Source organism: Rhizobium tumorigenes (assembly GCF_003240565.2).
Lineage (GTDB): Bacteria > Pseudomonadota > Alphaproteobacteria > Rhizobiales > Rhizobiaceae > Rhizobium > Rhizobium tumorigenes.
The window spans coordinates 1,353,423-1,409,384 of sequence record NZ_CP117255.1; the positions used below are offsets into that span (position 1 = coordinate 1,353,423).

Genomic DNA, 55,962 nt, shown 5'->3' on the forward strand with positions numbered 1-55,962 from the left:
TGCTGATGTCGCTGTTCGCCATGCCGCTGGTCATCCTGCTGCGAAAGCCGTCTGCGCCCCCGAAGGTCGACCACAGCATTGCCATGGAATAGCAAATGCAGCAGCCTGCCGAAGTGGCATTAGCCAAATCTACGACTGACAAAGCGCGACCCTGCGGCGCCGAAACGCCAGGGAGCCGCGACATTGCGCGTGATCCCAATCCGCGGCCCAGAGACGATGTCTATCGCAGGACCCGCAGCCAGTGTGAACGGCGGCTGGTCCAAAGGCGCCCCGTTATGTGCGAGTTCGATGCCCAGCGCCTGGCTGAGCTTGCCCGGACCGCTGCACAGTTGCGCAAGGCTGTCCGTGCTGCGTCGCGCTGCCATCCTGTCAAGACCGGTGTTCGGTTCCAGTGCACGGATCAGCACCGCGCTGCCGGGCAGGCAGACGAAGTTGATGCACCAGTGAATTCCGTAGGAGCGGTAGACATAGGCGTGCCCGGCCGGGCCGAACATCACGGAGTTGCGCAATCCCGGACCGCGAAAGCTGTGGGAGGCTTCGTCGTCCAGCCGATAGGCCTCCGTCTCGACGATCAAGCCGCCGACGCCATCGACGCAAAATTGCCACCCGATGAGATCGCGTGCGACCTCCACGACATCCCTCCCGAAAAAGACAGCCAGGCTGTTGCTGAGCATGAGACACAAACCTTTGATAGATGGAGGTCATCCTGCAACTGCAGACGTGGAGCGCCTGCGTGTATAGTAAGCCGGTCCAAGCGAAGTCAACGAACACCGCCCCGGGCGACCTCACACCCAACTTGCTGAGTTGCTATTCAACCGGGGAACATATTAGCGATTTGCGTCTTTCCACGCAGGAGGCTGCGGATGGCTAAGTTCTATTTCAACATCAGCGACAACGAGGGCTTTTCCGCCGGTGATGCGCCCTTTGAATATCCAACGCTGACTGCGGCCATCGACCAGGCAAAGAGCGTATTGGCAGAGATGGCGATCGACGGAATTCCCGAGGGCAATGGCCGTCGCCTCTCCGTAGAAGTCGCCAATGACCGTCGCCAGCCCGTCGTTCGATTCACGATCGTGCTGATGGTCGACTATTCGCCCAGCGATAGCGCTTGACGAGTTTTGCGAGCGTAGACACAGCCCGATATGACAATCGATGACGCTCTGACATCAAAATTGTGAATATGAACGCACGATGAACAAAATTGGCGTTCATACGTTACACCTGATAGAAAAGGGAGCGTGTCGCCATGTTCATGTCTATTCTTCCAACCAGCGGTTTTGTCGGCGCACAGATGGCTGGTCTTTGTGCAGCAGTTTCGTCTGCCATGGCCTATGCATCCGGGCTAGACGGAGCCCGCATAGAAGTTACCCAGGATCGTGGTGTGATCTATCTAGACGGCTCCGCTCCGAGCCTCACCGCTCTCGAAGCCGCAGTCAACGTTGCGCGCGAGATCGCGGGAAATTCGGTCTGCAACCGCATCGAGCCAGCCTACTGAGCTTGGCAGCTGGCTTATAGGTCCAGAGACCTACCCAAACCATTTACCGTCGCCGGGGCGCGCTCTTGTCAGCCACCTCGAAGATCGCCCTGAGCCGATCGAGGTCGTTGGCCTTCAACGTTTCCATATCCCCCGTCGGATTGAGCGACTTGAACCATTCTAGCGCCTCACGCAGCACTGTCGCGTATGGCTCGCGGTACTCGCTCAGTCCCAGCACCCATTCCCTAACGGTTTCGCGCTCCATACGGGACGCGGCGTAGCGGTCATGGACGGTCCTGGCGGAACTGATGAGGTCGTCGACGTTTTTCATGGGCACTCCTCGGCTGACCGTCAATGGACCGGCGGGTCCCGATCGTCAAGGAAAGTCCGTATTCCCTCACGCTCTATAGTCGCCAGGAATTCGTCGAAGGCATCGCGGTCCGTGGCGAAACCGTCTTCCCAAACGGTCTTTCCGTCCGCTGCATCGATGACTTCCATTTTCCAATCGAGCGGGGTGCCTAGGGCACGGAATATGTCGACGCGCACTGTGGTGCCGCTTTCGGAAAAATCACCGGAAAGCTCCGAGTGTTCCAGTCCATCATCGCTCAGACTCATCCAGTATATCCTTCTGCGCTTCCCTACTTATCACAGCCGAAAGGAAAATTGTCGTCGGCTCCCGGAATCATCAACAGAAAAGCCCGATACGCTTGGCGCATCGGGCTCATATCGTTTCATGCTGGCTGGTTGCCAGTGAAAGCTTAGCGTGGATCAGGGCTGTTCGCGGGTGCCGTTTGCATTGGTGCGCTGATCGTCGTCTTCCAGATCTGTGGCGACCATGTACGTGTCCGAATGCTCGCGCGCCGCCTCGCGCATCGCGCGGGGGCTGGCGAGGTCGTCGCCCTCTATCGTCTGCGAATCCGCCTTGCCCCCGGTGCCGACTTCATCGTCATAGTCGCGCTCGGCTTCCGCCCAGTGCTCCGAATGAGCGCCGTCCGGCTGTCCGTTGCGTTCCCAGATTGCGTGGGCGCGGCGTTGGATTTCTGTTTCGCGATTATCACTCATACTCATTCTCCCGTTAATGCAGCTAAAACATGCACGGCGTCAAAGCGTTCCAAAGAAACGGAAATGTGAACATATACAGCGAGGATAAAGCGGTGTTAACGCGCGCAACGCAACATCAAAGTTTCCGAAAAAACCGCCGCCGCATTTCCAATGCGCGCCCGATAAAAGGACGATAGGATGGCACTCGAAGTCAGCGCACATTGCGACTGGAGCAAGCACAGCGGAAAGCGCTGGATGTCGACCGCCATCAGAGCCGATGGCAAATGGCTAATCGCAGCTCCGGAGCTTGTCGGCGATACCGCCACCTTGTTTCGGCGGCTGGCAGGTCGCTCCCAGCAGTCCGGCTCGCTACTGGTCGGGTTCGACTTTCCCATAGGCCTTCCCAAGGCCTATGCCGCACATGCCGGCATTGCCTCGTTTCGCGAGGCGATCGCACAGTTCGGCAAGGGCGATTGGTCCGATTGGTATGACGTCGCCGATCAGCGCCACCAGATATCTCACCGACGGCCGTTTTACCCGATGCGGCCGGGCGGAACGGCAAGAGCCCATCTCTACGACGCACTCGGCATCCTCAAGAGCGACGACTTGTTGCGAGAATGCGAACGAGCAACGCCCTACAGGCCGGCCGGCTGTTCATTATTCTGGACGCTGGGCGGCAATCAGGTTGGCAAAGGTGCGATAGCGGGATGGCAGGAGATCATAGCACCGGCGCTTGACCAGATCGGCATCTGGCCATTCGATGGAGCACTTGCAGAGCTGACCTCCTCCAGGTCTGTGGTAATCTGCGAGACGTACCCGGCCGACGTATACAGCCTGGTTGGAATGAAAAAAGGCTGGGGAAGCAAGAGGCGCCAGGAGGATCGACAGCGCGTCGGTCTTAGCATTCTGGAATGGGCGAAAGAGCGCCAGGACATCGAAACGACGGCAATCGTAGACTGCCTGCGTGACGGATTCGGCGCCGACAATTCCGGAGAAGATCGCTTTGATGCGGTTGTCGGGCTGCTCGGAATGCTCGAAGTCGCCACCGGCCGCCGCCCGGAAGGCTCACCGGATAGCGATAGCGTGAAGCGGGTCGAAGGCTGGATACTCGGACATCACCGTTGAAAACTGACGGCGCAGGCCAGATTAACCCGGTGCGGATCGATAAAACCACACGCAGCGTCAGTTTGAAAATCATGGGATTATAATATGGGAAACGCACCCGACAGGATTCGAACCTGTGACCTTTGGAATCGGAATCCAACACTCTATCCAGCTGAGCTACGGGTGCATGCCGAGGGCGGGGCTTACCGCCTGTCCGATTGCAGGTTCATAGCCTAGGTCGCGCCAGGCATCAATGCGGAAAATGCGGAAAAGCTGTCAACGATGCCAACAGTTTTCCGCAAAGGAAAAGGCCGCGACGTTTTGGTTCGCGGCCTTGTGCTTTCAAGCCTGGCGATCACGCCGTCCTCATGGCACCGGGGCCGGGTGTGGCCTTGGGTGGCACCTTGCCGAGGATGATCATGCCGAGCACCTCGTCCTTGGTGACATCCTCGGTACGGGCATGGCCCACCACCTGGCCGTTCTTCATCACGGAGACGCGGTCGGCGAGATCGAAGACGTCGTGGATGTCGTGGCTGATGAGGAAGATGCCGATTCCCTCCTTTTTCAGCTGCTTGATCAGTTCGCCGACCTGCGCCGTCTCCTGCGGCCCGAGCGCTGCGGTCGGCTCGTCCATGATCAGGATCCGGGCGTTGAAGAGAATAGCCCGGGCAATCGCCACAGACTGCCGCTGGCCGCCGGACAGTGCCTTCACCGGCTCCTTGAAGCGCTTGAAGTTTGGGTTCAGCCGACCCATCACCTCGCGGGCGGACGCTTCCATCGCCACGTCGTCAAGGGTTCCCCAGCGGGTCTGCAACTCGCGGCCGAGATAGAGGTTGGCAGCGGCATCGACGTTGTCGGCGACGGCGAGTGTCTGGTAGATCGTCTCGATGCCGAATTTCTTCGCATCGCGGGGCGTGCGGATGTCGACGGGCTCGCCGTTGATGAAGATATCGCCGCTGTCGCGCTTGTAAGCGCCGGACAAGATCTTGATCAGCGTCGACTTGCCGGCGCCGTTGTGGCCGAGCAGGGCGACGACTTCGCCAGGATAGAGGTCGATCGAGGCGTTGTCGACCGCGTGGATGCCGCCGAAGGAAATGGAAATGTTCTTCAGTTCCACAAGCGGAGTGTTGTGATCCGTCATAGCTGGAATTCCTCTTACTTGGCCCGCGAGCGATAGACGGTGTCGAGCCAGACGGCGATCACCAGCACGACGCCGACGACGACGTTCTGGATGGGCGTATCGACGTTGGCGAGCCCCATGCCCGATTGCAGCGATTGCATGACGAGGGCGCCGAGCATGGCGCCGGCCACCGTGCCGGTACCGCCGGCGAGCGACGTGCCGCCGATGACGGCCGCAGCGATGGTGTAGAGCTCATAGGTCGTGCCCTGCGAGTTGGCAGCAGCATTCAGCCGGGCGGTCGAGATCGCGGCGGCGACGGCGGCAAGAAAGCCCATCAGCGTGAATATTTTCACCGTCACCCAGCGCGTCTTAATGCCGGCGAGTTCGGCTGCCTCTGGATTGCCGCCGATGGCAAACACGTAGCGACCGAAACGCAGCCGCGTGGCGATGAACGTCATGATGATCCCGGCGGCAACCGCAATCAGCACCGGCACGGCGATGCCGTAGGGGATCTCGAGGCCACCTTCGGGCCAGGCGATGCCGTGGTCGTTGGCGTATTTCTTGGCGATTCCGACCGGCCAGTAGTAGATGGTGAAGACATAGATCGTGCCCAGCACCATGGCCGAGCCGAGCATGGCGAGGAAGTATTCGGCCCAGACGGGGCGCCGGGGGAAGTTGAAACGCTTGCGCTGGCGCCGCGAGCCGGCGATGCCGACCACGATCATTAGGCAGGCGACGATGCCGATGACCCAGCTCCAGGTGGCGCCGATGGAGCCTTCCGCGCCGCCCCCCATGATCCGGAAAGTGGCATCGAGCGGTGCCACGGTCTGGCCAGACGTGACATACCAGGCAAGCCCGCGCCAGGCGAGAAAGCCGCCGAGCGTGACGATGAACGAGGGAACGCCGAGGAAGGCGATGATGATACCCTGCAGGAGCCCGATCAGGGCGCCGGCAGCCAGTCCACAGATCAGCGCAATGACCCAGGTCCAGTGGCTGTCGAAGCCGAGATAGGTCGGCAACCATTTTGCCTGGACGACGCCCATTATCATGGCGACGAAGCCGAGCAGGGAGCCGACGGAAAGGTCGATGTTGCGGGTGACGATGACCAGAACCATCCCCGTCGCCAGCACGGCGATCTCGCAGGTCTGGACGGAGAGGTTCCAGAGGTTGCGCGGGGTCAGGAACAGGTGCCCGGTATAGAGGTCGAAGCCGACCCAGATGATCAGCAGGGCGCCGACCATGCCGAGCATGCGGGTATCGATCTCGGTGGCACGCAGGAAGCGCGTGAGCGCATTGGTCTCCGTGGCGCGCGCACCGCCCGATGTTGTGGACTGAGTCATGTCGGCCATTGCTCTGCCGTTCTCCACTGTTGAGCGCAGACCGTCGACACTTTGCGTTTCACTGGCATAAGTCTGGCGCTGTTCTCGAATATGCGTCCCGGCCGATGGATGGACACTCTCTCGGCATAGGTGCCGGCACGCGCGGTGACGACGTCAGTGACGCAAGGGTTGCGGCAGTGGCCATAACATGGCCGCGCCGGTGGCGATCGGCGCCGCACCGGATATCGGGCGGCGCCTCACTTGCAGTTGGTCAGCGGTTACTTGCAAGCAGCAACGGCGCCGGCCTTGACGCCCTGGCAGGCTTCGGCCTTGGAAATCCAGCCAGCGTCGATGACGACGTTGAGGTTATCCTTGGTGATGGCGACAGGCGTCAGGAAGACCGACTGCATTTCGACGTGCTTCGGACCGCCGTTGAAGCTCTGGACGCCCTTGATTTCGGTCATCTTCTTGCCACCGGCAAGATCGAGAGCGATTTCAGCCGCGCGCTTGCCGAGTTCGCGGGAGTCTTTCCAGACGGATACTGTCTGGGTGCCAAGCGCGATGCGGTTGAGTGCTGCCTTGTCGGCGTCCTGGCCGGATACAGGCACGGAACCGGCAAGGCCCTGTGCGTCGAGCGCGGCAACGGCGCCGCCGGCAGTTCCGTCGTTGGAGGCAACAACCGCGTCAACCTTGTTGTTGTTGGCGGTCAGGATCTGCTCCATGTTGCGCTGGGCATTCTGCGGCAGCCAGCCATCGGTGTAGGCTTCGCCGACATTCTTGATCTTGCCGGCATCCATGGCAGCCTTGAGGACTTCCTTCTGGCCTGCAAACAGGAAGTCTGCGTTCGGATCGGAAGACGAGCCCTTGATGAAGACGTAATTGCCTTCTGGCTTGACCTTCAGCACGTCGCGGGCCTGCATGCGGCCGACTTCCTTGTTGTCGAAGGTGATGTAGAAAGCAGCCGGATTTTCGATCAGACGGTCGTAGCCAACGACCGGAATACCTTCGTCTGCGGCTTTCTCGATTGCCGGGCCGATGGCGTCACTGTCCTGGGCAAGCACGATCAATGCCGTGGCACCCTGCGAAATCAGCGATTCGACGTCGGTCAGCTGCTTGGAAGCAGAGGACTGGGCATCGGCGGAAATATACTTGGCGCCCGCTGCGGTCAGTGCCTTTTTGATGGCCGCTTCGTCGGTCTTCCAGCGTTCTTCCTGGAAATTCGACCAGGAAACGCCGACCACCAGATCCTTGGCGAAGGCGGTCGTCTGCATCGTCAAAACGAGGGCTGCGCCAGCGGCGAGCCTAACAAAAGTTTTCATAATACCCTCCCGAGTGAAACGCGACCGCACGCACCTCTAGAGCTCCCGCCCGGCCGCCGCGAATGTGCTGTCGAAAAAACTCCTTTTTTCTCGACAGTCGAGAAATTAAGTGTCAGAGAATTTTGAGGCTGTCAACACTGCACGACAAGGTTTTGTCGGAGACCAAGATCCAACCGCAGGTTAGTCATGCGCAACGGACAGGGAGAGGGAGAGACACCTGATGCAAGGCAAGTCCAGTGCCGAGTGGGTGCGCCGGCGCAACAGCGTCATGGTGCTCAAGGCACTGCGCCGCCACGGGCCGCTGGCTCACACGGAGCTCTCGGATCACACGACCTTGTCGTCCGGCACGATCTCGGCAATCACCGCCGATCTCGAGCGTGCCCAGATCATCGTCAAGACCGAGCAGCAGCTGGCAGGCAGTCGCGGCCGGCCGCGCGTGGCCTTTGCCCAGCGCCGCGACTGCGGCTATCTGGTGGTGCTCATCATCTCGTCGGATGCGGTGCAATATTCGCTGGTGGATTATGCCGGTACCTTGCTCGATCGGTTTTCCGAAGGCCGGTCGCAGGACGGAACGGGCATTGCCCGCTTCGTCGAATCCATAAGGGCAGGGCTGTCCAGGATTGTTGCCCGCTCGAAGATCGCACCGCAGGACGTGCTCGTCATTTCGATCAGCAGTAAGGGCCTGGTGGACGGTTTTGAGCCGGTGCTGCGCTGGTCGCCGATCTTCGGGGAGGAGCAGATCGACTTTGCCGCGGTTCTCGGAAACGATTGGCCGGCGAAGATCATTCTCGGCAACGAGACGCTGCTGGTGGCCGATGCCGCCGGACAGCGCGAGGAGCAGGGCCGGGGTTTCGAGACGCTGGCGGCCCTGTCGCTCGGCCACAGCATCGGGCTCGGCATCGTCAGGCGCACCGCCAATGGCGACCGCGAGGTCGCGGCACCTAATTTCGGCCATATGCTGCATGAGCCGAATGGTGGCCTCTGTCGCTGCGGCTCGCGCGGCTGCATCGAGGCCTATGCCGGTTTCTACGCAATCCTGCGCAATGCCTTTGCCGTGCCGCTCGACACCATTCCGGCCAAGTTCGTTCCTGTCACCGAACTCGACAAGATCGCAGCCAGCGCCCGGCAGGGAAATCGTCGGAACCGCTTTGCGTTTCACCAGGCAGGCCTGGTGCTCGGCAATGGCCTGTCGCGTGTGCTCAGCCTCTACGGACAGATGCCCATCGTGCTGACCGGTCCGGGAACACGATATATCGACCTGCTTCAGGAGGGCATGGAGGAGGGTTTGCGGCAATCGCAGATCGTTCGCATGGGAGGCCTGCCGGAAATGAGGATCATGGCAGACGAACAGGCGCTGGTGTTCGAGGGCCATCTGCGCCGGGCGCTCGATGCGATTGACGGCGACATCGTCGCATTGCGGGCGATTGCGGATGTGGAGATCAAGGACCGGGCAGGGGAGGCACCCCAATATGTCGACGCCGGATAATTGCCCGGCGTCGATCGATAGCTTGAGCGGATAATCTCAGGCGACGGAAATCAATTTGCCTTCCTTGACCGAGCGCACGGCAGCGTCGGCAAGTTTCAACGCGGCAAGGCCATCGGCGCCGGACGGGCTGATGTCGGTGCCCTGCTCAACGGCGCTGATGAAGGCGGCGATCTCGTTGGCATAGGCTTCCGTGTAACGCGTCATGAAGAAATCATGCAGCGGCGGACGGGTGTATCCGTCGCCATTGGCGACCTCGATGGAGAAGGGGCGCTGGTTCTCAGCGGCTACCATGCCCTTCGAGCCGTGGATCTCGATGCGCTGGTCGTAGCCGTATGTGGCACGGCGCGAATTCGAGATCATCGCCTGCTTGCCGGACGCCGTCTGCAGCAGCACCGAGACGCTGTCGTAATCTCCGGCGACGCCGATTGCCTTGTCGATCAACACTGCGGCCGTGGCGCTGACGGACACCGGCTCTTCGCCGAGCAGGAACCGCGCCATGTCGAAATCATGGATGGTCATGTCGCGGAAAATGCCGCCGGAGCGTTTGATGTAGTCGACAGGCGGGGCACCGGGATCGCGGGAGGTGATCGTCACCATCTCGACGTCGCCGATTTTTCCATCGTCGATCGCCTTGCGCACGGCCATGAAATGCGGATCGAATCGGCGATTGAAGCCGACCATCAGCTTTCCCTTGGTCTTCGCGACGACGTCGATGCAGGCCTCGACCCGTGCGGTATCGAGGTCGATTGGCTTCTCGCAGAAGACCGCCTTGCCAGCACGGGCAAAACGTTCGATCAGGTCGGCGTGTGTATCCGTCGGGGTGCAGATGACCACTGCATCGATATCTGCAGACGACTCGATCGCGTCGATGGTGCGAACCTCGCAGCCATAGGCCGAGGCTATCGCATTGGCCGCGGCCGCAAAGGGATCCGCTACCGCCACCAGTATCGCATCACCGTTGGCGCTGACTGCCTTGGCGTGTACCTTGCCGATGCGGCCGGCGCCGAGCAGTCCAAATCTTACCGTCATTTTCCATCCTCCCAGATTCGGAACAAATAAACCGTCTTGGTCTCATTCTGGAATTTTCATTCCATCTTCCTGTGCCGTCGTCAAGCGCCCGGGGTTTCACAATCGCGAAATTCAGCTTATGGACGGTGCCGAACAAACAAGCGGACAACAGCCTCATGAAAATGATCGACCCGAGCCATCGATTCTACCGTCCCATCTATGTGCGCATCGGCATCGTCGCCCTGTGCCTTGGCTGGGCAATCATCGAGGCAACCTTCGGCGAGCCGATCTGGAGCATGGCCATCGGTGCCGTAGGTGCCTATGCGGCGTGGGTTCTGCTTTTGAACTACACGCCCACGCCGGAAGAAATAGCACCGCCGCCGCCGCGTGAGGATGCAGGTCCAGAAGCCTGATCTGTCCAAAAGCCTAATCTATTTGAAAAGTCTGGCGCGGATCTCGATGCGGCGGAGTGCCTCGTCGATCAGCAGGTTGGCGATTTTCATGCGCGTCGTTGCCTGTTCCTTGAAAAGCGGGTTGACGCCGTCGGGATGGTTGACCTTGGCAAAACTCCGGCGCTTGTCGTTGAGCGTCTGCAGCGTGTCCGCAGCCGAAATTCCAAGTTCCGCAGCAACCTCCTGCGGCAGGATGCGCGCCAGGTGGACCGGCATCACCGGCGCGGCGCATTTCTCCGGCTCAATGTCGCGCGTCGCAATAGACGGCGTCTCAGGCGCGGGCGGTTCTCGCTCGGGCCCGAGGTTGTCGAGATAGGCCTGGTCCGGCCGCGCCTCGGATACGGACACGCCATCGCGTACATCAGCCGCGAAGCTGGAATTCAGGCCTTGAATCCGGTGCGCCGAAGCCGACTGCGCGAAAACTGCTTCTTCATCCTCGGCGTCGAGACGGTCGAGGACAGATTGAAATATGGATTGTCCAAACAGCATGATGTCTCCCAATCCACAAAACCTATGACATGAAAGTGGTGTCTGGCTGATCCGTCAGCCGGCAGCGCGCCGGCTTTCCTGCAGGATCATGTCGTAGAGCAGTAGGGCGCTGGGTGGCAGGGCGCGCTCGCGCGCCGTGATCAGGCTGTAGGGCTTCACATCTATGGCGAAATCGATCGGCAAGATGCAGGCCTCGCCTGCCTGAGAACTCTGGCCGCAGATAAAGTCCGCCATGTCGCGAGCGATCGGCGAAATCGCATCTGTCTTGCAGACGACGGCAAGGGTCAGGACCACCGATGACGTGTTGACGATATTCTCCGGCAGCGCCACGCCGGCGGAGATGAAGATATCCTCGAGCCTGCGGCGCAGCAGCGTACCCGGCGGCTGGAACACCCAGTCTTGGCCGGTGAGATCCGCAAGCCCGACCACACCCTTTTTGAGCAGTGGATGCCCCTTTCGCACGATCAGGCATGCCTTCTCGATGCCGATCTGGTGGGCGGTGAACAGCCTCGGGTTCAGTTCGTCCGGAATCCGGCTGATGATGAAGTCGTGACGAGCTGCCAGCAGTTCTCGGGCGAGAACGTTGCTGTTATCGACCTGGATGTTGATTTCGATGCCCGGATAGGCCTCCGTGACCCGCTGTATCGCCGGCACCACCAGACTGATGGCCGGCGCTGCGACGGCACCGAGATGCACAGACCCACCCTTGCCGGTGCGCAACTCGGCGATCTCGCGGCTGGCCTCCCGCAGTTCCAGCAGTATCTTGCGGGCCCGCTTGGCAAGCGCCAGGCCGAACGGCGTCAGTTCCACGCCACGGGCGACGCGCTGGTAGAGAGATGTCTTGGCGATCGCTTCCATCTCCGACAACATGCGCGAAGCTGCAGGTTGAGAGATATTCATGGATTCGGCCGCTGCGGAGATCTGCCCATGATCCTCGATCATGACGATCATCCGCAGGTGATTCATCTTCAATCCATTGCGAAGCAGGCTGTCGTCACGAAAATTATCTGTGTGGATTTCTATACCATCACGAGAATAATCGTTGTGTATGTTCTCCATGGTGGCATTTTTCCTGCTTACGGGGCTAAAAAGTAGTACTTTTTACCATTATACCAAAATCGTCATATTGCACGCCAGTTATTCTATTTGACAGTTATACGAATTGATTCCAGTTTGCCGCCGTGCTGGGAGCAGCATGACACGTGTGGGATCGTGGAGGAGACGTACTTCGTATTGATATTGAAGTAATATCCAATCAACGGAACCTGCCACAGTTTCGGGGTGGGCGCTTTTGCGTACGCCAAATTTTAAAAAAACGGGAGAGAGCAATGAAATCCATTATCTCATTGATGGCCGCAGCGGCCTTCGGTGTTGCGACATTTGTCATGCCAGCCATGGCTGCCGACAAGGGTCTGGTTGGTATCGCTATGCCAACGAAGTCTTCGGCGCGCTGGATCGATGACGGCAACAACATCGTCAAGCAGCTTCAGGCTGCTGGTTTCACGACCGACCTGCAGTATGCTGACGACGATATTCCTAACCAGCTTTCGCAGATCGAGAACATGGTAACCAAGGGTGCCAAGGTTCTCGTCGTCGCTTCGATCGACGGCACGACACTGTCTGACGTGCTGCAGAAGGCCCATGACGCCGGTATCAAGGTCATCGCCTATGACCGCCTGATCCGCGATTCGGCCAACGTCGACTACTACGCTACCTTCGACAACTTCCAGGTCGGCGTTCTCCAGGCCGGCACCATCGTTGACGGCCTCGGCCTCAAGGACGGCAAGGGCCCGTTCAACATCGAGCTCTTCGGCGGTTCGCCGGACGACAACAACGCCTTCTTCTTCTATGATGGCGCGATGTCTGTTCTTCAGCCTTACATCGACAGCGGAAAGCTCGTCGTGAAGTCCGGCCAGGTTGGCATGGACAAGGTCGGTACTCTGCGTTGGGATCCGGCAACGGCCCAGGCCCGCATGGATAACCTCCTGTCGGCCTACTACACCGACGCTCACGTCGATGCAGTCCTGTCGCCTTACGACGGCCTGTCGATCGGTATCATCTCGTCGCTCAAGGGCGTCGGCTACGGCTCGGGCACTCTCAAGCTGCCAATCGTCAGCGGCCAGGATTGCGAAATTCCTTCGATCAAGTCGATCATTGCTGGCGAACAGTATTCTTCGATCTTCAAGGACACACGCGACCTCGCCAAGGTCACAGTTGCCATGGTCACCGCAGTTGCTACCGGCGGCACACCTGAAGTCAACGACACCAAGACCTACGACAACGGCGTCAAGATCGTTCCTTCCTACCTGCTGAAGCCAGTCGTCGTCACCAAGGACACCTACCAGAAGGTCCTCATCGACAGCGGCTACTACAAGGCTGAACAGCTTAAGTAAGCAATGAAAACCACCGGAACCCGCAGATTGCGGGTTCCGGACTTCGCATTTATGATCGTCGCGTCAGTCACGACTCCCGGCGTTGGATTTTGATTATGGACAATATTATCCTAGAGATGCGGGACATCACCAAGACGTTCCCGGGCGTCAAGGCGCTTGAGAATGTGAACCTCAAGGTTCGCCAAGGTGAGATCCACGCACTGGTGGGCGAAAACGGGGCGGGCAAGTCGACCCTGATGAAAGTTCTATCCGGTGTCTACCCAGCCGGCACATACGATGGCGATATCGTATACGAAGGCGATGTGCGTAACTTCAAGGTCATCAAGGACAGTGAAGCCATCGGCATCATCATCATTCACCAGGAGCTGGCACTGGTGCCGCTTCTGTCGATCGCCGAAAACATTTTCCTCGGAAACGAGGTCGCGACCAACGGCGTCATTCGCTGGCAGGAAGCTTTTTCACGCACCCGCAAGCTGCTCGACAAGGTTGGATTGAAAGAGTCGCCGGAAACCCTGGTGACCAACATCGGCGTCGGCAAGCAGCAACTGGTCGAAATCGCCAAGGCGCTCTCTAAGAGTGTGAAGCTGCTGATCCTCGACGAGCCGACGGCCTCGCTCAACGAAAAAGATTCCGACGCGCTGCTCAATCTCCTGATCGAGTTCCGCAATCAGGGCATCACCTCGATCATCATCACGCACAAGCTCAACGAAGTGCGCAAGGTGGCCGACCAGATCACCGTGCTGCGCGACGGGATGACCGTGAAGACGCTGAACTGTCACGAGGAAGAGATCAGCGAAGACATCATCATCAAGAACATGGTGGGCCGCGAACTGGCTGACCGCTACCCGCCGCGCTCCGTGCCGATCGGCGAGACAGTTCTGGAAGTCAAGAACTGGAACGCCTTCCACCAGCACCACCGCGACCGCCAGGTTCTTCACGACATCAACGTCAACGTCCGCAGGGGCGAAGTTGTCGGTATTGCCGGCCTGATGGGGGCAGGGCGTACCGAGTTCGCCATGAGCGTGTTCGGCAAATCCTATGGCCACAAGATTACCGGCGAAGTGCTGATGGACGGCAAGCCAGTCGATGTCAGCACCGTGCGCAAGGCGATCGACGCCGGTCTCGCTTATGTGACGGAAGACCGCAAGCATCTGGGCCTGGTCCTGAACGACAGCATCATGCACAACACCTCGCTGGCCAACCTTGCCGGCATCTCGAACGCAACCGTCATCGACAACCACAAGGAATCGGATGTAGCCACCGACTTCCGCTCCAAGCTGCGCATCCGCAGCTCCGGCATCTTCCAGGAGGCTGTCAATCTTTCGGGCGGCAACCAGCAGAAGGTCGTCCTGTCCAAGTGGCTGTTCTCGGATCCTGAAGTCCTGATCCTCGACGAGCCGACGCGTGGTATCGACGTCGGCGCCAAATACGAAATCTACAGCATCATCAACCAGCTGGCTGCCGACGGGAAGGGCGTTCTGATGATTTCATCGGAAATGCCCGAACTGCTTGGGACTTGCGACCGCATCTACGTCATGAACGAAGGACGCATCGTCGCTGAATTGTCCAAGGAAGAGGCAAGCCAGGAAACCATCATGCGCGCTATCATGCGCTCTGGGGAGAAGAAATAATGACTCCTGTTAACCCCCCCGCCGCTGAGGAAAGCCACGTGATTTCCGCCGTCGATTACATCCGCGGCAATATTCGTGAATATGGCATGCTGATCGTTCTCGTGGCGATCATGGTGTTCTTCCAGTTCTACACAGGCGGCATCCTGTTCAAGCCGGTCAACCTGACGAACCTCGTGCTGCAGAACTCGTTCATCGTCATCATGGCGCTGGGCATGCTCCTCGTCATTGTCGCCGGCCATATCGATCTTTCCGTCGGCTCGATCGTCGGCTTCGTCGGCGCCGTCGCCGGTATCCTGACCGTGCAATATCAGATGAACTTCATCCTTGCGGCCTTGCTTTGTCTGGTCGTCGGCGGTGTCATCGGGGCGGCCCAGGGCTACTTCATCGCCTATCATAAGATACCGTCGTTCATCGTCACGCTGGCCGGCATGCTTGTCTTTCGCGGCCTGACGCTGTTCGTCCTCGGCGGCAAGAACATTGGGCCTTTCCCGAAGGACTTCCAGCTGATCAGCACCGGCTTCATCCCTGATTTCATCGACATCAGCGGGCTCGTCTCCGGTCTGCACTCGACCTCGATCATCCTGTCGATCGTCATGCCGCTGCTCCTCTTCGTCATGGCCTGGCGTCGCCGGAAGACCAACGAGAACCACGGCATCGATGTCGAGCCGATGAGCTTCTTCCTTATCCAGAACCTGATCATCTGCGGCGCACTGCTGTTCCTCGGCTACCAGCTGTCGTCCGACAAGGGGCTGCCGAATGTGCTGATCATCATGGTCATCCTGATTGCGGCCTACGCCTTCATCACCCGCCAAACGACCATCGGTCGTCGCGTCTATGCCATGGGCGGAAACGAGAAGGCGACGAAGCTTTCAGGCATCAACACCGAGCGCCTGAGCTTCTTTACCTTTGTCAACATGGGTGCCCTTGCAGGTCTTGCCGGGATGATCGTCGCCACCCGCCTCAATTCGGCAACACCGAAGGCCGGCGTCGGCAACGAGCTCGACGTCATCGCGGCCTGCTTCATTGGCGGTGCCTCGGCATCCGGCGGCGTCGGCAAGATCACTGGTGCTGTCATCGGCGCGTTCATCATGGGCGTCATGAACAACGGCATGTCGATCGTCGGTCTCGGCATCGACTTCCAGCAGATGGTCAAGGGACTGGTGCTTCTCGCTGCCGTCTTCTTCGACGTCTACAACAAGAACAAGGGCTGATCGCCGCTGGCGATCGGTTCCCATTTGCAGTCAGGCGAGCGATTTTCGCGGGCTCTTTCCTTAAGGGCGTGCCACGCGGGCTAGTCGCTTCCGCCTTCCAGATAGAAGGACAAGGTCCGTGCTCATTTCCCAGATCAAAGGTGTAGACGGCGCGATAACAGTCGCCGTCCGCAACGAACCGGGCGAAACCGCCAAGGCCGTCAAGGGTGCCGCCAGCGTCTACGCGCTCGCGATTGAGGCTGCCGATGGTGGAAAATCCCTCTCCGAGGTCATCGCCGCCCATGGGCTGGGTGAGACTGTCGATCTCGACAAGGCCTATGCCGAAGGCAGGTTCCTGCCGCCTATCACTCATCCGGACGCTGCCCACCTGCACCTGACAGGCACGGGCCTTACCCATCTGGGTTCGGCTGCCACCCGCGATTCCATGCACAAGAAGACATCCGAAGAGGCCGAGGAAACCCTCACCGATTCCATGAAGATGTTCCGCATGGGCCTTGAGAACGGCAAGCCGAAGAACGGCGAAAAGGGCGTCCAGCCCGAGTGGTTCTACAAGGGCAACGGCAACGAGGCCGCAGCCCCCGGCGCACCTTTGGTGTCGCCCTCGTTCGCGCTCGACGGCGGTGAAGAGCCTGAAATGGCCGGCATCTATGTCATCGGCAAGGACGGCACTCCCTTCCGCATCGGCTTTGCGCTGTCGAACGAATTCTCCGATCACGTCACCGAGCGGATCAACTATCTCTACCTCGCGCATTCCAAGCTGCGGCCTGCAAGCTTCGGCCCGGAAATCCGCATCGGCGCCGCACCTGACGACATCAGGGGCACGTCGAAAATCACCCGTGACGGCAAGGTCATTTTCGAAAAGCCTTTCCTGTCGGGTGAAGCGAACATGTCGCACTCTTTTGCCAACCTCGAATATCATCACTTCAAGTACGGCCTGTTTCGCGCCCCCGGCGACGTGCACGTCCACATGTTCGGCACGGCAACGCTGTCGTTTGCGGACGGTATCAAGCCACAGGCCGGCGATGTGTTCGAGATCGAGGTTGCCGATTTCGGCCTGCCGCTGCGCAATCCGCTGGCCGTAGCCGCGGAAGCAGACGTGACGGTTCGCCAGCTCTAGAGACTTATGCTCCGGCCCGAAAGGGATCATCCGGAGCGCCCCCAAGGACGATGTGACATGCACAAGAAAGCAGAATGGCCGCGCCGGTTGAGATCGCAGGAGTGGTACGGCGGCACCAGCCGTGACGTGATCTACCACCGTGGCTGGATGAAGAACCAGGGCTATCCGCACGACCTGTTCGACGGACGCCCGGTCATCGGCATCCTCAACACCTGGTCGGACATGACCCCGTGCAACGGCCACCTTCGCGAGCTCGCGGAGAAGGTCAAGGCCGGCGTCTGGGAGGCCGGCGGCTTCCCGATGGAAGTGCCGGTATTCTCGGCCTCCGAAAACACCTTCCGCCCGACAGCGATGATGTACCGCAACCTTGCGGCACTGGCGATCGAGGAAACCATCCGTGGCCAGCCCATGGACGGCTGCGTACTGCTCGTCGGCTGCGACAAGACCACGCCGTCGCTGATCATGGCCGCCGCTTCCGTCGACCTGCCGTCGATCGTCGTCACCGGCGGCCCGATGCTGAACGGCTATTTCCGCGGCGAGCGCGTCGGGTCCGGCACCCATCTCTGGAAGTTCTCCGAGATGGTGAAGGCCGGCGAGATGACGCAGGAGGAGTTCCTCGAGGCAGAAGCCTCGATGAGCCGTTCTTCCGGAACCTGCAACACCATGGGCACCGCGTCGACCATGGCGTCGATGGCCGAAGCCCTCGGCATGGCGCTGTCCGGCAACGCCGCGATCCCTGGCGTAGATAGCCGTCGCAAGGTCATGGCGCAGCTGACGGGTCGCCGCATCGTCGAGATGGTCAAGGACGACCTGAAGCCTTCCGACATCATGACCAAGGAAGCCTTCGAGAACGCCATCCGCACCAATGCGGCCATTGGCGGCTCGACCAACGCCGTCATCCACCTGCTTGCCATGGCCGGTCGCGTCGGTATCGATCTTTCGCTGGACGACTGGGACCGTTGCGGCCGCGACGTACCGACCATCGTCAACCTGATGCCGTCGGGCAAGTACCTGATGGAGGAGTTCTTCTATGCCGGCGGTCTGCCTGTCGTGTTGAAGCGCCTCGGCGAAGCGGGTCTGCTGCACAAGGACGCGCTGACCGTCTCGGGCGAGACGATATGGAACGAGGTGAAGGACGTCGTCAACTGGAACGAGGACGTCATCCTGCCGGCCGACAAGGCGCTGACCCAGTCGGGCGGTATCGTCGTCGTGCGCGGCAACCTGGCTCCAAAGGGCGCGGTACTGAAGCCCTCCGCCGCATCGCCGCATCTGCTCGTCCACCGCGGTCGGGCGGTGGTGTTCGAGGACATCGACGACTACAAGGCGAAGATCAATGACGACGCGCTCGATATCGACGAGACCTGCGTCATGGTCATGAAGAACTGCGGCCCGAAGGGCTATCCCGGCATGGCCGAAGTCGGCAACATGGGCCTGCCGCCGAAGGTGCTGAAAAAGGGCATCACCGACATGGTCCGCATCTCGGACGCTCGCATGTCCGGCACTGCCTACGGGACCGTCGTCCTTCACACGTCGCCGGAAGCCGCTGTCGGCGGTCCGCTGGCTGTCGTGAAGAACGGCGATATGATCGAGCTCGACGTGCCCAACCGTCGCCTGCATCTCGACATTTCCGACGCGGAACTGGCAGAGCGGCTGGCAGCATGGCAGCCGAACCACGACCTGCCGACGTCCGGCTACGCCTTCCTGCACCAGCAGCATGTCGAAGGAGCCGATACCGGCGCCGACCTCGACTTCCTCAAGGGCTGTCGCGGCAATGCGGTCGGCAAAGACAGCCACTAAAAGCCATCCAGATAGGATATCGACGAAAAGGCGGGGCCATAACCCCGCCTTTTCCTTATCTGCAATTTGCCAGGACTTTTGCCGGCGTGCGAGGCGGCTTCCGGCTAACTACGCTTTACCCGACAGCGCTCCAGAAACCATGCTTCTTGCCACGCCTTCGCTTCAGCGCCGCGACATAGGCAGCATGATCCGGGAACGCGCCGAAATCGGCGATACGGCTTGCGAGCATTGCGCAGGTGCCAAGGTGCCGGGCGGCGTGGCGATAGCGGCTGGAGCGGCCGCCTTCCAGCGAGAAGTCGATCATCGCCCGCAGCAGGATGGTGGCTGCCAGCGGTTGTTTTTCCTGCAGCCAGTCGGCAGCCTGCGCCAGGATTTCGTAGAGATCGCCGTCGATCTCGCCTGCGCGGGCAAGCACCAGCTTTGCCGCTTCCGCCGGCGCCGGCCATCCCTGGAAGAACATCAGCGCCGTATGGACATCCTCGAAGTCGGCCACATAGGCGAAGGCCTTTTCCTCTGCCTCGATATCGTCGAAATCCGGCAGGCGTTTGATGTACGCCTTCAGGTGTTCGACGCTCAGGTCCCGCTCGAAACACTGCCAGCGAAAAGCTTGCGCCTCCGCCTCGCGCCCGAGCGCCTCCAGCGTCTCGATGCGCAGATGCTGCCACTCGATATCCAGCGCCGGGCGTCCTGTCGGCGGCGCCTTGTCGAGGGCCGCGAGCGCTTCCGCCGCCCGCCCGGCCGCAAGCAGCCGTGTGGCGATCTGGGCGGCAATGGAAGGCACGGTCTGCGACTTTTCACTGTGCTGACGGACGAAGGCATCGACGTCCCCTTCGGCATCGGCGATCTGCTGCAGCGCGATGCGGACGGCGGAGTCCCGATGGCGGGCCTCGATCTCGTCGGCATAGACCGGTCCACTCATGCCCCAGCCGATAGGGACGCGCTCTTTCGGCACCTCGAACTCCTCCTGCTGCCATCCCGCCAGCAGCTTTTTCAGCTGCGCCAGCCCGGTCTGTCCGAGGGCCGCTGCAAGCGCCGGGATCAGCGGGTCGCATTCGCCATACTCGTTGCGCCTGATCGCGCCGAATACCTGTTCTGCCAGCCTCTTGTGGTGGGACGCCTTAGGAGCGATGGTGCCGAGATCGATGCAAGCCGCATGAAAACTGCCGATTATCACCCCATTGCTGTCGTCGCAGCGCGCAAAGATCGATCCGGCCAGCTCGAGAAATCGCCACAAAAGGTCCATTGCCTCGTCAGGATCTCCAGCGGCGATGGTGCCCGAAATCATCGTACGCTGTGTCTCGAGGTCGCTCTTCAGGGCCTTGATCTTGCGCCAGTCGATGTGGGTCTTTGCCCGGTCGATTGACGACAGCCGCTTGCGCACCTCGCGCGCCACCTCGGCCGTGCTCTGCGCCCCCGCCAGCTCCAGCCGAAGCCGCCGTTTGTGCGCCGCGTTGCCCATGCTGATCTCGATCAGCAATTCGGACAGCCGCCCGGCGCCGAGCGTCTCGAGGTTCTTCGCATTCAACGTGGTCTTGGCGGCCATGAAACATCTGCTTCGTTGGTTTCGATCCGGGTGTCCGGAGCCGGCAGATTAACGGCGCCAAGGGCAGGGGGCAATCGCGTTCGCCACAAAGATGCAGCCCAAGCGCATCCCGTCAGAGCGGTTTTTGCAAGAAGAAACAACAGCCTCGCCAAGCCAGCCGATAAAAATGCGCACTAAGCCAAAACACCCGCCGGCAGGGGCTTGCATCGCCAAGAGAATCCTTTATATGACGACGCACCGGCGAAGACCTGAGGCATGCCACAGGGATCTCTATTGGGGAATAGTTCAACGGTAGAACGACGGACTCTGACTCCGTTAATCTTGGTTCGAATCCAGGTTCCCCAGCCAATTTATCCCAAATCATTGAAACTATTAAAGTTTCTCGCGCCACCTCTGGCGGGGTGAAGCATTTGCTACAAAGAGCGACCAAAGCGCCGTGGCATTTCCTTCCAATATCGTCCGACGTGGGCGCATATTTCATTTGCGACGAGCCGTCCCGGCAGATTTGGGCGACGGGCTGCAACGAAGCGAACTGGTTCGTAGCCTCGGCGCTTATAGTCCGAAGGTCGCGCTGCTACGAGCGGATGAGCTATTCACCGGGCCGGCATCGAACTCGGAGAAGCGCTGAAAGCCCGATATGAACCGCACTGGGTCTGCCAGAGGCTCCAACTTCTGAGAGTGGAGCCATCACGATTAAAACGACACGCAAGCTTTTACCGGATATCCGCGCTGTGTGGGAGTGGTTGGGGCACACCGTGGCAACGTTTGTATTTTTGGCCGCTTCCGCATAGGCATCGGGCGTTGCGCCCCTGCGCCGGGAATATGAATCTATGGTCGGCGTCATTCTCAGCCACGACGCTCGCCCGAGTGACCGCTAAACGGGTATCGGGTTGCGCCCAAACCATCGAAGGAAAAGCCAGTTCTGCCTTGGCTACGGCGGAGTGATAGCGGGCACGAATGTTTTGAGGTTGAAAAGGATTGATGGAAAGCGTCATTATCTGCTGGCCTATGGTTTCTGACTTGAGCGCAGCGTTTCGTATGCCACCAACCAGAATGCGCTCGACCTGATCTACACTCTTCCCTACACATCGGCCCTTCAGTTCAGAGAACACACTTGGTGTGATCGCGCTGTAGTCACCAATGACGGGTACAAGATGGGCTCCACCCGGTAAAAGCTGGTGAAGGTAAGCCTTGAACTCTGGCGTCAAGCCCCGCCCATCTGGATGTTGAAAGTTGGAAACCAAGGCGAAAAAGGGGTAGTATCCCGTGGGCGATAATCCATATCCAGCAAACAGGATAGACAACCGATGGTCTACGGACTTTATCGTCTGATTGTCCGCAAACCTCTTGGTCAAGTCGCTCGCGGTCTCTCGGATAATTTCACGAAGGCTGCCACCGGCCCCGCCCCGGTTCATGAGGGAATGTGCGAGCCACTGGTGGGTGTCGAAATGCGAAACTTTCGCCAATCCGGCAAAGCTGACCGCTGCAACGCCATCCCCTGCGAACAGGGCGATCATTTTACCGTGCTCATCGTCGGAGTAGCCACCCGAGATGCGGCGATCAGTAGCCACCACACATAACGAACCGGATATGTAACCGATGCTCAGGGTCAAGGGGGATCATCTCTCAATGTACGGCTTTGTTCGAGGACCAGGAGCAGTCGGCTGCGTCGCATGCTGCCAGAGGTCCTGCCGTAGTGCGGCCAACGTTTCTGCCAACTCTTAACCGATCTGCCGCAAAGTCGCATAGGCGGGAGCATTATCTTCTGCTGGCCGGTTCTGCGTCGCCAAACTGAACATGCCCATCCACGTACTCGCCCACCATAAGCCTGACCATCTTGTCAGTCGCCCCTCCGAGATGATGTCCAGATGCAACGTGACCCCCGCCTTCCTTATTTCTGACGTGAAGCACCGATTCGCTTCTGGTTATATATTCGCAGGCAATAGCTCCGCCGTCCCATCTGGAGAACACGCTACCGCTCCACCAGTCGAGGAAGCACAGACGTTTGACTGGATTCCGAGCCTTGTTTGCCAAAGTAGCCTTCGGGCAGCATCAACATAAAGGCTTTCAAGTTCTTGTATTGACCGCTGTATGAAAGTGACCATGCGTGCCTCCAACCAGATTTTTTCGAAAATGGTTGCACCCGACTTTCTAAATAAGTGCGACACTTGATTTTAAAGTTTTGAAGCTGCTTTCCGATTTCTGCCTCCAAGATGGATCGATGCGTTCAATCCTGTCGTGCCTTTTATGCAGCACTGTGGATCTCCGCGCGGATTAATCCATGTAGCCTTTGCTCAGGCCCAGGGCCCGATGCCCATCACTACCCCCACACCCGACAGCCCCAGGCAAGCTCATCCTCCCATAACCACCTCAGGTCGGGGAGCGTGGCGAGTCTTTGTGCGCGTCCTGTAAGCGGCCGAGCTGTGAGGGCGTTCGGGGTCCCCTGTGATTTCGGGCGTGCATTGTTCGCGGGGGCGCGGGCAGGGCTTCGCGGCTGTGAAGATATGAAAGGGGTTCCACATGATTTCGCCGATTTCCTCGCTGAGCGCCACGCAGATCAGGGCGCTTGCGACCACGACTATCGCGGCCTGGACGACCAACGACATTTCGGCGTTGTCGACGACGCAGATCAAGGCGCTCTCGGCAGCGCAGGTCGCGGCGCTTGAAACGGAAGACCTTGCTTCCTTCTCGACAGCCCAGCTTTCCGCCATCTCGGCAACCTCGATCACCAGCCTCAGCCTCGACCAGCTCGCCATACTCACCACCGACAAGATCGGCGGCCTCTCGGCGACGCAGATCGCGGCGCTGAAGACCGCACAGATCGGCGCGCTCGACGCGCAGCAGATTGAGGCGCTGACGCCCGCCCAGGTGGCATCCCTCAGTGCCGGCCAGATCGCAGCACTGTCGACGGACGATATCGCCGGCTTCTCGACGGCCGACATCGCAGCAATCAGCGCCAGTGCCATTACCGGGCTGTCGTCCGCCAATATTTCCGTGCTCAGTTCCGGCCAGACTGCGGCCCTCAAAACCAGCCAGATCGTCGTGCTGAGGACCAGCCAGGTTGCGGCGCTGACGACGGACCAGATCCCAGCGCTCTCGACCGCGCAGGTTGCCGCCCTCAGCGCGACGCAGGTCAGGGCCTTGCCGACCGGCGATGTCGGTGCCTTCTCCAACGCGCAGATCGGCGCCCTCGGCACCAGGGCGATTGCAGGCCTGACGTCAAGCCAGATATCGTCGCTGTCGACGGGGCAGATCGATGCCTTTACGTCGGTGCAGATTGCCAGCCTTACCTCGCTGCAGGTTTCCGCCGTCAGCGTGGCCGGCCTCGCCACCTTCTCCTCCGGCGACATGGCTGCGATCAGCACGGTAGCGCTGGCAGGCCTGTCCACCGCCAGCATTGCAGCACTCACCTCCGACCAGGCCGCAGCCCTGAAGACAATCCAGATCGCGGCGCTGAGAACGGGCCAGATCGCAGCGCTCACCTCCGACCAGGTATCGGGCCTGTCGACCTTGCAGATCGCCGCCTTGAGCGCATCGCAGGTGAGGGTGTTGAACAGTGCCAGCATCGCCGCGCTGTCCACCGACCAGGTCGCGGCCATCAGCACCAAGGCCGTCTCGGGCCTTACCACGCAGCAGATCTCGTCGCTCTCGACAGGGCAGGCACAGGCGCTCACTCCGGCGCTGGTCGGCGTCATGACTGCGGCCCAGATCGGCGCACTCAATACCGCTGACCTCGCCACCTTCTCGACGGCCGATATCGCCGCAATCAGCGTTGCCGCATTGCCGGGCCTGTCCACCGCCAATATCGCCGCTCTCACTTCCGACCAGCTTTCCGCCCTGAAGCCAACCCAGATCGCCGCCCTGAAGACAACCCAGATCGCAGCGCTCGACGCAACCCAGACACCGGCGCTGACGACTGCCCAGGTCACCGCGCTGAACTCGCTGCAGCTCAAGGCTTTGGCAAGCACCAGCGTCAGCGCCATGTCCGCGGACCAGATCGGCGCGCTCAATGCCAAGGCCGTCGCCGGCATGACGTCAGCCCAGATCGCGGCCCTTTCCACGGACCAGGCTGCAGCTCTGACATCCAGCCAGATCGCAAGCCTCAACTCCGGCCAGATTGCAGCACTCAGCACCGCCGATATCGCGACGTTCTCGCCCGACGAAATCGCCGCCATCAGCGCGGTCGCCCTGACAGGGCTGTCTACCGACGGTATCGCTGCGCTCACCCCGGATCAGGCGGCGGCGCTGAAGTCGACCCAGATCGCGGCCCTGAAGTCCGGCCAGATCGCGGCCCTTTCGTCCGACCAGATTGCTGCCCTGACGGCATCGCAGGTCGGCGCACTGGTCTCGGCGCAGGTCAAGGCCTTGTCCGCCGGCGGCCTTGCGGCCATGTCCGGCGACCAGATCACCGCGTTGAACAGCAAGGCCATTGCAGGCTTTACCTCGCTGCAGATCTCCTCCCTGTCGACGCTGCAGATCGAGGGGTTCACATCCGCCCAGGTCGCCAGCCTCAGTTCCGCGCAATTGGCAGCACTGAGCACCGCAGACCTCGGAGTCCTCTCCACAGACGAGGTTGCAGCCATCAGCAACGCGGCGCTCTCAGGCCTGTCGAGCGCCGGTATTGCCGCCCTCTCGCCGGAACAGACGGCAGCACTGAAGGCCACCCAGATTGCCGCCCTGAAGACGGCACAGATCGCAGCCTTGAGTGCCGTCCAGATTGCCGAACTCGGCACATCGCAGGTAGCCGTCCTGACGGCAGCCCAGACCGGCGCACTGTCCAGCACCACCATCGCCGCGCTGTCGAACGAACAGATCGGCGCCCTCAGTGCCAAGGCCGTGGCAGGTCTCACCTCGGCACAGATCGCCGCCCTGTCGGTCGATCAGGTGGAATCGCTGACCTTGGCGCAGGTTGCGGGCCTCGGCTCCGCCCAGATCGCCGCCATGAGTTCAGCGGATCTCGCGGCCTTCTCAGCCGATGAAGTAGCAGCTGTCAGCACCGCAGCGCTGTCCGGCCTCTCCAGCGATGTCCTGTCGTCCCTCAGCGCCGACCAGATCGCGGCGTTGAAGACAAGCCAGATCGCAGCCCTGAAGACCGCCCAGATCGCCGGCCTTGCGTCCGGGCAGATCGGCACCCTGAGCACCACGCAGGTGGCCGCCCTCAGCGCCGCACAGGTCACGGCTCTCTCCTCCGGCAGCGTCACGGCTCTCTCCGACGACCAGATCGCAGCATTGAGTGTCAAGGCGGTCGCAGGCCTGACATCGACGCAGATTACCCTGCTATCCAGCGACCAGATCCAGTCGCTGACCTCGGCACAGGTGGCAGGTCTCGGCTCGTCCCAGATTGCCGCCCTGAGCACGGCAGGTCTCCAGGCCTTCTCGACAGACGACATCGCGGCGATCGGGACGGGTGCCCTGGCAGGCCTCTCGACCACCGCCATCGCCGCACTCAGCCCGGAACAGGCCGCAGCGCTGAAGACGACGCAGATCGCGGCACTGAAGAGCGCACAGATCGCGGCACTGACGACGGCACAGATTGCCAGCCTCACGACCCAGCAGATCGGGGCGCTCAGTTCATCCGCCATCTCCGGCATTTCGACAGCTGACATTGCAGCTTTTTCCGCAGACCAGATCGCCTCGGTGACGGCAACTGCGATGAAGGGCCTGACCTCCGCGCAGATCGCCGCCCTGACGACAGACCAGGTCAGCGGCCTCTCCGCATCGCAGATCGGTGCGCTGAACTCCTCGCAGATTGCAGCCCTCAGTACCGCCGACCTCGCGACCTTCTCGACAGCCGATCTGGCCGCGATCAGCGCAGCCGGAATGTCGGGGCTGTCCAGCGACAATATCGCCAGCCTTTCGCCTGACCAGGCTGCTGGGCTGACCGCAGCCCAGGTCGCCGGCCTGACGTCGTCTCAGATCGCCGCCCTGACGGCGGACCAGGTCGCAGCGCTGACGACGGCACAGGTGGCTGCCCTCGTCTCGGCGGCGATACCCGGTTTGTCGACTGCAGGCATCGCATCCCTCTCGGGCGATCAGATTGCGGCGCTTACCACAAAGGCCGTCGCCAGCCTCACCACGGCGCAGGTCGGTGCCTTGTCCAGCAACCAGATCAACGCGTTGACGGCATCGCAGATAGCCAGCCTCTCCTCGAGCCAGATCGCTGCCCTGACTGCGGGCGATGTTGCGGTTCTTACCGCCGACGATATCGCGGCGATCACCGCCTCGGCACTCTCCGGCCTGTCATCCAGCAACATCGCTGCCCTCAGCGCCGACCAGATCGCAGCCCTGAGTGCCAGTCAGCTGGCTGCCCTGCAGACGGCACAGATTGCCGCGCTGACTTCAGCGCAGCTTCCCGGCCTCACATCCTCGCAGATCGGCGCGCTCACCTCTCTCCAGATCGCGGCGCTCTCCAGCGACAGCATTGCCGCCCTGTCGCCCGACCAGATGGCTGGACTCAGTGCCAAGGCCGTCGCCGGCCTGACGGCAGCCCAGGTGGCCGCGTTGTCGACCAGCCAGGTCGAGGCGCTGACTCCGACCCAGTTTGCAGGCTTCAGCGCCGCGCAGGTCGGTGGCCTCAACAGTGCGGATGTGGCGGTCCTGTCGACGGACGACATTGCAGCCATCGGAGCGGCTGCGCTGCCGGGGCTGGCGAGCGCCAACATCCCGTCGCTCACACCGGACCAGATGGCGGCACTGAAGACAAGCCAGATCGCCGCACTGACCTTCGCCCAGACCCGGGCGTTGAGTTCGGCACAGGCAGCAAGCCTCAGTACCGATCAGGTGGCGGCGCTGAACGCGGTGCAGATCGCGGCGCTCGGAACGGCCAGCGTCGCGGCGCTCTCGACCGATCAGGTCGCGGCCCTGAATGCAAGGTCTCTGGTCGGCCTGACCACGGCGCAGATCGGTGCCATGTCGACGGCGCAGGTCGAAGCCCTGACACCGGCCCAGGTGGGGGCACTCAATTCCCTGCAGATCGCGGCATTGACCACGGACGGGCTGTCGGCCTTCTCGCTGGCAGACATCTCCTCGATCTCTACGGCGGCGATTGCCGGCCTCTCCACGGGTGATATCTTCGGATTGTCGAGCGCACAGTTGCAGGCGATCACCGCGTCACAGGCGGAGGCATTGGATCCAACCCAGATGGCGGCTGTGATAACAGCCTACCAGTCGTTCTGATAGGATTGGACCATGCCTTTACCCACGGCGCGCAAAGCGTCGTGGGCTTTTCGGCTCAGAGAAATTCGCGCAGCGTATCGCGCGATTGCAACGACAGGAATTCGATCGCGACGCCCTCGCGAAAATGGCGAACGACGCGCCCTCGCATGTTGCCAAGGCGGACGGCCATGCCGAGCGCAGGGCGTGCTTCCACATCGACGGCAGCACCGGAGAGCGACAGATCCATGAGGCGGCAGTTGTAGACGGAGCCGTCCTCGAGCGTCAGTTCGACCGTCGCGCTCTTCGGCGTCAGGCGATCATGGCGGCGGTCCTCGGGCAATCCGAGTTCGTGCTTGTTGGCAAGCCAGGTCAACTGGGCTGCGAGTTTCTCACGCTTGCGATCGGTCGCGTTGATCGACATGTTGAAGCCGCGGCTGTCGACCGAGATCACGAGCCCCTCGACCCGGCCGAGATGGTCGATATAGGCGATGACCCGCTCATTGGCGCGCGGCCTGCCTTCGCAAGTGACGTAAAGGTCGCCCGGCGACATATCGACGACCATGCACTCGAATTCATCGTAATTGGCCAGCATCAGGCGACCCTGCATGTTGATCGGCACCCTTTGAAAGGTCCTTTGATCCATGCGCGGCGCACTCCGCGTCGTCAGTGCTGGCTGGAATGAGTGCATAAAGCGACTTCTTGATCCTGTGAGGCTCGCACTACTGGTAGCAGAAATTTGTTAATAGATGATTGGCCGCCGTCCGCGCGTTGAATTCGATGCACGTCATGCACTCAGTCGCCGTGCCCCAAAAGAGCACAGGTTGTATCGTGGGTGCCGAAGCACGCTGACGCTCCGAGGTCAAAGATTGAGCGCCCGGCGAACGGCAAGGGACAGTCCCAACCGCTTGCTGGCCAAAGCCGATGCTGCAGATCGCGGCGCAGGCGTTTCGGGTTCGCGCAAGCCCGTCCGGCTGTCGATGGTGCGGCCGCGATCGAGACGAAGACCGGCGAGGGGCTGCATTCCAAGCCAGGTGCTTTTGCTCGTCGCCACCAGGCAGCCCAGCACCCTGTCGCAGCGATCCGGGGAGGAGCGCATCGGCAGGAGTATGAACTCGAATGTCATCGAGCGTCCATAGCCGCCATTGCCCGTTGCATTGAGCACAGCCGGCGACACGCCGTCCATGACGCCCTTGGCAAAAGTGACGGCATCGTCACCCTGGCCGGTCCACAGCGATGAAAAAGGCATGTCGCGAAGCTCCCGGCCGAACAGGCTGCAAATCATCGTGCCCGCCAGTCGAAACCGGGGACCGCCGACGTCGGCCGCTTCCAGGATGAAGACCTGTGGGAGCATGTGGCGGATGGCGCCCGGATCGATTTCGGACCGCAGCGGAGCGTCGGCGATCCCTCGGATGCTGTTCCAGTAGGTAAACAGTTCAAAGCTCGTATCCAGTCGCATGGTCAGTCCGTGTGTCAATTCGGTGCAGGATGACGGATATTTCCGCCCGTTGGATCATCCCATGCTTATTCCGTGCCACGGCAGCCGGGTTAGGGTTAACGAAGCGTTTAGATTGACTGGCGATGTCGTCCCGTGGGATCGAGGATGACAATTCTCTCAAGGGGTGACAGCACCAACTGCCAGCCGCCCGGCTTAATCGGGCGGCTTCTTTTTTGGCAACCGCTCCTGTATGCCTTGCTTTTTCCTTTCACGACGAAGAGCATGACATGCAAGACGATGTGCCGAAGCTTCCCCCGAGCGTGGAGAACCGCCCAGACGCGCCTCCGCCACGCACACCGATCTTCAATCTGCCTCCCGTCCTCGTCGCCAGCCTCGGCCTGCTGCTCGCGATCTTCCTGATCCAGACGGTATTTTTCTCGACCGATACGCTCGACTGGTTCTTCTTCACGTTCGGCTTCGTGCCGGGCCGCTACGTGACGCCTTTGTTGCAGCAGGGTCTGGAGTGGCTCTGGACGCCGGTGACCTATTCACTGCTGCATGCGAGCATCGAGCACATCCTGTTCAACGGCTTGTGGCTGATGGCCTTCGGTGCGCCGGTGGCCCGCCGCATCGGCCCGGTGCGCTACATCGCATTCTGGATACTTTCTGCAATCGCAGCGGCAGCACTCAACGCCGCCATCCATTGGGGCCAGATGACGTTGATGATCGGCGCATCGGGCGTCGTCTCGGCGCTGATGGGGGCCGCCTGCCGCTTTGCGTTTCCGCCCGAGAAACGCGGGCCTCGCCCGATGGAATCGCACCTCAATCCAAGACTTTCGATCATTGGCGCATTGCGCAGCCGGACAGTCCTGATGTTCATCCTGTTCTGGTTCTTCACCAACATCCTCATCGCCTTCGGCATGCCGCTGATTGGCGATGGATCGCAGGACGTGGCATGGGACGCTCATGTCGGCGGCTTTATCTTCGGTTTCCTGCTCTTTTCGCTGTTCGACCGCCCGATAGAATTGCCGACGCCGCCTGAAGACGTCGCCGCCATCGATGGCTGAAGGTTGCATTCCCGGCAACCTGAGTGCAACATCGAATTCCGGCCGCGCGGAGGGAGGAGACCACGGGCGACCGGAATCCTATTGCGATTTCGAAAGGGGAGGATCGAATGCCAATTTCCGTAAAATCCATTTTGGACGCCAAGGGTCGCGCCGTGGTGACCGTTGGTCCGGACACGACACTGCTTGAGGCCGCCGCCATCCTTGCGGAGCACCGCATCGGTGCGCTGGTGATCGGATCGCTCGGCGGCACCATCTCCGGCATATTCACGGAGCGGGACGTTGTAAAAGCTGTTGCCAAATATGGCCGCTCCAGCCTCGACCAACCGGTCGTGGAAGTGATGAGCTATAACATCGTTCGCTGCAGCGAAGATTCGACGGTCGACGAGGTCATGGAGATGATGACACAAAGACGGTTTCGCCATGTGCCGGTGGAAGACGAGGGCAAGCTCAGCGGCATCATTTCAATCGGCGACGTCGTCAAGGCCCACATCCGCGAGATTGAACTCGAGGCCGAACAGATCAAGGCCTATATCGCTGGATGAAATCTCCTGGGGAGGGGCTGATCACAGCGCCTCCCCAGCCACGACTGCGGAATGTGCGCCGCCCACCCGCCTTAGCGGGCATAGGCCTCCTGCATGCGGCGAATTTCCGGAAGTCGAGCCGAAGCCTCTTCATAGCCGCGATCGATGGCCGCACCGGCGCGATGAAACTCGGAGAGGCCGATATCGCTCAGTCGAGGATGGAGCGCCAGGTCCGGTGGGTCCCCGGCAAGACGTGCGCGCGAAATCCTGTCCTGTATGATATTGAATGCCTGCACCATGACGCCGGTCATACCGAGCCTGGTATACGGCGCTTCGGGCTGGCGATGGATGTCTGTCGGAGGCCGCAGAGCGTTGTGCTTGACCACGGCGGAGCGGCCGTAGAGATCGTAATTGAGGTTGACCGCGACGACCAGCGGCTGCTCGTAGGACCGGCAGACGGAGACCGGCACAGGATTGACGAGCGCGCCATCAACCAGCGTCCGGTTGTTGTTGCGCACCGGCTCGAAAATTCCGGGCAGGGCGTAGGATGCCCGCAATGCTGTGATCAATGATCCGTTGGTGATCCATACCTCATGACCGGTGTTGAGTTCGGCCGCCACGGCAACGAATGGCCTCGGCAGGTCCTCGATGCTCAGCCCCTGCAGATGCTCCTGCATCCGCTTGGTCAGCCGCATGCCGCCGAACAGACCGCTTCCGCCAATGGTCAGGTCAAGCAGGCTGGCGATGCGGCGCATGGTAAGCGAGCGGGCAAATGTTTCGAGTTCATCGAGCTTGCCGGCCAGATAGCAACCGCCGACGAGTGCGCCGATCGATGTGCCGGCAATCATACCGATCTCGATTCCGGCCTCGTCGAGCGCTCTCAGCACGCCGATGTGCGCCCAGCCTCGCGCTGCGCCGCCGCCCAGCGCCAAGGCGATTTTCGCTTTGCTCGGAAGGACTGGAATGAGGGCCCTTGCGGAGAGATCGTTGCCTTTGGCCGGGGAGGTAACCGCCGAACTCTGTCCGGCTCCCTGACGATTGAAACGCCAGTTCAACATCTTGTCTTCCTTCGAGACGTATCGCGCCTCTTGTTATATCGCGTCCCTTTTTGTTTGCCTGAACATCATACGTCTACAGGGCTTAAAACTGTAATGCCCAGCCGCATCAATTTGTTTTAATGGCCATATACATCGCGTGGGTCGAAGTGACGGTGGGCGTCGACGATTCGCACCACCGGCTTGCCGTCCTGCAATTCGACAACCCGGTAGAAACAGGAGCGACGACCGGTATGGCAGGTGGCAGCGTGGCCACCCACCTCGACCTTCAGCAGGATGGCATCCTGATCGCAATCGGTGCGAATTTCCACCACCGTCTGCAGATTGCCGGACGTTTCGCCCTTCTTCCAGATCTTGGCGCGCGACCGGCTGAAATAATGCGCAATGCCGGTGCTGAGCGTCAGGGACAGAGCCTCGGCATTCATGTGCGCTACCATTAGCAGGACACCATCACTGGCGTCCGTGACGACAGCGGTAATCAGACCGCCATCATCGAAACGCGGCGTGAAGTCGCCGTTGTCCTCAAGTTCCGCCTTGTCGCGGGAAGGCTCCCTGAATCCTATCATCGCAGCCCGTCACCTTACATTAGCGTCCGCGCACCAGCGTCATGAAACGCGCCTGCTCAGCCGGATCGACCTTGTAAGAACCGGTGAACCGTGTCGTCAGCGTCGTCGATCCCTGCTTCTGCACGCCACGCATGGCCATGCACATGTGTTCAGCCTCTATCATGATCGCGACGCCACGGGGGCGCAGTGTCTCGTCGATTGCGGTAGCGATCTGCGCGGTCATGGTTTCCTGGGTCTGCAGGCGGCGCCCGAAGATATCGACCACACGAGCGATCTTGGAGAGGCCAAGAACGCGGCCGTTCGGCAGGTAGGCCACGTGAGCCTTGCCGATGATCGGCACCATGTGATGCTCGCAATGGGAAAAGAACGGAATGTCGCGCACCAGAACCATGTCGTCATAGCCGGCCACTTCCTCGAAGGTACGGCCAAGTACATTTTCCGGGTCCAGTTCATAGCCTGCAAACAGTTCGCGATAGGACTTGGCGACGCGTGCCGGGGTGTCGATCAATCCCTCCCGGGTCGGGTCGTCACCGGCCCAGCGGAGCAAGACCCGCACGGCATCCTCGGCTTCTTTTTGAGTCGGACGATCCGGGTGGGTGTCGGTCAGCGCCAAATTCTTCAACACAGCGTCCATTTCAGGCTCTCCTGATCCGCGATAGGGATCGTTTCAGTCTCGTCATCGACATTGCCGGCCGGACAGGCTTCGGCAAAATCAGTCCATCCGTCCAGATTCTCGCGGCCGTCGTACACTGTTTCGGGTGAAACTCGCAAAAGAGCGTTGTAAAATCATGACCTACGAACGAGATACATATAGTACGGCACCCTTGATGTGAAAGTGTTCGATCGGACACGGTTTGTTTTTCGTTTAGAATACAGTGACCGCCGTATCGGAGGCCGGAGCGCAATGGACGACATCTACAACACCAAAATCCTTGAGTTTGCCGGCAACATAACGCGCATCGGTGTGATTGAGGATGCGGATGCCAGCGCCAAGGCGCACTCGCGCTTATGTGGCTCCCGCGTCACCATATGGCTGAAACTCGATGGAAATGTGGTCAGCGACTTCACCCACGACGTCAAGGCATGCGCGCTCGGCCAGGCTTCATCGTCGATCATGGCGCGCAATGTTATCGGGGCGACCGTGTCTGAACTGCGCCAAGCTCAAAGCGACATGCTGGCGATGCTGAAGGCAGACGGCGAGGGGCCTATCGGCCGATTCGAGGAAATGCGATACCTCCGCCCGGTCAAGGACTACAAGGCGCGGCATGCATCGACGATGCTGACATTCGATGCGGTGATCGATGCAATCGAACAGATCGAGGCCAAACGCGGCATAGCCGTGGAGGCCTGACCATGTGCGAAGCGCACGGCCACGGTCGAAAACCCGGCCAGTCCAGAAACTTTAGCGGTCCATTCCGCAAAACCCCGGACCGGCTGCTCGGGATTGGCCTGATCCGCCTGTACCAGCTGACACTTTCCGGCTTCATCGGCAATTCCTGTCGCCACCTGCCGACCTGTTCGGAATACGGCTATGAGGCAATAGCACGACATGGCCTCTGGCCCGGCGGCTGGATGACGTTGTTTCGCATCGGCAGTTGCGGGCCCGGCGGCAGCAGCGGCTTCGATCCCGTTCCTGAGGTTCTCGAGCGCAGATACCGGTGGTGGACGCCGTGGCGATATCTGGCGCTGCGCCGCTCGCCGCCTGCCTGATGTGCCAGACACACACGGCCGGGTAGAACCCGAAGGGCCTGCCTGATCTTTACTCAAAGCCCAAAAACATCTATCAGGCGCTGCGAGATCGGCGGTCGATGGCCCCGTCTCGTATATAACGCACCACCCGCATTGGTTGGCGGGACTGGATAAGGAAGCTTAAGATGACGGACGCTATTTCCCTGACATTTCCCGATGGTTCGGTGCGCGGCTTTGCAGCCGGCGCAACAGGCCGGGATGTTGCCGAATCGATATCGAAGTCGCTGGCCAAGAAGGCCGTTGCGATTACCATAGACGGCACTGTACAAGACCTCTCCGAACCGGTGACCTCAGGGGCGATCGAAATCGTCACCCGTACCGACGCGCGCGCGCTGGAACTCATTCGCCACGACGCGGCACATGTCATGGCAGAAGCCGTGCAGGAACTGTGGCCCGGTACGCAGGTGACCATCGGTCCGGTGATCGAGAACGGTTTCTACTACGACTTTGCCAAGAACGAGCCGTTCACGCCGGACGACCTGCCCGTCATCGAAAAGAAGATGAAGGAGATCATCCAGCGCAACAAGCCGTTCACAAGAGAGATCTGGTCGCGCGAAAAGGCCAAGCAGGTATTTGCCGACAAGGGCGAGACCTACAAGGTCCAGCTGGTCGATGCGATCCCTGCTGGCCAGGATCTGAAGATCTACTACCAGGGCGACTGGTTCGACCTTTGCCGTGGCCCGCACATGGCCTCGACCGGCCAGATCGGCACTGCCTTCAAGCTGATGAAGGTTGCCGGCGCCTACTGGCGGGGCGACAGCAACAATCCGATGCTGACCCGCATCTACGGTACGGCATTCGCCGAGCAATCGGAACTCGACAACTACCTCGACATTCTGGCTGAAGCCGAGAAGCGCGACCATCGTCGCCTCGGCCGCGAGATGGACCTGTTCCATTTCCAGGAAGAGGGACCCGGCGTGGTCTTCTGGCATGGCAAGGGATGGCGGCTGTTCCAGTCGCTGGTATCCTACATGCGCCGGCGCCTTGCGCGCGACTACCAGGAAGTCAACGCGCCGCAGGTGCTCGACAAGTCGCTCTGGGAAACCTCGGGACACTGGGGCTGGTACCGCGACAACATGTTCAAGGTGACGGTTGCCGGCGACGAGACCGACGACGAACGCGTCTTCGCGCTGAAGCCCATGAACTGCCCCGGTCACATCCAGATCTTCAAGCATGGCTTGAAGTCGTACCGCGAACTACCTGTGAGACTTGCAGAATTTGGCAACGTTCACCGGTACGAGCCCTCCGGCGCATTGCACGGACTGATGCGCGTGCGCGGGTTTACGCAGGACGACGCCCACATCTTCTGCACCGACGAACAGATGGCCGCCGAATGCCTGAAGATCAATGATCTCATCCTCTCGGTCTACGAGGATTTCGGCTTCCAGGAAATCGTCGTTAAGTTGTCGACACGGCCGGAAAAGCGGGTCGGGTCGGATGCCCTGTGGGATCGCGCCGAATCCGTGATGATGGAAGTGCTCCAGACCATCGAGGCGCAATCGGGCGGTCGTATCAAGACCGGCATCCTGCCGGGCGAGGGCGCCTTCTACGGTCCGAAATTCGAATATACGCTGCGTGACGCAATCGGCCGCGAATGGCAGTGCGGCACGACGCAGGTCGACTTCAATCTGCCGGAACGCTTTGGCGCCTTCTACATCGACCAGAACTCGGAAAAGACCCAGCCGGTGATGATCCACCGTGCCATTTGCGGTTCGATGGAACGCTTCCTCGGCATCCTGATCGAGAACTTCGCCGGTCACATGCCGCTGTGGATTTCACCGCAGCAGATCGTCGTTGCAACCATCACGTCCGAGGCTGACGACTACGGCATGGAAGTGGCCGAGATGCTGCGCGAGGCAGGCCTGCAGGTCGAGACCGACTTCCGCAACGAGAAGATCAACTACAAGATCCGCGAGCACAGCGTTACCAAGGTGCCTGTGATCATCGTTTGCGGCAAGAAGGAAGCCGAGGAGCGCTCGGTCAATATCCGCCGCCTCGGTTCGCAGGCACAGACCTCGATGTTGCTCGACGCGGCTATCGATAGCCTGACTCTGGAAGCAACGCCGCCGGACGTTCGCCGCAAGGCAGCGGAGAAGGCGGCGCGGGCAGCCTGAGCGATCACTTTCTGACAGGGCCGTGCTGGCTCTGTCAGAGAACTGACATCGAAGTGTAATATACCGACGCCAGTGTGATCAGGGGCGGGGCCTACCCGGAACAATCGTGAAGCTCAAAGTGCTTTCCTACGCCAACGACCGTGACCCCCGGCTGAAGCGCTGGTTCATTCGCTCCATCGAGGGCCTGTCGGGCCGGGATCGTTACGCGCGGCTTTACGACATCTGGCGCAGCGACATCTTTGCCTCCGGCGACCGGGTGTTCGGCAAGATGCTGGATCTTATTGACATCCGCATGGACGTGCGCGGCGCCTGGCCGCCGGCGAACCTGCCCGATACGCCGCTCGTCATCGTCGCCAACCATCCCTTCGGCATCGGCGACGGAATCGCGGTGCTGGCGCTTGCCGAGCAACTCGGTCGCCCCTTCCGGGTGCTGATCAACGACGAACTGCTCAAGGTTCCGGAGATGAGCGCCTATTCGTTGCCGATATCGTTCGAGGAAACCCGCGAGGCGATGGCGATGAACATGCAGACCCGTCACGAGGCCGTTCGTCTCCTGAAGGAGGGCGTGACCATCATCGTCTTTCCCGCCGGCGGCGTCGCCACGGCGAAACGGGGCTTCGGGCTGGCTGAGGATCTGCCCTGGAAGATTTTCCCGGCAAAGCTTGTGCAGGCAGCCCGGGCGTCCGTCATTCCGATCTATTTCGAAGGCCAGAACGGCCGGCTGTTCCACCTTGCGAGCAAACTATCCCTGACGCTACGCATCTCTATGCTGATCCGCGAATTCCGACGCCTCTCCGGCAGCACGATCACCTCACACATCGGCGAACTCATCACGTTTGAAAAGCTCAGCGAGGGTGCTGATCGCAAGGATCTGCTGTCGCGACTTTACAGCGCCGTGTTCTCGATGGCGCCGCCAAAGCGCCTCGTTTTCAGCCGCGCGAGCTGAGTCTGGCCGATCTGAGTTGAGCCCGGCTAATCCATGCTCGTGCCGTCGTCGCCGGCAGGCAACGGCGGCTGAACGGCGGAGGTTGCTCCGGCCTCGGGAGGCGCGGTCGGCGCTTGTACGGGCGGCGCCTGCGTTGAAGGTGCTTGCGGAATCTGGTCGTCAGGTCCGTTTTCCGGATCCTGCAGATCCTGCGGCTGTTGCTCTTTCATCAGCACCTCGACATCGGTGTTCTTGCCGGCCGCGACACTGAAATCCCGCTGATAGATCTTGTCCTTGTTGCGGGCGACCGCGGTGTAACGCCCCTCGGCCAAAATCATCGTCGGAAAGGCGCTGACGCTCTCGCCGACGATGTCGCCGGCGGCCGTCAGCACTGACCAGGCCGTATCGGCGATGGCCTCGCCGCCGGCATCCGACACCAGCTTGAAGGTTAGTTTTGCGGCGCGATGCTGGATCGTCGCCTCGGTCACCTTGCCGGCCTCGACCTGGATATCGGCGCGGATGATGGCATTGACCTGCCCGTATTCCGAGACAATGTGGTAAGTGCCGGCGCTGAGGCCCACCAGCGTGTTCGGTTTGACGTCGGACATGACGAGGCCGCGTGTCCCGTCCTCCTTCACCTCGTTGGAATAGACGGAAAAGCTGAGCTCGGCCGGTGGAATCCTCACATCGGAGCCGGACACCGCGTTGAGCAGGATACCGCCGGCATCGAGCACCATGACCTGCTTCTGCGTCTCGCCGCTTTCCGGCACCGTGAGCTTCTTGGTAACGCCGGCGCGACCGAATGAAACGTTGACGAAATAATCGCCGGGGCCGAGCTGAAAGGCCGCCGAACCGCCTTTGGAGCTTGCCACCAGCGGCAGTTTTCCGTCACCGCCAGCGACAGGACTGAACACGTACCAGGACAGACCCTGTTGCAAAGGCGGTCCATCCGCCGTCAACTTGGCGTCGAGTGCGACATCGCGGATGGCGGCTGCCTTCTTGTCCGTCCCAGGAGAGATGAAAGCGTTGAGCTTCGGCATTTTCGCCGTACTGTTGAGCTGCTTGAATTCCTTGAAGGCATCGTCTGCCCGGACGGAAAGGCCGGTGGCGAGCAAAAGCATCGCCGTCAGGCCTATACGACCGGTATGAACAAAAGCCGACATGAATTCCCACCGATCGATGACGCGTACCAATCCGCAACAGAAGACCAACGCGGTGGCAAATTCAAGACCTTGGCCATCATCGCCCCCGGGTTTCGCATGGTTTTGTCCCTGCAGCGGCAATTGACATCGGCGCAACCGACAGCGACAAACCGGCATCGCTATTCATGACCCTTGCGACCTTGTCGCCACGATGGAATTTCTGATGAAAAACGACATCACGCTGATCGATTACCTCGCTGTCCGCCGGTCTACGCCTGCCTTCCAGATGTGCGAACCCGGACCGGGCAGGGGCGAACTCGAAGACATGTTGAGACTTGCCTCGCGCGTGCCGGATCACGGCAAGCTCGCCCCCTGGCGCTTCATCGTCTACCAAGGCAACGAGCGAGCCAAGATCGGCGAGGCGCTGCTGCAATTGGCGCTAGAGGCAAAGCCTGACCTTTCCGACGAAATGAGGAAGGTCGAACTCGCCCGGTTCACCCGCGCGCCTGTCGTCATCGCCGTCGTCAGCACCGCCGGACCTCATGTCAAGGTGCCCGAATGGGAGCAGATCCTGTCGGCGGGGGCTCTCTGCCTGAACCTGTCGATGGCGGCCAACGCCCATGGCTATGTCGCCAACTGGCTAAGCGAGTGGTTTGCCTATGACGAGCGCGCCTATCCGTTGCTCGGCATCAGGCCCGGCGAGAAGGTTGCGGGTTTCATCCATGTCGGATCGACCACCTTCCCGATCACCGAGCGGCCGCGGCCTGAACTCAGCGACACCGTGACCTGGGTCGGCGGAGGCGACGGCTGATGTTCTACAGCACGGACACCAACCTGCACGGCCTGTCCCACGATCCGTTCAAAGCCATCGTCACGCCAAGGCCCATTGGCTGGATCGGCAGCAAGGGCAGGGATGGCTCGATCAACCTGTCCCCCTACTCATTCTTCAACGCTGTCTGCGACACCCCGAAGATCATCATGTTTTCCTCGCAGGGCCGCAAGGACAGCGCCCGGAACGCCGAGGAAACAGGCGTCTTCACCGCCAATTTCGTCAGCCGCAACCTGGTCGACCAGATGAATGCTTCTTCGGTGAGCGTACCCTATGGGATCGACGAGTTTGCTGTCGCGGGCTTGACGGCGGCACCCGCTCATCTGATCGATGCACCCTATGTTGCGGAGGCCTTCGCCGTGCTCGAATGCAGGGTGACGGAAATCCGTAATCCGATGACCTTGTCCGGGACGCCGGCGAACAATTTCATGGTGTTCGGCGAGGTCGTCGGCATCCACATCGACGAGGCAATCATCCGCGACGGGCGCCTCGACATGGAGCTGGCACAGCCGATGGGACGCATGGGCTATATGGACTACAGCGAGGCCAGCACCGTGTTCGAACTGCTGCGTCCACCCACGCCAAAGTCGTAATTCGATGTCGATTTACCCGTCGCCGGGCAATTCGACAATATTACCGGACGCTTAACGCCTATGGTGAACCAATCATAAACTTTTTGCCGCTAGCCTCGGAATCACAGTAGCGGACGACAGCCGTCCCCAACATCGAGGCCGGAAAAGTGATCGTAGAGGCATTTCTTCGCTGGGCGGAAACGGCCAAGGCCGGCGACAGGGCAAGGGCTGCCAATGCGCTCGGACGGGCGTATCTTGGCACAACCATGCCAGCTGCCGAACGCGATGCGGCCGAGATGGCGATGACTTTCCTGCTTGACGATCCATCGCCGCGCGTCCGCCTGTCCCTCGCGGAAGCGCTGGCACATGCAGCAGATGCGCCGCGCAACGTCATCCTGTCGCTGGCAACGGACCAACCCGAAATTGCTGCCCAGGTCATCCTCTGCTCGCCGCTGTTCAACGACGCCGATCTCGTCGACCTGTCCTCGCGCGGCGACAGCGTCACGCGGGTGCTGATTGCCTCGCGCGGAGCGCTCGGTCCTTCTATCGTCGCGGCCATTGCCGAGATCGGCGACGAAGAGGAAGTTCTTTGCCTGCTGGAGAACAGCGGGGCCTGCTGGACGCGCGCTTCGTTGAAGCGTGTCACGGATAGGCTCGGCCATTCCGCCGATATCCGCCGGTTGCTGCTGGAGATGCACGACTTGCCCTGCGATGCCCGCCATCTGCTGATGCAGCAGGTCAGCGACGCGCTGGCGGAATTTTCGCTCGTACAGGCAACCCTCAGCCCGCGCCGCCTGCAGCATGTGACCCGCGAAGCGGGCGAGGCGGCTACTGTAACAATCGCGGGCAACGTGAACCACGATGAAATCTCGGGAATGGTCGAGCACCTGAGGCTGTCCGGGCGCCTGACGCCGGCTTTCCTTATGCACACGCTGTGCAGCGGCAAGGTCGATTTCTTTGCCGGCGCCGTCGCCAATCTTTCAGGCTGCAGAGAGCTCCGCGTACGCTCAATTCTCGGCACCGGACGCATGCATGCGGTGCGTGCCCTCTTTGAAGCCGCTGGATTGCCGCGCGACATCAGTACCCTCTTCGTTGAGGCGACTATGCTTTGGCGCCAGACGTCGCGTTCGGCAATAGAAACGATGCTCGATACGGTATCGCAGCGCCTGTTGCGACGCCTTGGTCGGAGCCACGGCAATGCTGGCGGCGTCACAGACCTGCTGGTGATGGTCGAAAAGCTGCACATCCAGGAGCAGCGTCAGTCGGCCCGCAATTTCGCCACCCAGGCCATGCCCCGCGCGGCCTGAGAAACCGAAAGATCGCCTATTTCCCCGTCTCGACTTCCGCGATGAAAGCTTTGATGATTTCGGTGAGCAACGCCGGCTGTTCGACGCAGGCTATGTGTCCGGCATCGCGGATCAGCTCATAGCGCGCATCGGGAATGCGCTTGGCCATTGCCAGCACGACGTCAGGCGGTGTCGAGCCATCCTCACCGCCGGCGACACAGATCGTCGGTACGGCGATGGACGTCGCCGCCGCCTCATAGTCCGCGTCTCTCAACGCCTCGCATGTCGCCACGTATCCCTCGGCCGGCTGACGGATCAGCATATTCCGATAGCCGGCATAGGCCGTGTTCTCCGGTCGGCGGAATTCTTTCGTGAACCATCGCTCCATGATGCCGTCGGTAAGCGCCTCTATGCCGCCGGCCTTGATCGCGGCGATTCGGTCGTTCCAGAGTTCGGGTGTCCCTATCCGTGGCGCCGTGCCGCAGAGGATGAGGCCTCGCACCAGTTCCGGACGGCGCTGGTAAAGCGACTGGGCAATGAGCCCACCGACAGACAGGCCGCAGATGTAGGCATTGCTGACCGAGAGCATGTCCAGAAGACCGGCGAGGTCGCCGGCATGGTCCTCTATCGCATATGGGGTCTGGCCGATATCCGACAGGCCGTGACCGCGCTTGTCATAGAGAACGATGGCGAAATCGCCCGCAAGCCGAACGATCACGTCGCGCCATATGCGGAAATCCGTGCCTAGAGCATTGGCAAAGACGATGGTCGGCTTGTCAGCCGATGCGCCGATGATTTGATAATGGATCATCACATCGTTGATACGCGCAAACTGCATGCTTGGTCCTCACGATCGGTTTAGGCTTCCATGGCCAGCGGCATGCCGGCAAAAACGCTCTATTGCCATGAGGATTGCTGCACAGCAAAGAAAATCAGTCCGTTGCAGCAAGCGGCGTAGGTCAGTTCGGTCCGTCGCCACTCCGGGCCACTGACACTTCGGGGAGAGTATTCTGACGCTCATCTACCCAATGGCTGGCGATTGGTTCGGAACAATAGCAAACCGATTTTGTTTTTCTAGCAAGCCGCAAGGGCCATCCGTCCGAGCGCTCGAGGAATTGACAGTCAATGCAGAAACATCATCAGAGCTTAAGAAGCCTTGCCCGCACACACGGCATAGACCTTCGTCGGCCGTCCTCGGACGGAAGCACAGCGGCCGTCTCCGACGCGACGCTGAAGATGATGCTGACGGCGCTCAAGGTCACGTTCGATGATGAAACAGCACCCACAGGCCCCGCCAACTGCTTCCTGCCTCCGGAGATCATAGATCGCCCGTGCTGGGGTCTGAGCCTGCAGCTTTACGAGCTTCGGTCAGCCCGAAACTGGGGCATCGGCGACTTCCTCGATCTCGAGGCTTGTTCCGATCTGGCAGGCCCGCTGGGTGCCGACTTCATCGGCCTTAACCCGCTGCACGCACCATTCACTGCCGATCCGGAGCGCTGCAGCCCGTATGAGCCTTCCAACAGGCAGTTTCTGAACCCTTTCTATATTGCAGTCGATGCGGTCGAAGGCTTCGTGATGACGCCCGCGCTGGATGAGCGCATCCGGCGACTTCGTGCCACGGGCCTTGTGGACTACAGGCAAGTGGCGGAACTGAAGCTCGAGGTGCTGCTAGATCTCTGGATGAGCGGGGAGGGCGGTCGCGGCAGCCCTGATTTTGCCGCCTATGTCTCGGAAGGCGGCGAAGGTCTGCAGCGACACGCCTTATTCGAAGCCATCTCCACCGAGATGGGCAGGCGAGGTATTGGGACCGGTTGGCACGCATGGCCGGAGGCTTATCGCACTCCATTTTCAGAGGAGGTAGGCCGCTTTGCGGAGGAGCACGCCGAAAACATCATGTTCCACAAATGGCTACAGTGGCTGGCGCATCAGCAGCTCGGCCAAGCCGGCACCCGTGCCAGGGAACGTGGCATGCGCATCGGGCTCTACCTCGACCTTGCCGTCGGCGAGGCGCTTGACGGCTCCGCAACCTGGAGCGATCCGGATTTCTACGTCTCCGGAGCCAGCATCGGCAACCCGCCTGAACCCTATGCCATCGATGGGCAGGACTGGCGGCTTGCCGCCCTTCTACCGGACGCGATCGCATCTGGCGAAGCCTCGCCGTTCCATAAGATGCTGGCGGCTGCAATGCGCTACGCCGGCGCGATCCGCATCGACCACGCGGCTGCTCTTTCGCGCCTTTTTCTCGTGCCCACCAGCGGCACTCCGGCGGACGGGGCTTATGTTTCCTATCCGCAGGAAGACTTGCTGCAGGTCCTCTCCAGGGCATCGCAGCAATACCGCTCTATCGTCATCGGCGAGGATCTCGGCAATATCCCCGGTGGTCTCCGCGAAGACCTCGCCGACGCGCAGATCCTCTCCTACCGCATCCTGTCCTACGAGCGAAACGGGCAGGGGTTCATCGCGCCGGATGCCTATCCTGCACTCGCGCTTGCCTGCGTCTCCACCCACGATCACCAGACATTTACGGGCTGGTGGCGCGGCGACGACATAGCGCTGCGCTCCGAGCACCGGCTGGTGCCGGCCGAGCTTGCCGAAGTCCACGAGACCGCAAGGCAGGAAGAGCGTGATGACCTGCTGCGTGCCTTTGCAGATGCCGAGGTTCGCCAGCCAGCGGTAACAACGGGCGAAAACGAGAGCATTGCCCTTGCGGTAGCCTCCTATCGCTATATCGCGCAGACGCCATCCGCGATGGTGGCGGTCAGGCTCGCAGACCTCACCAACGAACCGAACCCGACCAACATTCCGGGCACCAGCACAAGCTATCCGAACTGGAAGCCCAAGCTGTCGGTCCCGCTGGAATCGCTCGGTGAGGCACCCCTGTTTCGTAAAATCGTCACCGCCATCAGCCAGATCCGCCCGCGATAGCGCTAGGACAGGCGGACAGAGTACTTGCCTGCTTAGCCCCCACCACCAAGAGTCACGGACATGAACGCCCGGAATGTGGCTGCCGCCGTGGCCATAGGTCGGGCGCGTGCCCAGGCCAGGCCGACATCCATGCTAGGGACGGGCTCGATCAGCCTGCGAACTTCGATGCGCTGCCCCTCGAGAGACCACGGCCGATAAACCATGTCCGACAGGATGGTGACGCCGACACCGGCTGCGACGAGCGAGCGGACGGCCTCGACCGAGCTCGTCGTCAGCACGGCATTCGGCTTTTTACCCGCAGCATCCCAGTAGCGCGTGGCCGTCGTGCTCGCCTCGTCTACGGTCAGCATCACATAGTCCTCCTGCGCCACGTCGGCGAGGCTGATTTCGGTCCGTGAAAGCAGGTGGTGATCGGCCGAAAGCCAAAGCCGGCGTGACGATCGCAGCAGCAGTTCCTGTTCAAGCTCGTCCGAATTCGCCAGGTTGGAGACCAGCATGATCGCGATATCCAGGTCGCCGCTGGCCAGCTGTCGTTCGACTTCGGCGCGGGGCAGCTCCCTGATCTCCACCGAGATATGCGGGTAGGTCTTCCGGAAGCGCGCATAGTATTTCGACATGAAGTAGCCGGTCACCGTATAGGTCATGCCCATAACGAGTTTTCCCGACAGTTCCGCACGCTCGCGCAGCGGGCTGTGAACCGCAGCGGCGACCGCACCTGTGATGATCCGGGCGTGATCGAGGAACCGGGCGCCCTCCATCGTCAGCCGGACGCCGCCATGCGTCCTCTCCAGAAGTTTGACCCCGAGCTCCTCTTCCAGCGATTTTATTGCCGCCGTTACCGCAGATTGGGAGATGTTGAGGTTGACGGCCGCGTGGCTGACTTGTCCACTTTCTGCAGACGCAATAAAATAATCGAGTTGTTTCAGCGTGATGCTCATGCCTGTTCCACCATTTTTTTATTATCGTTTTTTTCGATATTACATTACGAAAATTACTATTTCACAAGAGGCAAAAGCTCGGACAAGATTTGTGCAACGCCGCAAAGACGGCAGCTTATAAGGGGCACGACAACGATGAGCGTCACGCTGAACTGTGACATGGGAGAGAGCTTTGGCCTTTACAGGCTGGGCGACGACGCCGGGCTTATGCCGCTTATTGACGCGGCGAATGTGGCCTGCGGCTTCCATGCATCCGATCCCGACCACATGCGAACGACAGTCCTGCGCGCCAAGGAGCATGGCGTCAAAGTCGGGGCACACCCTTCGCTTCCCGATCTCCAGGGTTTTGGCCGACGCGAGATGAAGATGAGTCGGGAGGAGATCGCCAACTCGGTCATCTACCAGGTCGGCGCTCTGCTCGGCTTCCTGAAAGCGGAAAACATGCCGCTCAATCACATCAAGCCGCATGGCAGCCTTTACAACATGGCCGCCCGCCAGGAAGAAGTCGCTCAAGGCATCTGCGATGCGGCAGAGGTCTTCGGTGTGCCGGTGTTCGGCATGACGGGCACCCTGCACGAAAGCATCTACCCGCAGCGCGGCATACGCTTCATCCCGGAGTTTTATGCCGACCTCGACTATACGCCGGCGGGTGCGCTGATTGTCACGCGCGAACATCCGGCCATGGATCCGGACTTGATGGCATCCCGCTGCGTCCGCGCATTGAAGGACCACCAGGGCACAGCCACCGATGGCAGTCTGTTCCCGGTCGGCTGCGAAACGATTTGCGTGCATTCGGATACGCCGAACGCTATCGATATTGCCAAGGCCGTGCGCAGCGCAATCGCGCCCTGGCACTGATTTCGGCGGCCGCCTCCAAGGCGGCCTGATTGCCTGCATCCATCTCGCATTGTCGGAACAGGAGACCCATTCCATGCCACAGATCCTTTCACCGCTTCCCGGAACGTTCTACCGCAGCGCAGCACCTGGCCAGCCGCCTTTGAAGGCCGACGGCGACGATGTCGCGATCGGCGACGTCATCGGCCTGATCGAGGTGATGAAGTCCTTCCACGAGGTCAAGGCAGAGGTTGCCGGTAGCGGCATTTCCTTCCTTGTCGACAACGAAGACCCTGTCATGGCAGGCGCAACGCTGGCGGACGTCGGCTGATGCTGAAGAAGTTGCTGATAGCCAATCGTGGCGAGATCGCAGTGCGCGTAATCCGCGCTGCCAAGGACCTCGGTATTGCGACGGTAGCCGTCTATTCCACGGCCGATGCGGATGCCTTGCATGTTCAGCTTGCAGACGAAGCCGTCAACATTGGTCCACCGGCAGCCAAGAAGTCCTATCTCAACATCGAGGCCCTGTTGGCGGCAGCCCGCGACACCGGTTGTGACAGCATCCATCCGGGCTATGGGTTCCTGGCTGAAAATGCCGAGTTTTCCGATGCTGTCACTGCGGCAGGCCTCGTCTTCGTCGGCCCCTCCGGCAATGCAATCCGCCTGATGGGCGACAAGGTTTCGGCACGCCTCGCTGCGTCTGCGGCCGGAGTTCCGGTCGTTCCGGGTTCGGTCGGTCGGGTCGAAAGCATCGAGGCCGCGCGGGACGTCCTGGCAGAGACCGGTTTCCCGGTAATGATCAAGGCCGCCGCCGGCGGTGGCGGACGTGGCATCCGCATCGCCAATTCGTCAACCGAGTTCGAGCAGGCCTATCCGCAGGCCCAGGCCGAAGCGCTGGCTGCTTTCGGGGACGGAGGCCTTTATATGGAGAAGGTCATTGGCCGTGCCCGCCATATCGAGGTGCAGGTGCTTGCCGACGGCCATAATGCGGTTCATTGCTACGAGCGTGAATGCTCGCTGCAGCGTCGTCGCCAGAAGGTCTGGGAGGAGGCGCCTTCGCAAGCCCTCTCAGATGCGCTGCGCGAAGAACTCTGCGCCTCGGCCGTAGCGCTCGCAAAGGCCGTCGCCTATTCCGGCGCGGGGACAGTCGAATACCTCTACGACGATGCCTCTGACCGCTTCTATTTCATCGAAATGAACACCCGTATCCAGGTCGAACATCCCGTAACCGAGGCCGTCACCGGCATCGATCTAGTGGCGGAGATGCTGCGGATTGCCGGCGGCGAGCCATTGCGATTGTCGCAGGCCGATATCAGGGTCAGCGGACACGCAATCGAAGTGCGGCTGAATGCGGAAGATCCCGCCCGGGATTTCGCGCCGTTCCCGGGCACTGTCGGCGATCTCAGGATACCCGGCGGCCCCGGCGTTCGCTTCGATTCGATGCTCTACGCCGGCTACCAGGTGCCCCCCTTCTACGATTCACTGCTGGCCAAGCTGATCGTCCACGCCGAGACCCGCGAAGCGGCGATTGCGCGGCTTCAAAGGGCACTGGGCGAACTCGAGATCTCGGGCATGAAAACGACCAAGCCGCTGTTTCTGGCGCTTGCCGCAGATCCGGCAGTCCAATCGGGAGACGTGCATACGCGCTGGCTGGAAGGCTGGCTTGTCGAAAACGCAGCGGCGCTTGCCAGCTGAAAAGGAGAACCGATGTCGATACGCTTCAACTTCGGCGGTGACGAACACATCTTCGGCGAGGTGTCCGAGGAAATGTCGCTCACTTCGTTCTTCACCGGCCTTTCGATGATCAACGCGGTCCGCGAGGCCGGTATCCGAGGGGTCACCGAGACCTGCCCGGCCAATGCGAGCTTCCAGATCCGCTTCGATCCGGATATCATTTCGCCACAGGATCTTCTGAAAGAACTGCAGTCCATGGAAGACGCCGCGTCGAAATCCGACGCCGCGCTGAAAACACGCATTATCGAGCTTCCCGTTTATTTTCAGGATCCCTGGACCCACGAGACGGAAATGCGCTTCCGCGAGCGTCATCAGGACCCTAGCGCGACGGACCTCGAATATTCGGCCCGCATAAACGGATATGCTACGATCGAGGAATTCATCGCCGCCTATTCCGGTCAGCCGTGGTTCGTTTCCATGGTCGGCTTCGTGGCGGGCCTGCCATGGCTCTACCAGATGGTGGAGCGCAAGAAGCAGATCGAGGCGCCGAAATACCTGCGTCCCCGCACGGACACACCGAAACTCACCGTCGGTCACGGCGGCTGCTTTGCGGCGATCTATTCGGTACGCGGCGCCGGTGGCTACCAGATGTACGGCGTTACGCCGGCACCGATCTATGACCCGACCCGCAAGATCCGCTATCTCACCGACGAGATGTGCCTCTTCAAGCCGGGTGACATAGTCAAGTTCAAGTCGATCACGCGTGACGAATACGATGGCACGCTTGAGGAAATCGAGGCGAACCGCTGGCAGCCCACGACGCGCGATTGCACCTTCAGGCTCACCGACTTCAACAAAGACATGCTTGGTACCAATGTCCAACTGATGGAGCTTCTCAATGGCCGTTAAAGTCATCAGTCCCGGCCTCGCGACCTCCGTGCAGGACCTCGGTCGCCCCGGCTACTACCACGTCGGCATTCCCGAAGGCGGCGGCATGGACCGGTTTTCGAGCCGCATGGCAAACCTGCTTGTCGGCAACGACGCAGGCGCAGCGGTCCTCGAAGCGACGTTCATGGGGCCTGAGCTGGAGTTCACTCAACCGGCCGTGGTCGCCATCACCGGCGGCGAGTTGCCGCCCAAGGTCAACGGCGAGGAGTGCCCAACCTGGGAAAGCTTCGAGGTCAAGGCTGGCGACCGTCTTTCCTTTGGCTACCTCAAATCCGGCGCGCGCGCCTACATTGCGATTTCTGGCGGCATCGACGTGCCCGTCGTGCTCGGGTCCCGCTCCACCTACGTGCTGGGTGCACTCGGCGGCTTCGAAGGCCGCGTGCTGAAAGCTGGTGACGAGCTTCCCATCGGACAGGCAACCGGCACCTCCGGCCGCTCGCTACCGGCAGCGCTGCGCGGCCTCGGCGCAATGCCGGCAGAATTGCGCATGCTGCCCGGCATCTACTGGCACAGGATCACCGAGGCTGCCGGAAAGCGGTTCTTCGAGGATACCTGGAAGGTAGCCCCCGAGGCAGATCGCATCGGCTACCGCTTCCGTGGGGGTACACCGCTCGAATTCATGCCCCGCGAACAGCCTTTCGGCGCAGGTTCCGACCCTTCCAATATCGTCGATGCCTGCTACCCCTATGGCTCGGTGCAGGTGCCGAGCGGCACGGAGCCGATCGTACTCCACCGCGATGCCGTATCGGGCGGTGGCTACATGATGCTCGGCGTGGTGATTTCAGCAGACATGGATCGCATCGCCCAGATGCAGCCCCATACGCCGGCGCGCTTCGTGCCCGTCACCCTCGAGGAAGCTCTTGCCGCGCGCGCCGATCGCCGCGCCGAGCTCCGGAAGGCGGAAGACTACCTGACCGCCTGAGGCAGCGGCCACGGCCGGTCAGGATCGGGCGAGGGAAGGGACAATGCTACGGTCGGCGCAAGCCGGCCCTTCGAAGCGCCAGCCGACAAAGGCTGGCACGCGCAACAACAAGACAAAGCCGGTAAACGGCGTGACTTTGGCAACCGAGCGGTCCGCAGAGATCGCCGGTACCGAAAAAGGGGAACATAGCTAGACTCGGCAGGCTGTAACACGGCCGGACCCGGCGTTCCCTTTCCATCGGTAACACAAGGAACAGGGAACATGGTTGAACTGAGCGCGCAAAACATATCGGTCGCCTTTGCAGGGCTCAAAGCGCTGTCGTCGGTGACGCTCGACATCACGCCCGGACATATCAGCGGACTGATCGGCCCGAACGGTGCCGGCAAGACGACGCTCGTCAACGTGCTCACCGGATTTCAGGCGCCGACGGAGGGTGAAGTGAAGCTCGATGGAGTGTCGCTCAATCGCCTCAAGCCGCATCAGGTGCGCCGCAGGGGCATCGCCCGAACGTTCCAGGGCGGGCGCCTGTTTCGCGACCTTGCGGTCGTCGACAATCTGGAGGTGACCGGCGTCGGGCTCGGCATGAGCCGGCGCTCCGCCGTCGCCGAAGCCGAGGCCATGCTCGACTGGATGGGCATCGGATCACTCGGTTCTCGCATCGCCGGAACGCTTCCCTACACGGACGAGCGCCGGGTCGCGATCGGCCGCGCGCTGATGGGCCGGCCGGCCTACATCCTTCTCGACGAACCTGCCGCCGGAATGAGCAGCCAGGAGGCAGCCGACCTGTCGTCCCTTGTGCGCAAGATCGCCCGCGAACTCGGCTGCGGCGTGCTGATTATCGAGCACAATGTCGGCCTCGTCCTCGGTCTCTGCGACCACATCGTCGTGCTCGATTCCGGTGCTGTCATAGAGGAGGGGACACCGGCTGCGATCCGCAACAGCGAAAAGGTCCGCCACGCCTACATGGGGACTGCTGCGGACACACCGCTGCCGGTCGTGGAGGTGCTGCTATGAGCCTGCTGGTTCTCGCCAATATCGAGGTTCGCTACGGTCGCCTGACGGCTGTGCGCGGCGTATCGTTTTCCATCAGGGATGGCGACACGGTTTTCATTACCGGGCCAAACGGCGCCGGCAAGTCATCGTTGCTGCGCGCAATTGCCGGCGTCACGCCTGCCTTTGCAGGCACGATCGATTTCGATGGCTACAATATCACCGGCCGCGCGCCGGAGGATATCGCCCGCCTCGGTTTTTCGCTGGTACCTGAGGGCCGGGATGTCTTCGGTTCGCTGACCATCGAGGAAAATCTACTGGTCGGAACCGGAATGAAGGCGAAGGATCGCGGCTGGAAGGCCAAGGTCGCCGAGGATCTCGAGGCGGTCTACCAGACATTCCCGATGCTGAAGGAACGCCGCAACGGCCAGGCTGGCCTGCTATCCGGCGGCCAGCAGCAGATGCTCGTCATCGGCCGGGCGCTGATGACCAATCCGCGGCTGATCGCCATCGACGAGCCGTCGCTCGGGCTGGCGCCCAACATTACCGACCAGGTCTACGAGCGGCTGATTGCCTTGCAGGCGCTGCGCAAGTTGACGCTGCTGATCGTCGAACAGAGTTCCACCCGCGCCAATCTCGTCGGCGGCCGAATGCTGCTGATGCGCGGTGGCGAGATTGTGCTCGACGGCGACGCCCGCGAACTCGGCACTAGCGAGGCCATCCAGGCCGCCTATTTCGGCTACGAGGACAAATGAGATGTTGCAGATCGTATTTGACTCGCTGTCCCTCGGTTCGCTCTACGCCCTCGGCGCCCTCGGCATTGCCTTGATCTTCGGCGTCATGCGCCTGGTGAATTTCGCCCACGGGGACGTCATCGCCTTCTGCGTCTTCGCGCTGCTCTGGCCATCCACGGATGCAATGGCCATCGTATTTGCCGGCAACCTGCCATGGTACCTGCTGGTACCGCTGGTGCTTGCTACCGGTGCTGCGCTGTCGGTCCTCTGCGAAATCGTCGTCTTCCGCCGCTTTCGCCGTGCCAACCCGGCCACCATGATGATCGCCTCTTTCGCGCTCGGTTTCGTCATCCGCTACTTCCTGCTGATGCTCTTCACAAGCCGCCCGAAGTCGATCTCGCTGCTGCCCATGCTCTCGCAGCCGGTTGAGATCTTCGGCGCCCGGCTGCCTCTGCTGCAGCTCATCACCATCATCGCGACGGTATTGATCCTGATCGCCCTTTCGCTCTTCCTGCGCCGCACGAGGTTCGGGCTGGAAATGCGCGCCGCCGCCGAAAACTTCTCGATGGCACGGATGCTCGGGGTGAGGGCCAACCGCGTGATCATGGGGGCCTTCGCATTGTCCGGAGCGCTGGCTGGCGCAATCTCGCTGATCTTCGTCTGCCAGACAGGCACCGCCGATATCCAGATGGGCGGGGCGATCATGCTGATGGCATTCATCGCAACCGTGATCGGCGGCCTCGGCAGTCTTCCGGGTGCAGTGCTTGCCGGCTTTCTGCTGGGTGCTGCCTCCGTCATCATGCAGGTGGTGTTGCCGATCGATGCGCGTCCGTTCCGTGATGCCTTCGTCTATGGCGCCGTCATCCTCGTCCTCCTCTTCCGTCCGCAAGGTCTGATCGCCGCGCGCGGCACCAAGGAAAGGGTCTGATCCATGACCACTGCAACCGCTCCCGCCGTGCCGGCCTCACTGGCATCGCCGCGCAAACCCGCACCCTTCGCGCTCGCCCGGCGCACGATCATGACGCCTATCCTCCTGTCTCTGCTCATGCTGGCGATCGCCGTGCTGACCGTCATGACCGGCTCGCGTCCGTTCAACCAGGCGGTAATCGATGTCTTCGTCCGCATCACCCTGGTCGTCGGGCTCTATATCTTTATCGGCAACTCCGGCGTCCTCAGTTTCGGCCATATCGGCTTCACCTGCATGGGGGCCTATGCCGCGGCGTGGCTGACCATCAGCCCGATGATGAAGAAGAGCGCGCTTCCGGGCTTGCCCGGCTGGCTGCTCGAGACACGTCTTCCATACTGGGAGTCCGCGATCATCGCAGCGCTGTTTGCCGGGCTGGCGGCCCTGGTGTTCGGGCGGGTGCTGATGCGCCTGTCGGGCATTGCAGCGTCGATCGCCACCTTCGCGATGCTGGCAATGATCAATACCATCTACTCCAACTGGCAGGACGTCACCGGCGCGACGTCCTCGGTGGTCGGCATTCCCATCGTCCGCCTCATCTGGCCTTACGTGGGTGCTGCCGTCCTCGCCATCTTCATCGCCTGGGCCCATGCCATCTCGCGCTCAGGACTGGCCTTGCGCGCCGCCCGCGACGAGCCGACCGCAGCAGCGGCCTCGGGCGTCGATATCCCGAAGGAACGGCTGGTCGCATTCACCATCTCAGGCGTGGTCATGGGTCTCGGAGGCGCGCTGATGGCCCATTCGATCGGCGTCGTCACGCCTGACAATTTTTATCTCGGCCTCACCTTCATCACGCTTTCCATGCTCGTCGTCGGCGGCATGAGCAGCCTTTCCGGCGCGGTGATCGGCGTGGTCCTTCTCTCTGCCCTCATCCAGGCTCTTCGCTGGCTGGAGGCGGGTGTCCCCGTGGGCACAGTCACCCTCGCTCTTCCCAAGGGGCTCCAGGAGATCGCCCTCGGTGTCATCATGATCGTCATTCTCGCGCTTCGTCCTGCCGGCTTGATAGGCAATCGCGAGATCACGTTTTTCAGGCGTAAACATAACAAATAGCCGACGAGGACAACAATCGTCAGGCAATAAAGGAGCAGCTAATGGAATACGTAAGAAGACTATTTGCAGCAGTTCTGGCCACGGCACTTGCCGCGACCGCAGTTCCGGCCATGGCCGACGACAGCAAGATCGTTGTCGGCTTTGCCACGGCCGCATCCGGCTTCATGCAGGCCTACGACAAGCCGGCCACGGATGCCGCGATGATCCGCATCGATGAAATCAACGCTGCCGGCGGCCTGCTCGGCAAGAAGATCGAAGTCGTCAGCGCCGACACCAAGTCCGACCGTGCGGAAGGCGCCAAGGCTGGCCTGTCGGTCATCGACCAGGGCGCAAGTCTGGTAGTCGTTTCTTGCGACTACGACTTCGGGGCACCAGCAGCGCTGGCCGCCGAAGATGCCGGACTTGTATCGTTCTTCCTTTGCGCGGAATCGGTGAAGGCCGGTATCCAGGGCGTCGGCAAGCACAGCTTCTCGGCTTCCGTGCTTGCAGCGGTGCAGGGCGCGACGATGGCCGAATGGGCCTTCAAGGAAAAGAAGGCCCAGACCTTCTACCGCCTGCTCGACACCTGGACGGAATACAACAAGGGCATCTGCGACGGCTTCGACTGGATGATGCCGAAGCTTGAAGCGCAGGGCGCCAAGCTCGTTGGCCAGGATACCTTCAAGAACGAAGATGCCTCGATCGCCGCCCAGATCACACGCATCAAGTCGCTCCCCAAGGAGCCTGACGCCATCATGCTCTGCACGATGATGCCGGGCGCCGTCTCGGCGATCAAGCAGATCCGCGCCGCCGGCATCAACTCGATGATCCTCAACGGCTCCGGCGTCGATGGCAGCTACTGGCTGTCGGCCGTGCCGGACCTGTCGAACTTCTACACGCCGGTTCAGGGGTCCATATACGGCGATGACCCAAATCCCGATGTGCAGAAGTTCAACGCCGCCTACAAGGAGAAGACCGGCACGGATCCTTCCAGCCAGTACGTCTATCCCGGCTATTCGATGATCGACGTCTGGGCCAAGGCCGTCCAGCGCGCAGGCACGACCGATGCCGACGCAGTGGTTGCCGAACTCGAAAAGATGAAGGACGAGCCGACGCTCTTTGGACCGCGCACCTTCACCGCCGAACTGCACCACCAGAACAAGGCGCGCTACCTGATCGTCGAAACCAAGAACGGCAAGCCCGGCGTCGTTGGCAACTGGACGATCTCCGAGCCAGTTCCAATGGAAGCACTGGTCAAGAAATAAAAAACCACGTCGGGTATGGCCCGCCAAAACCAAAGAGCCCGACCGCCTCCACGCGGCCGGGCTTTTCATTTTCCGCTGCGGCGAAATGTGTGGTGCGGCTTTTGCCGAAGCCGCGACCGGCGCCGGTCATATGGCGGATGTTAATCCCGCGCCAAATTTCACATCTCAGTCGCAGCCCTTGGTCACGCTGACAACAACGGGCAGGGGTCCATCGCGCAATATTTTGGCGTTCGTCCATGTCGATCTGGGAGTAGGTGCGCTCCCTTGCATCTTCCTTGTGACTGATAACCCATTGGTATCATTCGCAAGTCGCACTTCATCCTTGAACCCACCCCCGCTACAAACAATGTCAAAGCTGGTTAGAGACGCGACGGTGTCAGCCATTTAGAAATGCGACACTGGCTCTGCGGGTCAGCCCCCGATCCGCCCGGCTGGTCCGGGTTGCAAGGGCGGAGCGGGGGCGGTGGAGAACACCGTTTCGGCTTTAGCTTTGAGACGATGTGCGCTTCTGTTCATTCGGCAGCCTCCATCCGCGCCAGCGCCTTCTGCCGCTTTGCAATCACCGCCGGGTCGTTCATGTAATCTGTCCTCGGCTTGCGACCGCGCTTCTGATAGCCATTGCCCTGGCTGCCGTCGCGAATGCCGAACATGTGATCCGTCTGGCCGGTGCGGCGGGGACCGCTCTTGCTACGGTGCAGTTCGCGCCCGGCCTGCATCTCGGCGACAACAGACAGCATGTCGTCCAGACGCTTGTTCTCAACGACGTCCGGCCGATGGACCGACCGCAGCTTGTCGAACGTTCTGTAGGGCAGGGCAAAGCTCTCGTGCATGATCTCGAGGCGACCGTCGGGATAATCGCAGACAACAACCTTCTTTCCCGAAAGTGGCCTGGAGAGGTCAGTCGGATCGAGAATGAACAACACCTTGTCGTAGCGCAGCGTCAAAGCTTGCGACAACGTGCGGACTTCCTTCCGGCACATAGCGCCATCAAGGTTCTCATGATCGGCCAGCGACCGGTGCATGTCCTTCGGATTGCGTGGTGACTTGCCGAAACGACCATTGAAGTCGGCGATAAATTCCGGCGCATAGGCATTGGCCGCCGCGATCGTATCGATGCCGTGTAGCCGTAACTCCTTCACCAGCCGATCCTGCAGCGTCTGGTTGGCGCGTTCAACCCGGCCCTTGGCTTGCGGGGTGTTGGCGCAGATGATGTCGATGTTCAGCTCATAAAGCGCGCGTCCAAACTGCGTCAGGCCGCTCGTCCGGTCTTTCTCCGACGCATGGGTCGCCCGAAAGACACCATGCTTGTCGCTGTAGAAAGCCAGCGGTTTGCCCCATTGCTGCAGATAGGCCTTCGTCGCATGCAGGTAGTCGAATGTGTTCTCCGATCCGGCAAAGCGCAGATGCAACAGTTTGCCGGTGGCGTCATCAATGTAGACGAGCAGGGCGCATTTGGGGCCGCGGCTTTCGAACCACCAGTGATGCGAGCCGTCAATCTGGACGAGTTCACCAAAACAGTCGCGCCGGCCGCGCGGTTGGAACACGCGCTTCTTGCGGGCTCGGCGCGAGGTCCAGATACCAGCCTCGGTCATCCATTGGCGCAGCGTCTCCTTGGCCACCGAGATCTGATGAAGCTCGATCAGCTTCTCACGCGCCAGCGTCGGACCGAAATCCAGATAGCGTTCCCGGATCAGATCCAGCGCCGCATTGCGAAAATCTTCGCTGTGGCGGCGATTGCTGGGTCGTGATCGCTTCTTCGACACGAGGCCGGCCGAACCGGCACTGTCATAAGCCTGCAGCAGCCTGTGGACCTGGCTGC

The 55,962-nt window shown here is 61.0% G+C and carries 55 protein-coding genes and 2 tRNA genes (2 of these 57 running past the window's edge); 34 read left to right on the forward strand and 23 right to left on the reverse strand.

Annotation, left to right across the window (positions count from 1 at the left end):
• Positions 1 to 92, forward strand: the end of a protein-coding gene (locus PR017_RS06730) for a DHA2 family efflux MFS transporter permease subunit (protein WP_111215682.1). It extends 1,450 nt beyond the left edge of the window; only the last 92 of its 1,542 coding nucleotides appear in the window; its start codon lies off the left edge, out of view; the stop codon is at positions 90 to 92.
• 27 nt (positions 93 to 119) lie between these two features.
• Here the strand turns inward: PR017_RS06730 and PR017_RS06735 are convergent, their stop codons facing one another.
• The gene (locus tag PR017_RS06735) at positions 120 to 674 is read right to left on the reverse strand and encodes a DNA-3-methyladenine glycosylase (protein ID WP_111215684.1); all 555 of its coding nucleotides are present in this window, start codon (positions 672 to 674) and stop codon (positions 120 to 122) included.
• A gap of 189 nt (positions 675 to 863) precedes the next feature.
• On the opposite strand from PR017_RS06735, the gene PR017_RS06740 reads away from it, so the two are divergent.
• Both PR017_RS06740 and PR017_RS06745 read left to right on the forward strand, forming a co-directional pair.
• Entirely contained in the window at positions 864 to 1,112 is a 249-nt protein-coding gene (locus PR017_RS06740) for a DUF6894 family protein (RefSeq protein ID WP_111215685.1), read from the forward strand.
• A 134-nt stretch (positions 1,113 to 1,246) separates the two neighbouring features.
• Positions 1,247 to 1,495, forward strand: coding sequence for a BON domain-containing protein (locus PR017_RS06745; protein WP_111215687.1), 249 nt, complete (start codon positions 1,247 to 1,249; stop codon positions 1,493 to 1,495).
• A 43-nt stretch (positions 1,496 to 1,538) separates the two neighbouring features.
• Here PR017_RS06745 and PR017_RS06750 read toward each other — a convergent pair whose 3' ends face one another.
• The 3 genes from PR017_RS06750 to PR017_RS06760 all read right to left on the reverse strand — a co-directional run bounded on the left by PR017_RS06750 (position 1,539) and on the right by PR017_RS06760 (position 2,536).
• Complete coding sequence (locus PR017_RS06750; RefSeq protein WP_111215689.1) at positions 1,539 to 1,805, reverse strand: hypothetical protein; 267 nt, start codon at positions 1,803 to 1,805, stop codon at positions 1,539 to 1,541.
• A gap of 20 nt (positions 1,806 to 1,825) precedes the next feature.
• Entirely contained in the window at positions 1,826 to 2,089 is a 264-nt protein-coding gene (locus tag PR017_RS06755) for a hypothetical protein (protein WP_111215690.1), read from the reverse strand.
• Between the two features lie 153 nt (positions 2,090 to 2,242).
• The gene (locus tag PR017_RS06760; RefSeq protein ID WP_111215692.1) at positions 2,243 to 2,536 is read right to left on the reverse strand and encodes a DUF2934 domain-containing protein; all 294 of its coding nucleotides are present in this window, start codon (positions 2,534 to 2,536) and stop codon (positions 2,243 to 2,245) included.
• Between the two features lie 177 nt (positions 2,537 to 2,713).
• On the opposite strand from PR017_RS06760, the gene PR017_RS06765 reads away from it, so the two are divergent.
• Positions 2,714 to 3,640, forward strand: a complete 927-nt coding sequence (locus PR017_RS06765) for a DUF429 domain-containing protein (protein ID WP_111215694.1) — start codon at positions 2,714 to 2,716, stop codon at positions 3,638 to 3,640.
• A gap of 92 nt (positions 3,641 to 3,732) precedes the next feature.
• Here the strand turns inward: PR017_RS06765 and PR017_RS06770 are convergent.
• The 4 genes from PR017_RS06770 to xylF form a co-directional block, all read right to left on the reverse strand.
• A tRNA-Arg gene (locus PR017_RS06770) sits at positions 3,733 to 3,806 on the reverse strand.
• A 168-nt stretch (positions 3,807 to 3,974) separates the two neighbouring features.
• Positions 3,975 to 4,760 (reverse strand): ATP-binding cassette domain-containing protein, encoded by a 786-nt coding sequence (locus PR017_RS06775; protein ID WP_111215695.1) that lies wholly within the window; start codon positions 4,758 to 4,760, stop codon positions 3,975 to 3,977.
• 14 nt (positions 4,761 to 4,774) lie between these two features.
• Entirely contained in the window at positions 4,775 to 6,088 is a 1,314-nt protein-coding gene (locus tag PR017_RS06780; protein ID WP_111215697.1) for a sugar ABC transporter permease, read from the reverse strand.
• Positions 6,089 to 6,336: 248 nt separating this feature from the next.
• The gene (gene xylF, locus PR017_RS06785) at positions 6,337 to 7,377 is read right to left on the reverse strand and encodes a D-xylose ABC transporter substrate-binding protein (protein ID WP_111215699.1); all 1,041 of its coding nucleotides are present in this window, start codon (positions 7,375 to 7,377) and stop codon (positions 6,337 to 6,339) included.
• 220 nt (positions 7,378 to 7,597) lie between these two features.
• Here xylF and PR017_RS06790 point away from each other — a divergent pair, with 220 nt between their 5' ends.
• A complete protein-coding gene (locus PR017_RS06790) occupies positions 7,598 to 8,863 on the forward strand; it encodes an ROK family protein (protein ID WP_111215700.1) in 1,266 nt (421 codons plus the stop codon).
• A gap of 36 nt (positions 8,864 to 8,899) precedes the next feature.
• Here the strand turns inward: PR017_RS06790 and iolG are convergent, their stop codons facing one another.
• Positions 8,900 to 9,892: an inositol 2-dehydrogenase gene (iolG, locus tag PR017_RS06795; protein WP_111215702.1), complete on the reverse strand. Its 993-nt coding sequence runs from the start codon at positions 9,890 to 9,892 to the stop codon at positions 8,900 to 8,902.
• A 155-nt stretch (positions 9,893 to 10,047) separates the two neighbouring features.
• Between iolG and PR017_RS06800 the strand changes: the two genes are divergently transcribed.
• Positions 10,048 to 10,284, forward strand: coding sequence for a hypothetical protein (locus PR017_RS06800; RefSeq protein WP_111215703.1), 237 nt, complete (start codon positions 10,048 to 10,050; stop codon positions 10,282 to 10,284).
• 18 nt (positions 10,285 to 10,302) lie between these two features.
• Here the strand turns inward: PR017_RS06800 and PR017_RS06805 are convergent, their stop codons facing one another.
• Positions 10,303 to 10,812, reverse strand: coding sequence for a hypothetical protein (locus PR017_RS06805; protein WP_111215705.1), 510 nt, complete (start codon positions 10,810 to 10,812; stop codon positions 10,303 to 10,305).
• A gap of 54 nt (positions 10,813 to 10,866) precedes the next feature.
• The gene (locus PR017_RS06810; protein WP_111215706.1) at positions 10,867 to 11,871 is read right to left on the reverse strand and encodes a LysR family transcriptional regulator; all 1,005 of its coding nucleotides are present in this window, start codon (positions 11,869 to 11,871) and stop codon (positions 10,867 to 10,869) included.
• Between the two features lie 269 nt (positions 11,872 to 12,140).
• On the opposite strand from PR017_RS06810, the gene chvE reads away from it, so the two are divergent.
• The 5 genes from chvE (at position 12,141) to araD (ending at position 18,961) form a co-directional block, all read left to right on the forward strand.
• Positions 12,141 to 13,205, forward strand: coding sequence for a multiple monosaccharide ABC transporter substrate-binding protein (gene chvE, locus PR017_RS06815; RefSeq protein WP_111215708.1), 1,065 nt, complete (start codon positions 12,141 to 12,143; stop codon positions 13,203 to 13,205).
• Between the two features lie 95 nt (positions 13,206 to 13,300).
• Positions 13,301 to 14,836 carry a multiple monosaccharide ABC transporter ATP-binding protein gene (gene mmsA / locus PR017_RS06820; protein ID WP_111215709.1) on the forward strand — a complete coding sequence of 512 codons (1,536 nt, stop codon included), beginning with the start codon at positions 13,301 to 13,303 and terminating at the stop codon, positions 14,834 to 14,836.
• A complete protein-coding gene (mmsB, locus tag PR017_RS06825) occupies positions 14,836 to 16,047 on the forward strand; it encodes a multiple monosaccharide ABC transporter permease (protein WP_111215711.1) in 1,212 nt (403 codons plus the stop codon). Before mmsA ends, mmsB begins: the two co-directional genes overlap by 1 nt.
• A gap of 118 nt (positions 16,048 to 16,165) precedes the next feature.
• Positions 16,166 to 17,164 (forward strand): AraD1 family protein, encoded by a 999-nt coding sequence (gene araD1 / locus PR017_RS06830; protein WP_111215712.1) that lies wholly within the window; start codon positions 16,166 to 16,168, stop codon positions 17,162 to 17,164.
• A 57-nt stretch (positions 17,165 to 17,221) separates the two neighbouring features.
• The gene (araD, locus tag PR017_RS06835; protein ID WP_111215714.1) at positions 17,222 to 18,961 is read left to right on the forward strand and encodes an L-arabinonate dehydratase; all 1,740 of its coding nucleotides are present in this window, start codon (positions 17,222 to 17,224) and stop codon (positions 18,959 to 18,961) included.
• A 115-nt stretch (positions 18,962 to 19,076) separates the two neighbouring features.
• Here the strand turns inward: araD and PR017_RS06840 are convergent, their stop codons facing one another.
• Positions 19,077 to 20,504 (reverse strand): DUF6880 family protein, encoded by a 1,428-nt coding sequence (locus PR017_RS06840; RefSeq protein ID WP_111215716.1) that lies wholly within the window; start codon positions 20,502 to 20,504, stop codon positions 19,077 to 19,079.
• Positions 20,505 to 20,778: 274 nt separating this feature from the next.
• Between PR017_RS06840 and PR017_RS06845 the strand changes: the two genes are divergently transcribed.
• Together PR017_RS06845 and PR017_RS28295 are read left to right on the forward strand one after the other, a co-directional pair.
• A tRNA-Gln gene (locus PR017_RS06845) sits at positions 20,779 to 20,852 on the forward strand.
• 88 nt (positions 20,853 to 20,940) lie between these two features.
• The gene (locus tag PR017_RS28295; protein ID WP_341798948.1) at positions 20,941 to 21,132 is read left to right on the forward strand and encodes a DUF6538 domain-containing protein; all 192 of its coding nucleotides are present in this window, start codon (positions 20,941 to 20,943) and stop codon (positions 21,130 to 21,132) included.
• Between the two features lie 85 nt (positions 21,133 to 21,217).
• On the opposite strand, the gene PR017_RS06850 is transcribed toward PR017_RS28295, so the two are convergent.
• Entirely contained in the window at positions 21,218 to 22,117 is a 900-nt protein-coding gene (locus tag PR017_RS06850) for an SEC-C domain-containing protein (RefSeq protein ID WP_111215718.1), read from the reverse strand.
• Positions 22,118 to 23,024: 907 nt separating this feature from the next.
• Between PR017_RS06850 and PR017_RS06855 the strand changes: the two genes are divergently transcribed.
• The gene (locus PR017_RS06855) at positions 23,025 to 27,680 is read left to right on the forward strand and encodes a beta strand repeat-containing protein (protein ID WP_111215719.1); all 4,656 of its coding nucleotides are present in this window, start codon (positions 23,025 to 23,027) and stop codon (positions 27,678 to 27,680) included.
• Between the two features lie 55 nt (positions 27,681 to 27,735).
• Here the strand turns inward: PR017_RS06855 and PR017_RS06860 are convergent, their stop codons facing one another.
• Together PR017_RS06860 and PR017_RS06865 are read right to left on the reverse strand one after the other, a co-directional pair.
• Positions 27,736 to 28,347: a PilZ domain-containing protein gene (locus tag PR017_RS06860; RefSeq protein ID WP_111215721.1), complete on the reverse strand. Its 612-nt coding sequence runs from the start codon at positions 28,345 to 28,347 to the stop codon at positions 27,736 to 27,738.
• A gap of 171 nt (positions 28,348 to 28,518) precedes the next feature.
• On the reverse strand, positions 28,519 to 29,115 hold the full coding sequence (locus tag PR017_RS06865; protein ID WP_133255530.1) for a PAS domain-containing protein: 597 nt from the start codon (positions 29,113 to 29,115) through the stop codon (positions 28,519 to 28,521).
• A gap of 266 nt (positions 29,116 to 29,381) precedes the next feature.
• On the opposite strand from PR017_RS06865, the gene PR017_RS06870 reads away from it, so the two are divergent.
• Both PR017_RS06870 and PR017_RS06875 read left to right on the forward strand, forming a co-directional pair.
• A complete protein-coding gene (locus PR017_RS06870; RefSeq protein WP_111215724.1) occupies positions 29,382 to 30,161 on the forward strand; it encodes a rhomboid family intramembrane serine protease in 780 nt (259 codons plus the stop codon).
• Between the two features lie 107 nt (positions 30,162 to 30,268).
• On the forward strand, positions 30,269 to 30,703 hold the full coding sequence (locus tag PR017_RS06875; RefSeq protein ID WP_111215726.1) for a CBS domain-containing protein: 435 nt from the start codon (positions 30,269 to 30,271) through the stop codon (positions 30,701 to 30,703).
• Positions 30,704 to 30,774: 71 nt separating this feature from the next.
• Here PR017_RS06875 and PR017_RS06880 read toward each other — a convergent pair whose 3' ends face one another.
• From PR017_RS06880 to folE, 3 genes are all read right to left on the reverse strand, one after another.
• Complete coding sequence (locus PR017_RS06880) at positions 30,775 to 31,740, reverse strand: patatin family protein (RefSeq protein ID WP_111215728.1); 966 nt, start codon at positions 31,738 to 31,740, stop codon at positions 30,775 to 30,777.
• Positions 31,741 to 31,856: 116 nt separating this feature from the next.
• A complete protein-coding gene (gene hisI / locus PR017_RS06885; protein WP_111215729.1) occupies positions 31,857 to 32,303 on the reverse strand; it encodes a phosphoribosyl-AMP cyclohydrolase in 447 nt (148 codons plus the stop codon).
• A gap of 19 nt (positions 32,304 to 32,322) precedes the next feature.
• Positions 32,323 to 32,937: a GTP cyclohydrolase I FolE gene (gene folE, locus PR017_RS06890; protein ID WP_111215731.1), complete on the reverse strand. Its 615-nt coding sequence runs from the start codon at positions 32,935 to 32,937 to the stop codon at positions 32,323 to 32,325.
• 270 nt (positions 32,938 to 33,207) lie between these two features.
• On the opposite strand from folE, the gene PR017_RS06895 reads away from it, so the two are divergent.
• The 4 genes from PR017_RS06895 to PR017_RS06910 all read left to right on the forward strand — a co-directional run bounded on the left by PR017_RS06895 (position 33,208) and on the right by PR017_RS06910 (position 37,112).
• Positions 33,208 to 33,654 carry an iron-sulfur cluster assembly scaffold protein gene (locus PR017_RS06895; RefSeq protein WP_111215733.1) on the forward strand — a complete coding sequence of 149 codons (447 nt, stop codon included), beginning with the start codon at positions 33,208 to 33,210 and terminating at the stop codon, positions 33,652 to 33,654.
• A 2-nt stretch (positions 33,655 to 33,656) separates the two neighbouring features.
• The gene (gene yidD, locus PR017_RS06900; protein WP_111215735.1) at positions 33,657 to 34,013 is read left to right on the forward strand and encodes a membrane protein insertion efficiency factor YidD; all 357 of its coding nucleotides are present in this window, start codon (positions 33,657 to 33,659) and stop codon (positions 34,011 to 34,013) included.
• Between the two features lie 164 nt (positions 34,014 to 34,177).
• The gene (gene thrS / locus PR017_RS06905) at positions 34,178 to 36,166 is read left to right on the forward strand and encodes a threonine--tRNA ligase (protein WP_111215737.1); all 1,989 of its coding nucleotides are present in this window, start codon (positions 34,178 to 34,180) and stop codon (positions 36,164 to 36,166) included.
• A gap of 106 nt (positions 36,167 to 36,272) precedes the next feature.
• Entirely contained in the window at positions 36,273 to 37,112 is an 840-nt protein-coding gene (locus tag PR017_RS06910) for a lysophospholipid acyltransferase family protein (protein WP_111215739.1), read from the forward strand.
• Positions 37,113 to 37,138: 26 nt separating this feature from the next.
• Here the strand turns inward: PR017_RS06910 and PR017_RS06915 are convergent, their stop codons facing one another.
• Complete coding sequence (locus PR017_RS06915; protein WP_425070018.1) at positions 37,139 to 38,254, reverse strand: hypothetical protein; 1,116 nt, start codon at positions 38,252 to 38,254, stop codon at positions 37,139 to 37,141.
• A gap of 202 nt (positions 38,255 to 38,456) precedes the next feature.
• Here PR017_RS06915 and PR017_RS06920 point away from each other — a divergent pair, with 202 nt between their 5' ends.
• From PR017_RS06920 to PR017_RS06930, 3 genes are all read left to right on the forward strand, one after another.
• Positions 38,457 to 39,044 (forward strand): nitroreductase family protein, encoded by a 588-nt coding sequence (locus PR017_RS06920; protein WP_111215740.1) that lies wholly within the window; start codon positions 38,457 to 38,459, stop codon positions 39,042 to 39,044.
• Positions 39,044 to 39,655 carry a flavin reductase family protein gene (locus PR017_RS06925; RefSeq protein WP_111215742.1) on the forward strand — a complete coding sequence of 204 codons (612 nt, stop codon included), beginning with the start codon at positions 39,044 to 39,046 and terminating at the stop codon, positions 39,653 to 39,655. Before PR017_RS06920 ends, PR017_RS06925 begins: the two co-directional genes overlap by 1 nt.
• A 146-nt stretch (positions 39,656 to 39,801) precedes the next feature.
• Positions 39,802 to 40,941 carry a DUF2336 domain-containing protein gene (locus PR017_RS06930; protein ID WP_111215743.1) on the forward strand — a complete coding sequence of 380 codons (1,140 nt, stop codon included), beginning with the start codon at positions 39,802 to 39,804 and terminating at the stop codon, positions 40,939 to 40,941.
• A gap of 16 nt (positions 40,942 to 40,957) precedes the next feature.
• Here the strand turns inward: PR017_RS06930 and pcaD are convergent, their stop codons facing one another.
• The gene (gene pcaD, locus PR017_RS06935; protein ID WP_111215745.1) at positions 40,958 to 41,758 is read right to left on the reverse strand and encodes a 3-oxoadipate enol-lactonase; all 801 of its coding nucleotides are present in this window, start codon (positions 41,756 to 41,758) and stop codon (positions 40,958 to 40,960) included.
• A gap of 287 nt (positions 41,759 to 42,045) precedes the next feature.
• Here pcaD and malQ point away from each other — a divergent pair, with 287 nt between their 5' ends.
• Positions 42,046 to 43,845, forward strand: coding sequence for a 4-alpha-glucanotransferase (gene malQ, locus PR017_RS06940; protein ID WP_111215746.1), 1,800 nt, complete (start codon positions 42,046 to 42,048; stop codon positions 43,843 to 43,845).
• Positions 43,846 to 43,877: 32 nt separating this feature from the next.
• Here malQ and PR017_RS06945 read toward each other — a convergent pair whose 3' ends face one another.
• Positions 43,878 to 44,783 (reverse strand): LysR family transcriptional regulator, encoded by a 906-nt coding sequence (locus PR017_RS06945; RefSeq protein ID WP_111215748.1) that lies wholly within the window; start codon positions 44,781 to 44,783, stop codon positions 43,878 to 43,880.
• Between the two features lie 135 nt (positions 44,784 to 44,918).
• Between PR017_RS06945 and PR017_RS06950 the strand changes: the two genes are divergently transcribed.
• From PR017_RS06950 to PR017_RS06995, 10 genes are all read left to right on the forward strand, one after another.
• Positions 44,919 to 45,641 (forward strand): LamB/YcsF family protein, encoded by a 723-nt coding sequence (locus PR017_RS06950; RefSeq protein WP_111215749.1) that lies wholly within the window; start codon positions 44,919 to 44,921, stop codon positions 45,639 to 45,641.
• Positions 45,642 to 45,714: 73 nt separating this feature from the next.
• Positions 45,715 to 45,948: an acetyl-CoA carboxylase gene (locus tag PR017_RS06955; RefSeq protein WP_111215751.1), complete on the forward strand. Its 234-nt coding sequence runs from the start codon at positions 45,715 to 45,717 to the stop codon at positions 45,946 to 45,948.
• A complete protein-coding gene (locus PR017_RS06960; RefSeq protein ID WP_111215753.1) occupies positions 45,948 to 47,312 on the forward strand; it encodes an acetyl-CoA carboxylase biotin carboxylase subunit in 1,365 nt (454 codons plus the stop codon). The genes PR017_RS06955 and PR017_RS06960 overlap by 1 nt, the downstream gene beginning before the upstream one ends.
• Before the next feature lie 12 nt (positions 47,313 to 47,324).
• Positions 47,325 to 48,200, forward strand: a complete 876-nt coding sequence (locus PR017_RS06965; RefSeq protein WP_111215754.1) for a 5-oxoprolinase subunit B family protein — start codon at positions 47,325 to 47,327, stop codon at positions 48,198 to 48,200.
• Positions 48,190 to 49,161, forward strand: coding sequence for a 5-oxoprolinase subunit C family protein (locus PR017_RS06970; protein WP_111215756.1), 972 nt, complete (start codon positions 48,190 to 48,192; stop codon positions 49,159 to 49,161). Before PR017_RS06965 ends, PR017_RS06970 begins: the two co-directional genes overlap by 11 nt.
• 261 nt (positions 49,162 to 49,422) lie before the next feature.
• Positions 49,423 to 50,175, forward strand: a complete 753-nt coding sequence (locus PR017_RS06975; protein WP_111215758.1) for an ABC transporter ATP-binding protein — start codon at positions 49,423 to 49,425, stop codon at positions 50,173 to 50,175.
• The gene (locus PR017_RS06980; RefSeq protein WP_111215759.1) at positions 50,172 to 50,906 is read left to right on the forward strand and encodes an ABC transporter ATP-binding protein; all 735 of its coding nucleotides are present in this window, start codon (positions 50,172 to 50,174) and stop codon (positions 50,904 to 50,906) included. The genes PR017_RS06975 and PR017_RS06980 overlap by 4 nt, the downstream gene beginning before the upstream one ends.
• 1 nt (position 50,907) lies before the next feature.
• Positions 50,908 to 51,813, forward strand: a complete 906-nt coding sequence (locus tag PR017_RS06985; protein ID WP_111215761.1) for a branched-chain amino acid ABC transporter permease — start codon at positions 50,908 to 50,910, stop codon at positions 51,811 to 51,813.
• Positions 51,814 to 51,816: 3 nt separating this feature from the next.
• Entirely contained in the window at positions 51,817 to 52,899 is a 1,083-nt protein-coding gene (locus PR017_RS06990) for a branched-chain amino acid ABC transporter permease (protein ID WP_111215763.1), read from the forward strand.
• Between the two features lie 41 nt (positions 52,900 to 52,940).
• On the forward strand, positions 52,941 to 54,143 hold the full coding sequence (locus PR017_RS06995) for an ABC transporter substrate-binding protein (protein ID WP_111215764.1): 1,203 nt from the start codon (positions 52,941 to 52,943) through the stop codon (positions 54,141 to 54,143).
• On the opposite strand, the gene PR017_RS07000 is transcribed toward PR017_RS06995, so the two are convergent.
• Positions 54,133 to 54,381 (reverse strand): hypothetical protein, encoded by a 249-nt coding sequence (locus PR017_RS07000; protein ID WP_133255531.1) that lies wholly within the window; start codon positions 54,379 to 54,381, stop codon positions 54,133 to 54,135. The genes PR017_RS06995 and PR017_RS07000 overlap by 11 nt on opposite strands.
• Before the next feature lie 274 nt (positions 54,382 to 54,655).
• A protein-coding gene (locus PR017_RS07005; RefSeq protein ID WP_111218748.1) for an ISNCY family transposase crosses the window boundary here: on the reverse strand, positions 54,656 to 55,962 show its 3' portion. 115 nt of this gene lie beyond the right edge of the window; only the last 1,307 of its 1,422 coding nucleotides appear in the window; its start codon lies off the right edge, out of view — the gene reads right to left on this strand; its stop codon occupies positions 54,656 to 54,658.

Bases quoted from the DNA above. Each gene is read 5' to 3' on its own strand.
- PR017_RS06760 (WP_111215692.1), bottom strand. From the start codon at position 2,536: ATGAGTGATAATCGCGAAACAGAAATCCAACGCCGCGCCCACGCAATC.
- PR017_RS06800 (WP_111215703.1), top strand. From the start codon at position 10,048: ATGAAAATGATCGACCCGAGCCATCGATTCTACCGTCCCATCTATGTG.
- thrS (WP_111215737.1), top strand. From the start codon at position 34,178: ATGACGGACGCTATTTCCCTGACATTTCCCGATGGTTCGGTGCGCGGC.
- PR017_RS06985 (WP_111215761.1), top strand. From the start codon at position 50,908: ATGTTGCAGATCGTATTTGACTCGCTGTCCCTCGGTTCGCTCTACGCC.
- PR017_RS06875 (WP_111215726.1), top strand. From the start codon at position 30,269: ATGCCAATTTCCGTAAAATCCATTTTGGACGCCAAGGGTCGCGCCGTG.
- PR017_RS06980 (WP_111215759.1), top strand. From the start codon at position 50,172: ATGAGCCTGCTGGTTCTCGCCAATATCGAGGTTCGCTACGGTCGCCTG.
- PR017_RS06990 (WP_111215763.1), top strand. From the start codon at position 51,817: ATGACCACTGCAACCGCTCCCGCCGTGCCGGCCTCACTGGCATCGCCG.
- chvE (WP_111215708.1), top strand. From the start codon at position 12,141: ATGAAATCCATTATCTCATTGATGGCCGCAGCGGCCTTCGGTGTTGCG.
- PR017_RS06880 (WP_111215728.1), bottom strand. From the start codon at position 31,740: ATGTTGAACTGGCGTTTCAATCGTCAGGGAGCCGGACAGAGTTCGGCG.
- iolG (WP_111215702.1), bottom strand. From the start codon at position 9,892: ATGACGGTAAGATTTGGACTGCTCGGCGCCGGCCGCATCGGCAAGGTA.
- PR017_RS06735 (WP_111215684.1), bottom strand. From the start codon at position 674: ATGCTCAGCAACAGCCTGGCTGTCTTTTTCGGGAGGGATGTCGTGGAG.
- PR017_RS06790 (WP_111215700.1), top strand. From the start codon at position 7,598: ATGCAAGGCAAGTCCAGTGCCGAGTGGGTGCGCCGGCGCAACAGCGTC.
- PR017_RS06780 (WP_111215697.1), bottom strand. From the start codon at position 6,088: ATGGCCGACATGACTCAGTCCACAACATCGGGCGGTGCGCGCGCCACG.
- PR017_RS06975 (WP_111215758.1), top strand. From the start codon at position 49,423: ATGGTTGAACTGAGCGCGCAAAACATATCGGTCGCCTTTGCAGGGCTC.
- araD (WP_111215714.1), top strand. From the start codon at position 17,222: ATGCACAAGAAAGCAGAATGGCCGCGCCGGTTGAGATCGCAGGAGTGG.
- PR017_RS06840 (WP_111215716.1), bottom strand. From the start codon at position 20,504: ATGGCCGCCAAGACCACGTTGAATGCGAAGAACCTCGAGACGCTCGGC.
- PR017_RS06860 (WP_111215721.1), bottom strand. From the start codon at position 28,347: ATGCACTCATTCCAGCCAGCACTGACGACGCGGAGTGCGCCGCGCATG.
- pcaD (WP_111215745.1), bottom strand. From the start codon at position 41,758: ATGCAGTTTGCGCGTATCAACGATGTGATGATCCATTATCAAATCATC.
- folE (WP_111215731.1), bottom strand. From the start codon at position 32,937: ATGGACGCTGTGTTGAAGAATTTGGCGCTGACCGACACCCACCCGGAT.
- PR017_RS06960 (WP_111215753.1), top strand. From the start codon at position 45,948: ATGCTGAAGAAGTTGCTGATAGCCAATCGTGGCGAGATCGCAGTGCGC.
- yidD (WP_111215735.1), top strand. From the start codon at position 33,657: ATGTGCGAAGCGCACGGCCACGGTCGAAAACCCGGCCAGTCCAGAAAC.
- PR017_RS06970 (WP_111215756.1), top strand. From the start codon at position 48,190: ATGGCCGTTAAAGTCATCAGTCCCGGCCTCGCGACCTCCGTGCAGGAC.
- PR017_RS06775 (WP_111215695.1), bottom strand. From the start codon at position 4,760: ATGACGGATCACAACACTCCGCTTGTGGAACTGAAGAACATTTCCATT.
- PR017_RS06955 (WP_111215751.1), top strand. From the start codon at position 45,715: ATGCCACAGATCCTTTCACCGCTTCCCGGAACGTTCTACCGCAGCGCA.
- PR017_RS06895 (WP_111215733.1), top strand. From the start codon at position 33,208: ATGGACGACATCTACAACACCAAAATCCTTGAGTTTGCCGGCAACATA.
- PR017_RS07000 (WP_133255531.1), bottom strand. From the start codon at position 54,381: ATGGACGAACGCCAAAATATTGCGCGATGGACCCCTGCCCGTTGTTGT.
- mmsB (WP_111215711.1), top strand. From the start codon at position 14,836: ATGACTCCTGTTAACCCCCCCGCCGCTGAGGAAAGCCACGTGATTTCC.
- PR017_RS06995 (WP_111215764.1), top strand. From the start codon at position 52,941: ATGGAATACGTAAGAAGACTATTTGCAGCAGTTCTGGCCACGGCACTT.
- PR017_RS06745 (WP_111215687.1), top strand. From the start codon at position 1,247: ATGTTCATGTCTATTCTTCCAACCAGCGGTTTTGTCGGCGCACAGATG.
- malQ (WP_111215746.1), top strand. From the start codon at position 42,046: ATGCAGAAACATCATCAGAGCTTAAGAAGCCTTGCCCGCACACACGGC.
- mmsA (WP_111215709.1), top strand. From the start codon at position 13,301: ATGGACAATATTATCCTAGAGATGCGGGACATCACCAAGACGTTCCCG.
- hisI (WP_111215729.1), bottom strand. From the start codon at position 32,303: ATGATAGGATTCAGGGAGCCTTCCCGCGACAAGGCGGAACTTGAGGAC.
- PR017_RS06740 (WP_111215685.1), top strand. From the start codon at position 864: ATGGCTAAGTTCTATTTCAACATCAGCGACAACGAGGGCTTTTCCGCC.
- PR017_RS06920 (WP_111215740.1), top strand. From the start codon at position 38,457: ATGAAAAACGACATCACGCTGATCGATTACCTCGCTGTCCGCCGGTCT.
- PR017_RS06865 (WP_133255530.1), bottom strand. From the start codon at position 29,115: ATGCGACTGGATACGAGCTTTGAACTGTTTACCTACTGGAACAGCATC.
- PR017_RS06945 (WP_111215748.1), bottom strand. From the start codon at position 44,783: ATGAGCATCACGCTGAAACAACTCGATTATTTTATTGCGTCTGCAGAA.
- PR017_RS06810 (WP_111215706.1), bottom strand. From the start codon at position 11,871: ATGGAGAACATACACAACGATTATTCTCGTGATGGTATAGAAATCCAC.
- PR017_RS06765 (WP_111215694.1), top strand. From the start codon at position 2,714: ATGGCACTCGAAGTCAGCGCACATTGCGACTGGAGCAAGCACAGCGGA.
- PR017_RS06855 (WP_111215719.1), top strand. From the start codon at position 23,025: ATGATTTCGCCGATTTCCTCGCTGAGCGCCACGCAGATCAGGGCGCTT.
- PR017_RS06750 (WP_111215689.1), bottom strand. From the start codon at position 1,805: ATGAAAAACGTCGACGACCTCATCAGTTCCGCCAGGACCGTCCATGAC.
- PR017_RS06950 (WP_111215749.1), top strand. From the start codon at position 44,919: ATGAGCGTCACGCTGAACTGTGACATGGGAGAGAGCTTTGGCCTTTAC.
- PR017_RS06805 (WP_111215705.1), bottom strand. From the start codon at position 10,812: ATGCTGTTTGGACAATCCATATTTCAATCTGTCCTCGACCGTCTCGAC.
- PR017_RS06925 (WP_111215742.1), top strand. From the start codon at position 39,044: ATGTTCTACAGCACGGACACCAACCTGCACGGCCTGTCCCACGATCCG.
- PR017_RS06915 (WP_425070018.1), bottom strand. From the start codon at position 38,254: ATGTCGGCTTTTGTTCATACCGGTCGTATAGGCCTGACGGCGATGCTT.
- xylF (WP_111215699.1), bottom strand. From the start codon at position 7,377: ATGAAAACTTTTGTTAGGCTCGCCGCTGGCGCAGCCCTCGTTTTGACG.
- PR017_RS06870 (WP_111215724.1), top strand. From the start codon at position 29,382: ATGCAAGACGATGTGCCGAAGCTTCCCCCGAGCGTGGAGAACCGCCCA.
- PR017_RS06755 (WP_111215690.1), bottom strand. From the start codon at position 2,089: ATGAGTCTGAGCGATGATGGACTGGAACACTCGGAGCTTTCCGGTGAT.
- PR017_RS06965 (WP_111215754.1), top strand. From the start codon at position 47,325: ATGTCGATACGCTTCAACTTCGGCGGTGACGAACACATCTTCGGCGAG.